The following is a 57,671-nucleotide window of genomic DNA, read 5'->3' as shown; positions in this document are numbered from 1 at the left end:
ATGGATATTAAAGAGTGCCGTGCGGCTGGCATTGGTGTAGTCGGTGGCAAACACCTGGCTGCCGGTGAGGTTGTAGATGAGCCAGGTGTCGATGGTGCCAAACATGAGGTCGCCCGCCGCCGCGCTCTCGCGTGCGCCGTCGACGTTGTCGAGAATCCACTGCACCTTGGAGGCCGAGAAATACGGGTCGAGCGTAAGCCCCGTGCGGGAGCGCACCAGCTCTTCTGCGCCCTGCTCAACCAAATTATCGATCAGAGACGCGGTGCGACGGCACTGCCATACGATGGCGTTATAGATGGGCTGGCCGCTCACGCGGTCCCAGACCACCGTGGTCTCACGCTGATTGGAGATACCGATGGCGGCGATGCGATCGGAATGAATCCCGCTCTTAAACTGAACCTCCATCATGACCGCAATCTGGCTGGCAAGGACCGCCATGGGGTCTTGCTCCACCCAACCGGGACGCGGGAAGCTGGTTTTGACGCTGCGGCGCGCTTGGGCGACGATGCAGCCGTACTCGTCGACGATGGTCGCAAGTACCGAGGTGGTGCCGCAGTCGAGCGCCATGATGTAGGAACCGCCAAAGTCAAACGAGGCATCTTCCATGCCCAGACTGCCCAGATTCAACGACATCGCTTACACCTTTCTGTTGCATCGGGTCGGACAGGACCCGCTCAATCTCTGACGCGGGAAGTGCGCCTTGGCGCAGGATCTGGAGCCCGCCGTGCTGGAACGACACGATGGTCGAAGCGTCGCGGCACGGCGTCTCGCCCGCGTCGACGGCCACGTCGACCCCTTCTAGAATGCGGTCTTCAACGTCGGCAAAGCTTGCCGGCGCGGGCGCGCCGTGTGTATTGGCGCTCGTACAGGCAAGTGGGCTGCCACAGGTGCAGATGAGCGCCTGTACCACGGGCGATGCCGACGCGCGAAGAGCCACCGTGTCGTCGGCGGCACGCATAAAGGTCGGCACGCAGGGAGCCGCCTTGACCACAATAGTCAGGGCGCCCGGCCAGCATCGTCGGGCAAGTATGCGTGCCTCTTCTGGGATATCCACGCCGTAGCGGTCGAGGGCCTCGGCATCATCGACCAGCCAGGCGACCGTTTGGGTGAGCTCACGCTGCTTGAGGGTAAAGATGCGACGGTAGCCGGTACCGAGCGCGGGCACCGCGGCGCCGTTGACGGCAGCCTGCGGATCGCGCGGCCACGGCAGAGATTCGCTTGTATCTTGGGGCACGGCGTCCGAGAAGGCGTTGACTGCCACAGCGACGCCATAGACGGTCTCGGTCGGGATCAGGGCCAGGCCGCCACGGCCGAGCACCTCGGCCGTACGCTCGACGGCGAGCCGATGCGGCTCGCGCGCTCCCTCGAATACCCGATAGACCGTCTGCATGTGTATGCCAGCCCCTTACGCTCTGGTGAAAGTTTGTTTACTGAGGGGCATTCTCGCACGAAACGTTTAACCTATTTGTCCACAGCGCATGTTGGTTTGGTGAGCGGCTATAGCAGTCGGTGAAAGTGAGGGGTAATTGAGCCGTGACAAGCCTCTTTACATTTCCGGCGCAGCGCTCCCACCGCCGCGCCGCCAATACGCTTCGTACTTTACTGACGTTGTTTGGGCTCGGTGACGATAGCTCGAACGATGCGGGGACGATCGGTGAGGTCACGGACGATGCGTACGTCCGAAAGACCCGCCTGGCGGCAGAGCTCGGCCGCGGCGTCGAGGGCGCCCTCATAGAGCTCGCAGGCAAACAGGCCGCCGGCGCGCAGCATATAGGGCGCCGCATTGAGCAGGCGGCGGAAGATATCAAGGCCATCGGCTCCGCCCTCGAGCGCCAAATCGGGCTCAAAGTCCTTGACCTCGTGCGGCAGCGAGCGCATGACGTCAGTCGGGATATAAGGCGGGTTGGAAACGAGCACGTCGAAGGTGCCCCACTCCTCGCGGGGGATAGAGCTCACCAGGTTCGTGAGGCTGAAGGCGACCTCATCGGACGTAAGCCCGAGTGCATCGCGGTTTTTGGTGGCCAGGTCGATGGCGCGCGGCTCGATATCGGTAGCGGTGCAGGCGACATGGCCGCGACGCTCCCAAGCAAGGGAGAGCGAAATGCAGCCCGTGCCGCAGCCGACCTCGAGAACGCGGGCAATGCGGGGGTCGGCAGGCACAGACGCGGCGGCATCCTGCACTAGGGCCGTCTCTTGTTCGACGCCTTCGATGGCAATGCCGTATTCGTCGAGCTCGGGCTCAGCGACTTCCACGGTCTCGGCCTCAGCTGCCTGCGCGGCGGCTTCCTCGGCCTCACGATCGGCCAGCTCCTCGGCATAAGCTCGGCTGCCCAGCACGTCTCCGCCCAACGCCGCCTCATCGGCAGCCGTGAGGTTGGCGGCACGACGCTCGGCGGTCGCGCGTTCGTCAGCCAATGCGACTTCGGCTTTACGCGCCTGCTCGACCTCGTCGTTCCATGGCAACTCTACGCGCTGGCGGGTGGCAGCCTCGGGGCTCAGAACCTCGGCATCCAGATAATTGAGGACTTCCTCGACGAGCATCTCGGTCTCGGGACGTGGAATGAGCACGCCGGGGGCGCACGCGACGTCGATCATGCGGAACTGCGTGCTGCCGGTGATGTACTGCAGCGGCTCGCCCTTGGCGCGACGGACAACCGCCGCGTGCATGGTCTCGAGCTGCGCTGCATCGAGCGTGTCGTCCATACGCATATATAAGTCGATGCGCGCTAGGCCCGTGGCTGCGCACAACAGCCACTCGGCAGAAAGCCGGGGGTGCTCTTCGCCGCGCTCGGCTAGGTACTCCTTGGTCCACTCGAGACAACGCCTGATGGTCCAGATCTCGTTTGCCATGGGTCCTCCCCCCTTAAGCGCCGGGCGGCGCGCGAATGTCGGAGCAGATTGTACGCGAGGGCGGCACGCGGCGAGAGACGATTGGAAGCGATTATCGAGAATCAGCCCAGAATTTTGCACCGGGCTCGGTCAAAGTGTTCATTCGCCGACGTCTAGATTTGCATTCGTCAAGCTTTTGGCAAGGTTGCCCCAAAACTAACCAATATCTAACCAAGAACTTGCCAAATCACTTGACGAGCGACGCACCAAAAAGGGCCCCGCGACTTCTTGGACGATATTTCGAGCAATATTTTCAATTGCTGATGAAGGCTGTTAATTACTTTGAGTAGGTAGGCAGCTTAATTTCCAACAAAGTAGATTAAATAAACTCGAAAAGTAATTTACCCAACCTAGTCATTTAAGAACGTCCCCAATGACTGCCTCTAAGGCGCCGCAGGCTGAGCATAAGTCCCCAATGACTACCCGCCGCAGGTAGAGGACGGACAGCGCGCGCCGTCCAGGGCGAATAAGTTGGCATGGAAAAAGCAAGGCATAGACCTTCTGGTCATGCCTTGCCTTTTGAATGACAAATTGTCGCCCTGGGCGGCGCGCAGCGTCGGCCGGTCCGCCGTTCGGTAGAACGGCGGAACCTACTACACGGCCTGTGCCAGCTTCTCGGCACGCTCGGCGGCGGCAAGCGCCTCGATGACGGCACCGAGTTGGTCGCCCAGAAGGACGCCGTTGTAGGTGGAGTTGAAACCGATACGGTGGTCGGTCACGCGGTCCTGGGGCTGGTTGTAAGTACGGATCTTCTCGGAACGGTTTCCGTGGCCAATCTGGCTCTGGCGCTCGGCGCCGAGCTCGGCCTGCTGCTTCTCGAGTTCCATCTCGTACAGACGGGCACGCAGCATCTGCATGCAGACCTCGCGGTTTTGAATCTGGGAACGCTGCTCCTGCGACTGCACCACGGTATTGGTGGGCAGGTGGGTAATGCGCACGGCGGAGTAGGTGGTGTTAACGCACTGACCGCCAGGACCGGAGGCACAGTAGGTATCGATGCGCAGGTCGGACTGGTTGATCTGAACGTCGATCTCCTCGGCCTCGGGAAGCACGGCGACAGTTGCCGTGGAGGTCTGGATGCGGCCCTGGGACTCGGTCTTGGGAACGCGCTGGACACGGTGCACGCCGGACTCGAACTTCATGACGGAGTAGACACGGTCGCCCTCGACCTTGAACTCGATGGACTTAAAACCGCCGGCCTCGCTGGGGCTGGAGTCGAGCACGGTGGTCTTCCAGCCGCGCGACTCGCAGAAGCGTTGGTACATCTTGTACAGGTCACCGGCGAAAATGGCCGCCTCGTCGCCACCTGCGGCGGAGCGGATCTCGACGATGGTGTTCTTGTCGTCATTGGGGTCACTCGGGATGAGCATGTACTTGATGTCTTCCTCGAGCTGGGGAAGCTTGTCCTCGTTCTCGGAGATGTCCATCTGGAGCATCTCCTTCTCGTCGGCATCGGTAGTGTCACGGAGCATTTCTTTGGCAGCCTCGATGTCGTCGAGCGCGCCGATGTACTCGCGCGCAGCGGCAATGAGGTCGGACTGGTGCGCGTACTCCTTGTTGAGACGCGTGAACTCCTTGATGTCGGAGGCGACGGCCGGGTCGGAAAGCTTCTTCTCGAGCTCCTCGTAGGCCTTGATGATCTTTTCGAGCTTGTCGCGCATGGCGGAACTCCTTTATATGCGTGAAGGTGAAAATCGGCGGAATTGATGGGGCGCATGACGCCGTTGCGGGGTAAGCCCAGCTAGAACATGTCGATTTTCAGATACATGCGCATCCCTTCGCGTATAGGGTACATAGTTGCGGTCTAACCCATATATGATAGCGTGCGCAGGCAAACCTGCATATAACCCGCACGGAATGAGTGGACGTAGTCGTTGGGGACGTTCCTTAACGACGAGTCGTTTAAGAACGTCCCCAACGACTACAACGGCTAACAAAGGGACTGTCGCTTTGTCACATTCTAGAGCGTTTGAAGCAGAGCGATGAAAAAGTGGACACCCTGGAGGTAGGCACGGCGGGTAATGCGCTCGTTGGTGCCGTGGACACCGCGATCGCACTCGTCATCGTCGACCACAAACGCCGAAAAGCGAATGCATTCAGAGCAAATACGCTGATAGTTAGCCGCATCGGTGGCACCGATCACAGTTGAGGGCACAATGCCGACAGCAGCCCCGCCCGCCGCATTCGGTACGTTTTCCTCCGCCCCCTTTTGATCACGAAAGTAGCGGGCGGCAATAGTGCGAACGGCCTCGAGCCCCGGTCCGCCAACACGTGGGGACGGCGAAGGTTCTGAGCTGCCGGGGCCAAGTTCGACCTCCACGCGCCCGGTAAGGCCCGCAGCGGCAACGGCCTCGCGGCAACGGTCAACAACATCAGCCACGCCCGTGCCCTCGAGCATGCGGAAGTTAATATTGGCCCACATATCCTGCGGCATCACGTTGGCGCCAGTGCTGCCGCCCTCAATCTGCGTGGGCGCACAGGTAGTGGTCACGAGCGGATAGAGCTTGTTGCTGGCGAGGCAGTCGCGAACAATGACGCCTCCGTTGGCGGCAATCTCATCCGCCGTGTAGAGCCCCAACTCGACAAGCTGCGCGGCAAGCAGATCGGTCACGCGCGTCGGCCACTCGATATCGCAGATTGCGGCGATAGCGCGGCTCAATACCTCGAGCGATGTGCCGCCGTAGGGGTTGGACGAATGCCCGCCTTCGCTCTTCGTCCTGAGCACGATATCGGCATAGCCCTTCTCGGCAAGGTCGGCATGCATAAGCCAGCCCTCGCCCGCGCCGTACTCGGCAGCCGAAACAATACGGTAGTCACCCTCGTCGATCAGGTATTCAAGTTCAACGCCGCGCTCCTCGAGCACGCGGCCGATGGCCCCCGCTCCATACTGCGTGGTTTCCTCGTCCTGGCCAAAGGCGAGCAGCAGCGTCCGCTCGTGCTCCCAGCCGTGCACCAACGCATACTCAACCGCCTCGAGAATACCTGCGACCTGGTCTTTCATGTCGATAGCGCCGCGACCCCAAATGTAGGTGTCGTCCACGTGACCGCTAAAGGGGGCATGCGTCCAGTCGGCCTCGGTGCCGGGCACCACGGGAACCACGTCCATGTGGCCCATGAGCATAACGGGCTTGAGGGCAGGGTCGGAACCGCCAAGTGTCACCAGCAGCGAGTGGTCGATGAGTTCGACCTCGCCCGCCGCGAACACATGTGGCCACGCCTGCTGCATATAGGCGCGCAGGTCATCGAACGGCTGCCAGTTCACCGCCTCGGCATCCATACTCGAAACGGTCGGAAACGACAGCACGCGCCCCAGACGCTCGCACGCGCCAACTTCGTCCAAATCGGCAAAATCATCCTCATGCGCAAAGAAGCGCCAAACCTCGGCCATGACATCCTTTCGATTGTGATGACGAGGGCCGCCCCACCGGAACGGCCCTGCCATGCAAACATTTGCGGTTGGTTATTTGTCCTCAAGATAGCGCGAGAGGAACTCGCGGGTACGCTGGTGCTTGGGGTTGCCAAAGAGCTCCGCCGGCGCGGCGTCCTCGAGGACCACGCCCTTGTCCATAAAGACCACGCGATCGGACACGGTGCGGGCAAAGGCCATCTCGTGCGTGACGACGACCATGGTCATGCCGTCGGCAGCGAGCTTGCGCATGACCTCGAGCACCTCTCCCACGATCTCGGGGTCGAGTGCGGAGGTCGGCTCGTCGAACAGCATGATCTGCGGATTCATGCATAGGGCACGAGCGATGGCCACGCGCTGCTTTTGACCACCGGACAGGCGACCCACGGCGGCGTGCGCGAACTTTTCGAGTCCCACGCTCGTCAGATGCTCCAGCGCGACCTTTTCGGCCTCGGCCTTGCTCATCTTTTTGAGCGTGACGGGCGCAAGCGTGCAGTTATCGAGCACGTCCATGTTGTTAAACAGGTTGAAGCCCTGGAACACCATGCCGATGTCCTCACGCAGCTTGTTAATGTTGCAGCGCTCGGCCGTGAGGTCCTGGCCATGGAACCAGATATGGCCCGCGTCCGGGGTCTCGAGCAGGTTGAGGCAGCGCAGAAAGGTCGATTTGCCCGAACCCGAAGCGCCGATAATGGTAACGACCTCACCGGGGTTAACGGACAGGTCGATGCCCTTGAGCACCTCGAGCGAGCCGAAGCTCTTGTGCAGGCCCTCGACGCGGATGAGCGGCTCATTGATCTGTGCGGCGGCCGCAGCGCCGGTAGTGGCGGTATCTGCCATGATGATTCTCCTCGTCTTGAGCCTAGTTGGAGCTGGGCAGCGTGGCCGGGGCCTCGGCGCCGAGCTTTTTGCCAAAGGCCTCGAGCAGGCGGCTCGCCACGAGCGTCAGGATTAGGTAGACCACGAGTGCCACGCAGTAGACCTCCATCTGGCGGTAGTACACGCCGGCGACGGTAGTAGTGGCGTACATGAGGTCGAACACGCCGATGACCGAGAGCACCGACGAGTCCTTGATGTTGATGATGAGCTCGTTGGTGAGCGCCGGAATCGCGTTTTTAATGCCCTGGGGAAACACGACTTTGCGCATAGCCTGCCACTGCGACAGACCCAGCGAGCGCGCTGCCTCGGCCTGACCGGGGTCGATGGACTCGATGCCGCCGCGCAGGACCTCCATCATGTAGGCGGTGGAGTTGAGCGAGATGGTGACGAGGCCGGCGGTAAAGGTACTCCAAATCTGGTTGGCCTGGGCGGTCTCGAAGCCCATGCCGCGCAAAACGGTGAAGCCCGCGTAATAGATGAGCAGGCCCTGGACCATCATGGGCGTGCCGCGCACGATGGTGGAGTAGACGGTCGTAAAGCCGCGGCCGATGCTCTTAAAGAAGCGCACCAGGTCGTTATCCACGCGATCGAAGGTCTGAATGCGCAAAAACACAAAGAGCAGTGCCAGGAAAAAGGCGATAACGGTACCGAAGGTCGCAAGTGCGATGGTGATCTCGATACCGCGAATGAAGAAGTCGCCGCTCTTGTAGGTCATGTAGACCAGGCTCGACAAAAAGTCGCTGGGGTTGGAATCCGAGACAATGCTCACCTGCACCAGGTCGATAAACGACATGACGCAGCGGTCGATAAAGAAAACTGCCGCGATGGCGACCACGACGTAGCTGCCTAAGCGTGCTCCACGACGGAAACGCTCGGATGCGAACGGCGACTTTTCGCGATAGTCGCTCCAGTGCATAAGCTTGGTGACCAGCGCCGCCGCCGACACGACGAGCCACGCCCACAGGATCGCCCAAAGGCAATCTTGGAACACGCCCGTGGGGGCCAGGAAGCTCAGCGGCGTGGGGTTGCGCTGGCTAAACGCCAGTCCGAGCGCCGCGATGACGCTCGTGCCCAGGTACACATAACGATGGTCGGCTTTGATAAAGGAGACCAGACGATTAATGGCTTTCATGCTGCCTCCCTATGCCGGCTGACGGTCGAGGCACGCGTCCCACATCTGGTCGCGCTCCTCCTGGCTGACGCCCTTGAGCGTCTTGTCGATGAGCTTAAGCAGCTTGTCCGAGCCCTTGCGGCAGCCGACGTTTGCCGCGACCTCCTGCTTAAAGCCCTCGCCCTCGGCAAAATGAATGGGGACGATACCGGGATTTTGGGCCATGTAGCCCTTTTCGTTTTCGGTGTTGTACGTCACGGCGTCGCAGGTGCCCTGCAGCAGGTTCGAGAACACCGTGGGGACGGAGTCGACCGGGTTTTTGTGAACGACGCCCGGGATCTCGTCGATGACGGTATCGAGCATGGTGTCCTTTTGGCCGAGCACCGTGGCGCCGCTGAAGTCACTGAGCTTGGTGGCGTTTTGGTAGGGGGAACCCTCTTTTACGAACAGGCCAAAGTAGCCAATAAAGTACGGGTCGGAGAAGCCGACCGACTCCTCACGCTCGGGCGTGGCGCTCATACCGGCGATGATGAGGTCGATCTGGCCGTTGTTGAGCGAATCGATAAGGCCCGAGAAGCTCTGCTTGACGGCAACGGGCTCGCCACCGAGGGCCTTGCAGACGATCTTGGCGATCTGCACGTCGTAGCCATCGGCATAGGCGCCCTGTACGTTGTCGATGGGGATGGTGTACTCACTGGCTTCGGAAACCTGCCAGTTGTACGGGGCGTAGGCCGCCTCCATGCCGATGCGGATCTTATCCTTGCCGATCACGGAATCGGACAGGTCGTCGCGACCGCCGCCCGTCGTGGGCTGAACCACCTTGAGCGTGGACGGGCGCTGACAGCCGGCGAGCGCGCCGGCGACGACGGAAGCGCTCGCGGCAAGAGCGCTACCCAAGAAGATGCGACGGCTGCACACCGGCTGTAGATGCACGTCGCGCTGATGGGGAGAATGCATAATCTGCCTTCCCTGTTGAATCGTATGCTAACGACGTAACAGGATACCGCTCAGCGTTACCTCCAGCAGATGCATATATACAAATTAACAAACAGAAAACGATTGGTAGTCGTTGGGGACGTCGATGATTCGGCAATGCCAGCGAGCGCCACCCAGAGCGAACAAGTTGGCATGAAAAAGGCAAGGCATAGACCTTCTGGTCATGCCTTGCCTTTTGAATGACAAATTGTCGCTCTGGGTGGCGCGCAGCGTCGACCGGTCCGCCGTTCGTTAGAACGGCGGAACCTCTAGAGCAGCGTAACCTCGAAGGCGCGCTTGTCGGTGGCGCCGGGAGCCAAGGTGATGGTGTTGACCTTGTGCTCGAAGACGTCGTCCTCGGTGTCCATGGTGGTATGTCCGGTCCAAGGCTCGAGCGCCACGAACGGGGCGTCGTTGGCGGCAGACCACACGCCAATGTACTTAAAGCCCTCAAAGTCAATCTTGACGCCGTGGCCCGATTTGCGACTGCGCAGCGTGAGCGTGGAGCCCGGGGTATCGGTGAACATGATGGCGTCGTTGTCGAAGCTACGGTGTGTGATGGGCAGCACGTCCGAGTTATCGGGAGCCTTGTAGCTTCCCTCGAACGTCATAAGGCCATCGGGCGTGATGATGGGCGCCTCGTTAGTCCAAGCCTCGGTAAACGCCAGCTCGTAATCCTCGAACGCCTCGTCCTCGGCACCGGGAACGGGCACGTTAAATGCGGGGTGGCCGCCCACCGAAAACGGCAGGTCCACGTCGCCGGTGTTGGTGACGGCAAAGGTCTGCGTAAGAGTGGCGTCGCCAGTCAGGGCATAGGTCATGTTGAGCTTAAAGTGGAACGGGAAGGCCTTGAGCGACTCGGGCGTATCGGTAATCTCGTAGGTGACGGACGAACCGTCCTCCGACACCTCGACCAGCTTGTGCTCCACGATACGCGCGATGCCGTGGCGCGCCATCTCGCAGCTGCCGGCCGCAGACGTCGCCGTGTTGTTGCGCAGCGAGCCCACAATGGGGAACAGGATGGGCGCATGCTTGCCCCAAAAAGCGGGATCGCCCTGCCACAGATACTCGTTGCCGTTGAGGGCAAGGCTCGTGAGCTGGGCGCCCATGGAATCGATGGCCGCGGTGAGGCCGCCGCGCCTGATGGTAGTGACGGTAGACATGCTACTTCCTCCAAAAGTAAACAATAGTGTCGAGGACTATTGTCCCACTCTTGGCGGCGGGACGGGACGGCAGGCGATTATTGAGTAGCCATAGCGGAAATGGGCGGCGAGCGCCTACTGGGTATCCACGTAAAGGTCAAACCCGCCCTGCGAGGTGGTGTCGACCGTATCGGGCGCCCGCGAGTTAAAGCTCGCGGGAACCATTCTTTTCGAGGCACGAAAACGCGTGCCGTCGGTGGCGACAGGTGGCTCATCGACCGTAAGTTCGTAGTCGCCGGGCTTGAGCTCGATACCGTCACCTTCGGAATTGACGTATTGGTGCTCGTCGATCGCTTGTCCCTTGAGCGTACGGCCCACGATATGGATGAGCATCTGGCTGTCGCCGCGCGCGGTATCCCACGTCGCGCCGTCCTTGACCTCGACCGACACATGCACCGAGCGCGTACGGCTGAGCGATTGTTCGACGGAGATCTCGACCTTGGCGGCGTCTTGGCGCTGCTGCTCAACATGGCTCCAAACGCTGCCGATTGCCGAGCAGGCGATAACGCCGGCCATGAAGGCGATGAGGATGGGGCCGAGCGGAGAGCGCCGGCCCGCGCCTTCCTCGCGAGCCAGATCGGGGCGATGCGTGGGCGCAGGCGCCTGAGCGCCCTGCGCGGGCACGTCGAGAATGCTAAAGGATGCCGTGCTGTCGGGGTCGATAGTGTGACGCGGCTGCGGGGTCTTTGCCGGCGAGATGGACATGTCGGCCGGCTCACCCAGTGTGGCCGTGGCGTCGGCCTTTGCCTCGTCGGCCTCAGCCTGGGCCCAGGCCTGTTCAAAGGTTAGGGGTTCGGCCGAGTCGGAAGCGGCATCCGTCTCGACGGCATCGTCGCCGCTCTCGTCCTCGTCGCTCGACACGTCATGCGGCGCGGGCTCGTCCCACTCCTCGTCCGGAACCTCGCCCTCGCTATACCACCATTCAAAGTTATCGATATCCATACGGGGCGCCCCTTAGGCCTCGCAAATAAACACTTGCTAGCCTTATACCCCCAGACGGCACGAGGGCTCGCACGGAATGCGAAAAGGACTGCTCCTTTGTCGCATCGAAACGGATCTGTTTACGTTTAGCCGCGGGTAATCTTATTTCTCAACAAGAAGTCGACTGCCCCCACGATTCTGATGCCATCGATGTCCGTTGGATGGTCGCCATCCCTGACAATCAGGATCTTCTCATACGAATCAGGAATTTTTCCTAGCGTGCTTAGCTTGAGCGGTCGCAGCTCGCGTTCCCTCGTCGCCTCGGCATCAATCCGTTCGGTAACCTGGATATATTTGCGGTCTGATCCCCCGCCGATTGCGACAAAGTCGATTTCCCCTGCGCGTAGATGGCCGCAAAACACTTCGTATCCTTCAAAGACAAGCTGGTTGTAGATAACGTTCTCGAGCATCCTTCCGCTATCGCTACCTCTATATCCGTCAAGATAGCTGCGAATTCCCGTATCAGCTATGTAATATTTACCGCCTGTCTTAAGAAGCTCCCGCCCCTTGATGTCATACCTTTTTACTTTGGTAAACAGGTACGTCTCTTCCAGAGCGTCAATATATGCCGACACCGTCGATGCGTTGGTCTTACCGCCCGCTGATTCGTTGAGCGTCCCTACGATTTTGTTGACCGAGGTTTGGTTGGAGATGTTGTCTGCCAGATACGCACAGAGCCGCTCGAGAACATCGCGCTTGGTGATAGCTCCGCGACCCCTACGCGTCACACGCGACAGGATATCGCGCGCGACGATCGTCTGGTAGAGGCTACGGATATAGTCGCGACACAGCTCACGTCTCGGCTCATCATGGGCCAGAAACGGCATGCCGCCATAGGTTATGTACTGCTCAAGCACGGTATTTGAATTAAGGCGATCGCCCGTCTTGGAAACAAGTTCGACCCTCTCACCAAGCCCTTCAGCGGCGACCGCATCAATCGAGCGAAAATCAAGATATTCGCCAAACGTGAGAGGCTGCATCTTGACCTCGACATATCGGCCCGAGATAAGCGTTGCGAGCTCGCTCGATAGCAAAAAGGCATTGGAGCCCGTGACATAGATATCGCACGGCAAATCCACTCGGAGCGAGTTGACCGCCTTTTCCCAACCTTCGACATTCTGGAGCTCGTCAAAGAACAGGTAGGGATGATCGATGCCGTCGATGCGCTCCCGAACCATACGATAAAACGTCAGATAATCCGTAATTCCCGCGTACTCTAGAGATTCCATCCTAAAGGTCAGCAAACGCTCGGCTGGCACCCCCTGTTGCGCCAGATAGTCCCTCATCATGTCCAATAACGTTGATTTGCCACAACGGCGTATGCCCGTCACGATTTTGATGAGGTCGGTATCCTGAAAAGCAATGAGTCGATCAAGATAACGGCTTCGGCGAACGATATCCATAGAGTCTCCCTAGCGCCCGACCAGACATGAAATCTTATAAACTTGCATTTTTTGCAAGTTTATAAGATGTTACCTTAGAAACTTGCAGAATTTGCAAGTTTCTAAGGTATGGAATGTGACAAACGGACTGTCCCTTTGTCACATCTGGAGGGCGACGGGGATTTGGATGCAGCAGAAGTCCTCTTGGTGAGACTCGTCGTAGCTCGTGGTGTCCAAGTAGCAAAAGTCAAAGGCATTGCCGATGGGCTGGAGCGCGTGTCTGTCCATGCAGGCCACGATGGCACGAATGCCCTCGGGCTCGTACGGCATGCCCCAGCGGCTCATGCGGACTCGGCGATAACCGAGACGACGGCGAGGATGAGGAAGGCGCGGGGGAACGGATGCGGGATCAGCAGCGACAGCACAAAGGTGAGCGCGAAGATCGAGATGATGAGCGACTTGGCGTCGCGCACGAACTTGAGCATGAACGCATAGGCGATGCGCTCGCCCAGGCCCGACTCCTTGACCGCGCTGGCAATGAGGTAGGAGCCGATGACGAGCCACATGGTGGCCTTGGTCCACGAGCTAAACGTGGAGGCGACCGTCGCCGAGATGCTCGCGGCGCCCGTGTCGTCCACGCACACCTTGAACAGAACGAGCAGCGCGCAGTAGAGTAGGCCCACAAAGCCCGGCTGTGCCACGCCACATGCCCAGAACACCACCGTGGCGAGCGTCAGCGCCAGACAGGTCTGACCGCCGACCGTGAGCTCGACCGTCGAGCTCAACTCCGCCAAAGGAAGAAACTTCACCAGCAAAAAGACAACGATACCCAGCACAAAGCCAATTTCGCGCTTGGTGATCTTAAACGCCTTCTTTTCCGCTCCCATCTCCCCACCTTTCTTGTTGGGGGCGCTCCGGATTCGCAGCCACGTTGCCGCTTAAAAAGGGGCGCCCGTTATCGGACACCCCTTACGTTGCGCTGTGTTGCGGCAATACAGTCAAGCGGATTTTTTTGGATGGGGAGCGATCTCCTGGACAAAAACCGTCACAACATTCGACGCTTTTCCTCGTTTTCGAGATTTTCGCCGATTGTTGTGACGGTTTGGATGTGGCAACGGGACTGTCCCCATGGGATCCCCTGTCGCCCGCGATGTACCTGAGACCATCTTCGCCTGTATTGCGACTATACAGGCAAGCGCAGCCTGCGACAAAGGGACTGCCTCTTTGTCACATTAGCTTGGCGCTGCTCATGTGCCTGTTCTCGGTGTCATGCTTCACGCACTTGCTTTTCTCGAAATTCCCTCTCGAAACTAGCTGACTACCCTATCTACACCGTGCAAAAAGAAATCCGCTTGGGCAGCATGGACCTCGACAGTCGATTGATGTTCTATTACGTTTTCGAATTGATATTTGAGCGCTACTTCAAACTGGCCAAGAAATAAAACTTGGCATGCGCCCGGCTTCGACTCTTTAGCAGCCTTCTATATGAAAGGTATCGCCCTATGCAACGCGTACTGTTTATCTGCCATGGGAACATCTGCAGATTCAGAAAATGCCTAGCTAGTTAGGATCCCGGCGAACCATATCGCGTACCTTACGACGTTTTTACGACTTTGAGCCCCGATGCGATATTGCCGTGATGGAGAAAAGCAACTCCTTTCGCCTTTCCCCAGTAGCTGAAGAACGGAGAATCGAGCATAAGCATTCCTTTCCGGTCGTCTCAAACCTCTGCAATTTGGAGGGTAAATCGCGAAAGCTAATATCTCAAACACCAGAAAAATCAAGTCGATGACCTCGCTCAACATTCACGATGTTAGTGTCGGAAAAATTTAGCCAAATATAGTCGGCCGAGATTGACCAATCCCGGCCGACCCATTTTGGCCAACACGCCCGCATCTATGACTTTCCTATCGCATTCCTACATCCCCTCGGGCTGGATCCCCCTCACCTTCACCGCCTGGGGGACGGCCTCCACCGAGTACGTGTCGAGCCCCCTGCCGCGGTAGCTCGGGCCCCGCATCACGAACACCGACGCCTTGTCGAGCAGCCTGTCGAGGGCGGCGTGTTGGCGCCACCAGCGTAGTGGCGGCGGGGAGGCACGGTGGCCATTATTCGGTGACCGGGATTGGTCAAAATCGGTTGACTATTAGCGGCTAAAATCGCCCGGCGCTAACAACGACGCCCACCATCGCATGCTAGTTACAAGAAGCGGATGCACTAGTATTCTTTCAATCGACTTGCAAACCCCTTCAAGCGTCCAACGCAATGGCGTGCTTTCAGACGCAACGCCTCCTTGCGTCCGCATTATTGCTTTGTTAGACTCTACGGAAGAATTCAGCGCAGGCCCATATGCCAAGCCAGCGCCCCGGAAAGGAAAAGGATTCGTGAAGCTGTAGACGATACATATCGACGCCAATTTGCAAATTGCCATCTATCCAAGAATAAATCTGGCTGCACATTTGTCGTATCGTCTTTTCACTGATCCTCGTATATCCTAAACACTACCTTTGCGAGCATTGCCGTCGACTCATTTTCTTTCAGCTTGACTCGAGTCGACGGGCGTTCACGTTGGTCGGAACGAGCCAATCAGAGCATATGCGGCAAAACGCGGCCTCCCATGCCGAGGAGGCACAATGTCAAGAACCAATTTGAACAGCTCCACCACCCTCGTTCTTTCCCATATTACTTATGCATATCCTGGCAGCGCAATGCCCGCACTCGACAACGTGTCGGCGACATTTGCCCCCGGCTGGCACGGCATCGTCGGAGACAACGGGTGCGGGAAATCAACTTTCGTCCGCATTGCGTGCGGACTTCTGATTCCAGATCGCGGCGTCGTTTCACCGCGTCTCGTCTCCGCATATTGCGCGCAAGAAGCCGGAGTCGAACCGCCCATGCTCTTCGATTTTGCGTGCGACTTCGCCCCGGCGACCACGCACCTCAGAAGGATGCTCCGCATCACCGATGATATGCTCTGGCGTTTTTCCGAGCTCTCCGGTGGCGAGCAGAAGAAAATTCAAATAGCCGTCGCGCTTTGGCAGAATCCCGATCTTCTGGCAATGGATGAACCGACTAACCATGTGGACGCAGAATGCAGAAGGCAGATTTGCAAAGCACTCGCCGAGTACAAGGGTATTGGCCTCCTCGTCTCGCACGACCGTGCGTTGCTCGACTCCTTGGCAAAGGACTGCCTGTGCTTTGAGTCGGGGCACGTCACCATGCGCCCCGGCAACTACTCCCAAGCTCGCTCGCAGGCGAATCTGGAGCGCGAAAGCGCGGCGCGGGCCAAATCGATTGCGCGATCCGAAGAAAAGCGCATGAAGGCTGAGTATATCAGGCGCGTTGAAAACGCCTCACGGTCCGCATCCAAGAGAAGCGCCCGTCATGTCGATCCGAAGGATCACGACGCGAAAGCACGAATCAAACTCGCCATTCTCACTGGCAGAGACGGCGTTGCGGGCAAGCTCGCTTCGCGCATGGACTCCCGAATCCAGCGCGCGCAAGCCGCCGTCGACGCCCACCATGTCGAAAAGCGCTACGAAAGCACCTTGTGGATGGAAGCGCAACCCAGCCCGCGCAAAACACTGATTCACGTCAGCTCAGATCGCATACCGTGCGGCCCGAGGCAATCTTTGCGGGTTCCCGAGATTTATCTGGGAAATACCGATCATCTGGGCATAAGCGGCCCCAACGGAGCGGGGAAAACAACACTGGTCAAGCATATCCTGGAGATATTGGAAGGCCGCAAGGCCACGGGATTGGACATTCGCACGCTGTATATCCCTCAGGAAGTCGACGATTCATCCTCAATTGAATTCCTCTCGGAAATCAAGGACCTGCCCCAAGCCGAACGTGGAGCCCTGCTTTCGATCGTTGCGCAACTCAATTCGGATCCCGAACGAATATTGTCCGGCGAGAACATCAGCCCGGGGGAGCTGCGGAAGCTCATGCTCGCCCGCGGTATACTAGATGCCCCCGAAATCATCGTCATGGACGAACCCACGAATCACCTGGACCTGCACTCGGTGGAGGCACTCGAGCGAGCGCTTTCCGCCTTTCCCGGCGCGCTTGTTTTGGTGAGCCATGACGAGCAGTTCCTCTCGGCCTCATGCCCCCTCCGCTTGGATTTGGCCCCAGAAGAGGAGCACACTATTGGTCAGCCCCTCCTCTAGCGCTCAGGCATGTCTTCTGCAAGCCGCCTTCTTCTGATATCCCCTCCCCCGTTTTGCAAGCAACTCAGCGCAAATGGCCCATCCCCCTCAGCCTGAAGGCTCAGCGACACCAACGATACCGACGATTCAATATCTGGATGTCCATATTTGCCCCATCTGGGTGATTATTAAATTGTGTTTGTTCCGTGATTGAATACTTTGTCATCATTACGCCCCACTTCTTCTCATCAGAGGACGTCGAGAACGACAGGTCCTTGCGAAATAATCCCAGCTCAGAAGCTTATGGCATGATGTGCTCACCGAGTGCTCGATGACGGTTGACGAATCGTCGGTAATATCCAATTTTTGGAAAGAGGTGTGTATGACCCGACCGAAGATCATGCGCGGACCGTTTGAATGCGGCTCCATCTCAACAACCAGTACGGCAATGTCGTCTATAAAGGAGTCTTCGGCGAGCATGCCGACTTGTTCTGAACGAGCTGTTCGACATGCCCTGAAGGCCGAAGAGATGTTCTCTCGCGTCATGTATCGCCAGATTCTTTGTGCCCACACGAAGCTCCATGGGGCAATGTTTGGGGACGATGATCTTCATGCCGCAACAAGAAATGTCGAGGAGATCTTGCGCAACGTCCTGCGCCTCTATCTCGATGTCCACGGCGAGCCGCAACGCGGAGTCAGCAAATAATTGGATTGAGAGGAGTTCGAGTATGAGGAAATTGAATCAGTTTATGAAGTTCGATTGGGAAGCTTTTGCGAAAGGCAAGCGTTTCCTTTGTGTCGGAGGTGGTAAATGGGTTGATTAAAACACCAAAGAGCATCGCGGCACCAAGATCGACGTGGTGATCACAACCGATAACACGCAGTATCACCAAAACGAAGGCGAGGTGGTCAGCAATCGTTTCGAGAAGCTTTCCATCAAGGTTTCGAACGATATCGAGATTCCCGTCAATCAGCACGTCATTCCCACCGGCGTGGTCGCAAAGGTTTACGGTGATTATCGCAACCAGTTGTCCATCACGGCGGACGGCATTACCGTCATCCCCGCGAAGGGCTAGGTGATTGTGGTGCGTTACTCCAGTGGCGCACCGGCGATCGTGTATTCGACCCCCAGCGCAAAGCTTTGTGTGCTGGGGGTCGCTTTATTTGCGGTCGCCGCGTGCGTTTATTGCATCGGGCTATTCGTGAACACCATTCTTGCGCCCATCGCCATAGAGCCCAGTACGGTGATGGCGTTTGGCGGCAACCTTACCTCCGCAGCGGCCACTCTTAGCCTCGCTGGGACCATGTTGTTTGCGGGAGGGATCACACATTACGTCATGCTATCTGAATCAACACGGTTGCATGCACGCATTAGGAAGGGGCTCTTTGATCCACGTTACGGGAATCCTCTACACCTGCGAGAAGGCGAGCTTCTTCCCGACATCTCTTGCAAAGAGACGGCTCCTGGACAGTTCGAGCTCGCCATCTCAACCTCATCCTCAACGGCAGAAGAAATATCGAAGATGGGACCTAGCATTAGCTCCCGACTTCGCGGAAGGTTCTCCCGCTACGCCGTCGTACTTGCCGAAGCAGACGTCGCATGCAATCAAGTGACCTTCTTCCTTGAAGATGTGACGTTGCATCGAGAGATCAAGGCATCGCGTGTCGAGGATTTGTGCCCGGCGAACGCCTACGAATTCCGCGTTCAAAACGGCACGAGCATCGACCTCCGCACCTCCGGTTCCATGCTCATCGCTGGAAAGACCACGGGCGTGATCGCCCTCTTGCTCCAAGCCCTGTTGGCTGGTCCTGACGGACACGGATCGCAAGTCCTCATCATAGACCCCAAGCAGGCCGAGCCCTCCCGACTTCCTCGCGTGGTTTCACTGAATGCTGACGGGGACGCTCGCGCAATCCTGTCTGCGTTATCACGGTTCGCCGACAGCATCAAAGAGCGACAGAGCTTCCTCAACGACAGGTCGACAGAGACGGGAGACGCCGTGCACTGGTGGGATGCGGGGCTTCACGTTTCGCTTCTCTTCATGGATGAGTACGTGGCACTCCGCACGCTGTTTCCCAAGCGCGCGAGCAAGGAGGACCCCGATTACTGCCTCGCAACGTTTGATGGGCTGGTGAAGCGCATCGTAACGATGGGGGCGAGCGCGGGCTGCTACGCCATCATCTCGATCGCCGAGGCGTCTGTTGAGGAGGGGGGCTTGCCGTCGATGCTGCGCTCGGCGTGCAGCACCCGCGTCCTCTTCAAGCCGACGCTTCCCGAGGCGCGGCTCATATGGGGCGCGGAACGCCTGCTCGACCTCGGTGCACCTCGCACCTTCTCCCCGGGCGACGCTTGGTTCAGCAGTACGGACGGGGCGCACGACCGCATCGGCTTTGTGCATTTTCCGATCATGGACTTCCCCGTGTACCGCGAGCTTGGGCGGCTCCTTGACCTGTACTTCAGAGAATAACCACCGCGGGGTCCGCTTCGCGCAGCAAAAGCGGACCCCGTCGATTGTTCCATTACTTGAAATTCTGCTCATTTATGCGCCTTGGGGAGCTTGTTATCCCAAGGCGCACCCTCGGGCGCGTTCCAAAATCGTCCCGAAATAGCTCATTTACGAGAAAGGACTCGGAACCATGACCAATTCTCTGCCCATGAAGACCCGCGCGATGATGTACGAGCAGCAGCTCGATCACCTGCCCCGTCTTGTGGACGAAATGTACCGAAGAATCGAAACACTCGCCCCGAAGCGCTATGCGGGCATCGTGCACGACAGCGACACGACGGACGCGGGACGTCCGGCAGCCGCGCATCTTCACGTGATGATGGAGTTCCAGAATCCGCGCTCGCTCAATAGCATCGCGAAGCTCCTTGGAGATAAACCTGAGCGCATCGAGGCTTGGAAGGCAGGTGTGGAAAACGGTTTTTCCTACCTGTGCCACAGAACGGATGGCGCACGATCCAAGCATCAGTACGACCCCAAAATCGTGCGCTCCAATTTCGATTACCCAGCGCTACTTGCTTCTATTGAGTCGCGCGTTGCTCGAACGAGGTCCCATAGCAGCATCAAAGTCCTTCTCGATGACCTTCTCGAAGGTCGTATCGACAAGGAGTCCTTGATCTCTCAGCTCTCCGGATCCGAATATGCCCGGACATAGCGTCAGATCGAAGACGTTTATGCACGCCGCCTTCAGGTTCAGGCCCGGGAATGGCGGGGGTTGATGCTCAAGGGCGAAAGAAGGGTGGAATCAGTTTGGATCTTCGGGCCTGCTGGAACGGGGAAGTCCACCCTCGCAAAGCTCTATGCGAAGCGGAAGGGCGAACCGTTCTTCGTCTCTGGATCTACGAGAGACATCTTTCAGGGGTATGAGGGCAAGCACACGGTGATTCTTGACGAACTTCGTCCCTCATCCATCCCCTACGCCGACCTGCTTCGCATCACGGATCCCTATGCGATGGAGCATGAGGTGATGGCACCGTCCCGATATTCCGACAAAGCGATAGCCGCCGATCTCGTAATCGTCACGACGCCCTACAGCCCCTTGGAATTCTATGGAGAACAGATGCGCCGATCCGCGACTTATCGTCCGCAAAACGATGTCGACGGATTTGGTCAACTTGAGAGGCGCCTCTCCGTCGTTGCGGAGATGCAGACGAGGGAGATCTGTCTCTCTGAGTTTAGGCACGATCTCGACGGATACTGGCCGGTCGAAGGTTCCTCTCGTACAAACCCATATTCGAGTTATGCGCGAGGACTCGCCCCCTCGTCCTGCGCCAACGCTCTTTATAAAGAGCTTCTCGACACCGTTTCGCACTTGACAGCTTAACCAATCGGGCCCCGTGCGATAATCTTGAAATATCGCATCGGGGCTCTTTTCTGAACAGGAAGGAGCCTGCTAGTGACTGTGAGAAAAGACAGCAAAGGGCGAATCCTCAGACGCGGGGAAAGCCAGAGAAAAAACGGCCGTTACTGCTTCATGTATGTGGATGCAAGAGGTAAAACGCGGAGCGTCTACTCGTGGACCTTGACAACTCATGATCTAACTCCGAAGGGGAAGAAAGCCAGTCCGTGCTTGCGCGCGTTGGAGCATGAGATCCAGCGCGATCTGCTTGATAAGGTCGCGCCGAACAATATGACAGTCTACGAACTCGCATCTCGTTACACTGAAACAAAGACTGCCGTGAAACAATCCACTCGAGCCGCCTACAAGACAATCCTCAATTTTCTTGCTACAGATGAATTCGGCTCGCGACGAATATGCGGTGTCACCTCCCTTGATGCCAAGGAATGGCTCATCAACCTGCAAAAAATCCACGGCAAGCGCTATAGCACAATCCATAGCATCCGTGGTGTTCTGAGACCGGCGTTTCAACTGGCAGAGGAGAACAGCCTGATTCGCCGAAATCCCTTCTATTTCGAGCTCGCAACGATACTGACAAACGACATGGTTACACGCAAGGCCTTGGCCACTAACCAAGAACGCAGATTTCTTGCTTTCGTGGAGGGCGATGAACACTTTCACCGCTATCGTGACGCCATCTACATCCTTCTAAATACGGGCCTGCGCATTTCTGAATTCTGCGGTCTTACCGTCGAAGACCTTGATTTCAAAAACGGAAGCATTCGGGTAAACAAGCAACTTCAGCGGACCAGCAACATGCGATACTACATCGAACGTCCCAAGACGGAGAGCGGGATCCGCTATGTTCCCATGACTCAAGCCGTGACAGAGTGTTTCAGGAGTATCCTTGCGCAACGTCTAAAGCCTTCGAGTGAGCCGGTCGTTGACGGTGTTAGCGGTTTTCTGTTTCTTGATAAAAACGAGATGCCGCGTGTTGCCCTGCACTGGGAGAAGTACTTCCACCACGCGATAGAGAAACATAATCGCATCTACAAGGATGAGCTTCCCAAAATCACACCACATGTCTGCCGACATACCTTCTGCTCGAAGATGGCACGCAGGGGAATGAACCCTGCGAAGCTAAAATGCATCATGGGCCACTCCGACATCAACGTGACTTTTAACACATACACCCATCTTGATTTCGACGACGTCAGAGAGGATATGCTGAAAATTGGATGCAAAGGACGGTCAACATTGTGACAACAAGTCGTAAACCCTCGTTCTTTACGACAATTCTTACGACGCTGGAAAGAAGAATAATCCGCTCATTTATGAATCAATTTGATATTCTGTCCTTGACGAGGGATCAAAAAGCAGTGCGATTATCTGCGAAAACTCTGATATTCGAGAGGTTTTAGCCAATGCGCAAAATCCTATTTGTCTGTCATGGGAACATCTGTCGCTCGACGATGGCTGAGTCGGTGTTTGCCGAGCTGGTGCGCCGTGCTGGGCGCGAGGCGGAGTTCGTCATTGATTCTGCCGCGACCTCGACCGAGGAGATTGGCAACCCTCCGCATCATGGCACCGTCGCCAAGCTGCGCGAGGTCGGGATTCCCGTCGTTGCGCACCGCGCGCGCCAGGTTCGTCGCGCGGAGTATGGTGACTGGGACCACATCGTCTATATGGATGCCGAGAACGCGCGCGGCCTGCGTCGCATCTTCGGCGACGATGCCGACGGCAAGATTTCGCGGCTGCTGGATTGGACCGATCGCCCCGGCGACGTCGCCGATCCCTGGTACACCGGCAACTTCGATGCCACCTACCGCGATGTGCTCGCCGGCTGCACGGCCATGCTCGAGCAACTGTAGGCGCCCGGGCGGCGCGGATGCGTGAGCCACGCCATCGGCATAAAATGAGCGTGGATAATCTCCCACATACAAATTGAGCGTGGATAATCTCCCACTTTGAACGCAAAACGGCGCTCTAAACGGGAGATTATCCACGCTCATTATCTTGGTGGGAGAAAATCCACGCTCAACTACTCGTCGACGATCTCGGCAAGCCAGACGTTCAGCGTATCGACCTCGGGGCAGCAGAACTTTGCCGTGCCGGGCTCGTTGCCGGGCACAGTTCCGCCATAGCGCAGAATGTCGATATAGGGAAAGCCAACGTGACAGGCCATGGCGCACATCTTGCCGCGATCGCGGTCGAAGTCGAAGACGTCGCCCGGCTTGTGACCATGGTGGCAGCGGCACGTCCCCAACTGGTCCACGCAGCTCACGCGGATACGCGGACGCTTGCCACGCGGCGCGCCGAGTGGCTTGTTCTCGCCCGCAGGCCTGATGCCGCCCTCGCCAGCATTACTCATGGTCAATCACATCCAAGCAGGCCTCGATGGGAAGACCGGCCGACTTGTCCTCTTGGCCGGCATTGCGCTCGATAAGCTCGGCCACCACACGCATGGCATCGGACGTCGCGCGCTGCAGACTCCAACCTGCCATAACGCGGCCGACGAGCACTGCCGAGAACGTATCGCCCGTGCCCGGGAAATAGACCGGAATGAGCTCAAAGGGAATCGTAAAGTACTCCCCCGCTACATGGTCGTAACCGGTAACCGCGTTCGTGCCATTGACCACGGTGCTCGTAATGACCACCGACTTGGCACCCAGCTCGCGCACGGCGTCCACAAGGGCGCGGGCCTCATCGGGCGTAATTTGCTCGACGATAGGCGTGTCGGTGAGCAAACAGGCCTCGGTGTAGTTGGGAACCGCGTAGTCTGCGCACTCCAGCAGGTGCCGCATAAGGCCAATCGTGGACTCGGGCACGCCCGCATAGAGCTTGCCGTTGTCGCCCATGATGGGGTCGACGAACACCTTGGTGCCCTTTTGCGCACGGCGGTGGCAAAAGTCCGAGATGATGCGCGTCTCTTCCTCGGTCACGATAAAGCCGGTCGAGATGGCGTCGAACTCAAAGCCGAGTTCTTCCCAGATGGCAAGACTCTGACGCACGTACTCCGTGGTGTCGTGGATGTAAAACTTGGGATAGTTGAGCGTATCGGACACAAGTGCCGTCGGCAGATTGTGGATACGGTAACCCATGTGCGACAGCACCGGCAGCATGGCGGAAAGCGCGACCTTGCCGTAGCCGCACATATCGTTGATCAGCAACAGCTGAGTGTTCTTCATGAGTGTCCCCCTTGGATCGGGCGCGGCGCAACGGCGCCACAGTGCAACTAAGTGTAGCGCAGGGGACGTTGCGAGCGGAGTCGAGCAGTGCGAAGGGCAAATTGTTGCGGAAAGGTTTCGGAAACGAGGGGCTAGCTTGCTTCATTGCGGCTCATTTGCCGCCACTTATTCAGTGCCATTTCAAAACTATGCCGGATTACGGGGCTGAACCTGAATGAGCCAACCACACCCCTTATTTTCAAATCATAGCGAACCTTCTACCTGCGGTTTTCTTTTTACCAATTTCGGCATGGTCGGCAATCCGTCATTCAGCCCCGTAATCCGGCATAGTTTTTAAGTTAGTCGTTGGGGACGTTCTTAAACGACTAGTCAAACAAGAACGTCCCCAACGACTATCCCAACAAGGGCAACGCCGATGTTTTGGCGAAGTCAGCGAAAACCCGCCAGAGTGAGCAAGGTGCCTTGAAACGAGGCGGCATTGACCTTCTGGTCATGCCGCCGAAGTTGAAAGGCAGATTGCCGCTCTGGCGGGTTTGCAGCGTCGAGCCGTTACGCGGTTTGGTAAAACCGCGTAACCACTAGTTTGGTACCTTGACTTTGATTTCTCACGCTCCTAAATTGGTTAGGCACAAAACAATTCCACTACCTAACTAAAGAAAGGAGCAGCACTAATTTATGTGCGATGAACCTCTTAGCCTTTGTTCGCACGAGCCCGGCGGCGACCCGTCACAGCCGGCGGATGTATCCGAAGCGGCTAGCTCGGAAGACAAGCTTGCCAAGCGCATCCTCAATAACCTGGGCTTTTGCGGCCATTACATGCATTTTCATGGCGGAGGCGTGTCCGGCAAGGCGCCCATCATCTGCCTACTGGCCAAGCAGCCCGGCGGCGAGATGTCGCAGCAGGAACTCGGCATGCACTTCGGCCTCAAGCCGGGGTCGCTTTCCGAGATCCTGTCCAAGCTCGAGCTCAACGGCCTCATTGAGCGCAGCCGTAACCCCAAGGATCGACGGCAACTCACCATTCGCCTGACCGAAACCGGCCGGGAAAACGCCCGCATCGACCAGGCGGCCCGCATCCGCTTTAGAGAACGGGCCTTTAGCGCGCTCACCCACGACGAGCGCGAGCAGCTCGCCGAAATGCTCGATAAAATCCGCAAAACCTGGGAGGAACTGGATGATTAAAACCCTTATGGGCAGCATCCGCGATTACATGAAGGTCACGATCGCCACGCCGCTGCTGGTGCTTGGCGAGGTAATCTGCCAGATGATGATCCCGTTTATCACCGCCGACATGATCGACGCCATCAAGGACGGCACCGCCGTTACCGAGATGCTGCCCACCGCCGGCCTTCTCGTACTCATCGCGCTGACGTCACTCGCCTTTGGCGCCGCCGCGGGCATCACCTGCAGCCATGCCAGCTGCGGCTTTGCCAAGAACCTGCGTCGCGACCTGTTCTACAAGATCCAGACGTTCAGCTTCGCCAACATCGATGAGTTCTCGACCTCCTCGCTCGTCACGCGCCTCACCACCGACATCAACAACGTGCAGCAGGCCTTTATGATGCTCATCCGCATCGCCGTGCGCTCGCCGCTGGTGCTGGTCTTTGCCTTTACCATGGCATACGCCATGGGCGGCAGCGTCGCCATGGTCTACCTGGTCATCATTCCGCTGCTGGGCTTTGGCCTGTTCTTTATCATCTATAAGGTGCGCCCGATCTTTACCCGCGTGTTCCGCAAGTACGACGCGCTCAACGAATCGGTCGAGGAAAACGTCACCGGCATGCGCGTGGTCAAGAGCTACGTGCGCGAAGACTTTGAGAAGGAGAAGTTCGCCACCGCCGCGCGCGACGTCCAGATGGACTTCACCCGCGCCGAGAAGTTGCTCGCCTTCAACAACCCCATGATGAACATCTGCGTCAACGGCGCGTTCGTCGTCATCATCTACCTGGGCTCCAAGCTCATCATCACGAGCCAGGGCACCCTGTTCGATGTGGGCCAGCTCTCCTCCATCTTTACCTACGGCTTCCAGATTCTGATGAGCCTAATGCAGCTGTCGATGATCTTTGTCATGGTGACCATGGCAGATGAGTCGGCGCACCGCATTACCGAGGTGCTGGCCGCCGAGCCCACGATCGCTAACCCGACCAAGCCCGTGCACGAGGTTGCCGACGGCTCCATCGACTTCGATCACGTGAGCTTTAAGTATTCCGAGCATGCCCGCCGCCAGGCGCTCGACGATATCGACCTGCATATTAAGAGCGGCGAGACCATCGGCATTATCGGTGGCACCGGCTCGGCCAAGTCGACGCTCGTGAACCTGATCGCCCGTCTGTACGATGTCACGGAGGGCACCGTGCGCGTCGGCGGCGTGGACGTGCGCGACTACGACCTGGACGCGCTGCGCCACCAGGTAGCCATGGTCCTGCAGAAAAACGTGCTGTTTAGCGGCACCATCGCCGAGAACCTGCGCTGGGGCGACCCGAACGCCACCGACGAGGAAGTCCGCGAGGCCGCACATCTGGCCTGCGCCGACGAGTTTGTCGACGGCTTCCCCAAGGGCTACGACACCTGGATCGAGCAGGGCGGCTCCAACGTTTCCGGCGGCCAGAAGCAGCGCCTGTGCATCGCGCGTGCCCTGCTGCGTCGCCCCAAGATCTTGATCCTGGACGACTCCACGAGCGCCGTCGACACCAAGACCGATGCCAAGATCCGCGCAGGGCTGGCAAGCTATCTGCCCAACACGACCAAGCTCATCATCGCCCAGCGCATCAGCTCCGTGCAGGACGCAGACCGCATCATCGTCATGGAGGGCGGCCGTATCGCTCAGATCGGCAACCATGACGAGCTGCTCAAGACGAGCGAGATCTACCGCGAGACCTTTACCTCGCAAAACAAGATGTCTGCCGAGGGCGAAGGGGCCGTCGAGGCCGACACCGAGGCATCCGCACCGCAAGCTCAGACCCAGGAAGGAGGCGAGGCACATGAGTAAGGCCGCTACCGCCGAGCGCGCGCGCAACCGCAAGGGCGGCACCATGACGCGCCTGATCAAGATGCTCTTTGGCTTCTACCCGGTGCTTTTGCCCCTCGTCGTCGCCGGCGTTGTGCTCTGCGCCGTCATCAACTCCATCGGCGCGACGTTTCTCCAGAGCGCGCTGCAGGTCATTAGCGAATCGTGGCAGTCGGGCGACTGGACGGCCGCGCAGCCCAAGATTCTGAAGCTCGTGACCACCCTCGGCTGCATCTACGCCGTGGGCGTCGCCTCCTCGCTCTTCTGGAACCGCGCCATGGCCGTCATCACGCAGGGCTCGCTCGAGAAGCTGCGCGAAAAGATGTTCAACCGCATGCAGGACCTGCCGATTCGCTACTTCGACACGCACCAGCGCGGCGACATCATGAGCCACTACACCAACGACATCGACACGCTGCGTCAGATGATCAGCCAATCGCTGCCCAACCTGCTCATGACGATCATCGTCATCGTCACCGTGTTCTTCATCATGCTGTATTACAGCGTGTGGATGTGCCTGGTCATCATTGCCGGCGTCGCCTTTATGACCTTTATGACCAAGCTGCTCGGCTCCAACTCCGCGCGCTTCTTTATCGCGCAGCAGACCGAGCTCGGCGTGGTCGAGGGCCATATCGAGGAAGTCATGAACGGCCAGAAAGTCGTCAAGGCGTTCTGTCACGAGTCCGCTGCCGAGGCCGATTTTGACGAGCGCAACGAGAAGCTCTTCGAGGTCTCGCAGAAGGCCAACATGTACGCCAACATCCTCATGCCGATCCTCGGGAACCTGGGCGACTTGCTCTACGTGCTGGTCGCGCTGACCGGCGGCATCTTCCTGGAGCTGGGCGTGCCCAACCTGAGCCTCTCGGGCATGGCGCTCTCCATCGCCGTCGTGGTGCCGTTCCTCAACATGACCAAGCAGTTCTGCGGCCAGATCGGCCAGATCTCGCAGCAGATCAACGCCGTGGTCATGGGCCTTGCCGGCGCCGAGCGCATCTTTGAGCTGCTCGACGAGGAGCCCGAAGCCGACGAGGGCTACGTGACGCTCGTCAACGCACAGGTGAACCCCGAGACCTGGCAGCTCGAGGAAGCCGACCACCGCACCGGCATGTGGGCATGGAAGCACCCGCACCGCGCGACCGGCGAGATCGAGTACGTACCGCTGCGCGGCGACCTGGTCATGGATAACGTGGACTTTGGCTATACGCCCGACCACGAGGTGCTGCACGGCGTGTCCGTATATGCCAAGCCGGGCCAGAAGGTCGCGTTTGTCGGTGCCACCGGTGCCGGTAAGACGACCATCACCAACCTCATCAACCGCTTCTACGACATCGCCGACGGCAAGATCCGCTACGACGGCATCAACGTCAACAAGATCCGCAAGGCTGATCTGCGCCGCTCGCTGGGCGTTGTGCTGCAGGACGTGAACCTGTTCACCGGCACTGTGATGGACAACATCCGCTACGGCAACCTGGACGCCACCGACGAGGAGTGCATCGCGGCGGCAAAGCTCGCCGGTGCGGACGACTTTATCACCCGCCTGCCCGACGGCTACGACACCATGCTCACCGGCAACGGCGCCCAGCTGTCGCAGGGCCAGCGCCAGCTGATTTCGATCGCACGCGCTGCCGTCGCCGATCCGCCGGCAATGATTCTGGACGAGGCCACGTCGAGCATCGACACCCGCACCGAGGCCATCGTGCAAGCGGGCATGGATAAGCTCATGGAGGGCCGCACGACGTTTGTCATCGCGCACCGCCTGTCCACCGTGCGCAACGCCGACGCAATCATCTGCCTGGATCACGGCCGCATCATCGAGCGTGGCAACCACGACGAGCTGATCGCCAAGCGCGGATATTACTACCAGCTCTATACCGGGGCGTTTGAGCTGGAGTAGCTCAAAACATCCCCTACGCTCCCAACGGACCTCCCCGAGGGAGACGGGGTGTTTACTCCGTGCTCAAACATTCTCGCTTCGCTGCGAAACTGCGCGCGGAGCAAGCACCCCCATCTCCCTCGGGGAGCGCCTGCGCACACGGTCTTTACTCGCAGCCTGAAAAGAAGTGGTGAGGCCCTTGCCGTTTGGCCAGGGCCTCGTTTTGTAAGGATGATTTGGGAGGTGGTGGAGGAACAGTCTTTTTGGGACGGGGCTAAATTAGCTGGTTCTCCATCCCAATATCGATGAATCAACAAATCGCAACTGAGCCCTAATCAAAAAAACAGCTAATTTAGCCCCGTCCCAAAAAGACTGGTCAAGCTAACGGAACACCGTAGCTAAAAAAGCCCCGTCCCAAAAAGACTGCTTTGGCAGAACGTCGGGTGGTATCCTTGGTAGCCCTGTGCTGCAAACGCACCTTAAACGCAAGGAGTCCCATGGATCTTATCGCCCAGCTCGCCCGCGAGCTCAACCTTAAGGCCGCCAACATCGAGGCAGCCGTCAAGCTCATCGACGAGGGCAACACCATCCCCTTTATTTCGCGCTACCGCAAGGAAGCAACGGGCGGCATGGACGACGTCGCCCTGCGCGCACTCGACGAGCGCCTGTCCTACCTGCGCAATCTTGAGCAGCGTAAAGAGGACGTCATCCTGCTCATCGACGCCCAGGGCAAACTCACGCCCGAACTCGAGCAGCAGATTCGCGAGGCCACGCAGCTCCAGCGTGTCGAGGACCTCTACAAGCCCTACCGCAAAAAGCGCATGACTCGCGCGCAGAAGGCCCGCGAGGCAGGCCTTGAGCCGCTCGCCAACATGATCATCATGCAGGCCTCGGCCAAGGGCAGCGCACTCGACGCCGCCGCGGCATACGTCAACGAGGAGGCCGGCTTCGACACGCCCGAAAAGGCGCTTGCCGGCGCGGCGGACATCGTGGCCGAGACGGTGGCCGAGGACCCCGAGAACGTCGCCGACCTGCGCGCCTTTACGCAGAACACCGCCGACATCGTCGTCGAGGCCACCGACCCCACCGAAAAGACTCCCTACGAGCCGTACTACAGCTATGACGAGCCGCTGCGCCGTATACCCAACCACCGCGTGCTGGCTATCGACCGCGGTGAGCGCGAGGGCAAACTCCGCGTGCGCGTGAACGTCGACGGCACTGCCGCCACGGCACGCCTCGGCAGCCGTTGGCCCCGACGCCAGGGCGTGTTTGCGCCCGTCTTTGATGCCGCCATCGCCGACGGTTACAAGCGCCTCATGGCCCCCTCGCTGGAGCGCGAGGCCCGCGCCAAGCTCACCGTCCGCGCGCAGACCGAGGCCATCAACGTCTTTGCCAAGAATCTCGAGGGCCTGCTCTCGGCACGCCCCGTGCGCGGTGCCCGTGTGCTCGCACTCGATCCGGGCTACCGTACCGGCTGCAAGGTCGCCGTCATGGACGAGACCGGCAAGCTACTCGACCACGGCGTGGTCTACCCCACCAAGCCGCGCCACGACGTCGCCGGCACCAAGCGTGAGCTCGCCCGCCTCGTCAAGAAGGACGGCGTCAACACCATCGTCATCGGCAACGGCACCGCCAGCCGCGAGACCGAGGAAGTCGTCTCGGAGTTTATCGCCGAACAGGCGCCTGGACTGCGATACACCATCGTCAACGAGGCCGGCGCATCGGTGTACTCCGCCTCCGAGCTCGCAAGCCAGGAATATCCCGACCTGGACGTCACCGTGCGCGGCGCCATGAGCCTGGGCCGTCGCCTGCAAGACCCGCTGGCAGAGCTCGTCAAGATTCCACCCCAGTCCATCGGCGTTGGCCAGTACCAGCACGACCTTGACCAGGCCGAGCTTTCGCGCACCCTGGGCCACGTGGTGGAGGACGTCGTCAACCGCGTGGGCGTCGACGTAAACACCGCAAGTGCGAGCCTGCTGGGATACGTATCGGGCATCACGCCGAGCGTAGCCAAAAACATCGTGGCCTACCGCGAGGAGAACGGCGCCTTTACCGATCGCCGCCAGCTTAAGAAGGTCCCCAAGCTGGGGCCCAAGGCATATCTCAACGCCGCGGGCTTCCTGCGCATCAGCGGCGGTAAGAACCCGCTCGATGCGACGAGCGTCCACCCCGAAAGCTACGAGGTGGCCACGGCCGTCCTGGAGCGTGCGGGTGTGGCGGCAAGCGAGCTCAGCCGCGGCGGCGTGCCCGACATCGAGCGACGCATCGGCAGCATCTCGGCACTGGCAAGCGACCTGGACTGCGGCATCCTCACGCTCATCGACATCGTCAACGAGCTCAAGAAGCCTGGCCGAGACCCGCGCGACGACGCGCCCGAGGTGGTCTTTAGCCGCTCAGCACTTTCCATCGACGACCTGGAACCCGGCATGGAGCTCAAGGGCACGGTGCGCAACGTCGTGGACTTTGGCGCCTTCGTCGACGTGGGTGTGCACCAGGACGGCCTCGTGCATATCTCCAAGCTGGCCAACCGCTTTGTCAAGCACCCCAGCGACGTGGTGCGCGTCGGCGACACGGTCAAGGTGTGGGTCGAAAAGGTCGATCGCGACCGCAAGAAAATCTCCCTCACCATGGTGCAGGGCAAATAGCCGCCAAAGCGGACGTCCCCCTCTTCGCGGCGTGCAAAATTGCGAGTATTCAGCATCTCCCGATAGCCCCGCAGCGCTTCAGAGGGCCATAAAAGCAAAAACGGCCCCCGTTTTGGCGTTTTAGGGCCAAAACGGGGGCCGTTCCGCGCTTCAACCAGATGGTAAAAGTCTTTACCATGCTGAAAACTCGCGATTTTGCACGTCGCTGCAGGGGGTACCCTTGCTTAGGGCAGAATATGGAAACCCAAAGCGGCGATATCCTTGGCAAAACCGCGTACGGTATCGAGCGAGACCTCGTACGGGTCACGGCCGATGTTCTTGCGCTTGGCCAGGATGCTATTTGGCACCGTGATGATCTGGCAACCGCAGGCCTCGGCCTGGTAAATGTTGATGAGCTCGCGCGTGGACGCCCACAGGACCTCGCAGTTGGGCTTTGCGGCGGCCTTCTTGACTGACTCCCTCATAAACGGAATGGGATCGACGCCGGTGTCGGCGATGCGACCGGCAAAGAGCGAAATGATAGACGGCGTCTCGGCGTCAACGGCCTCGACCATCTCATCGACCTGCTTAGGCGTAAAGATGGTGGTAACGTTGACCTTGATGCCGTCGGCCGAAAGCTTGCGGACCAGCTCGGCGGTGGACTCGCCCTTGGTGGTCACGCACGGAATCTTGACGTAGACGTTCTCGGCCCAGGTAGCAATCTCGCGCGCCTCGACCTCCATGGTCTCGACGTCGTCGGCAAAGACCTCAAACGAGACGGACACATCGGTGATGTGGGCCAGAACCTCCTTGGCAAACGCGCGGTAATCCGTCACGCCACCCTTCTTCATAAGGGACGGGTTGGTCGTGAAACCCTGAACGTTGCCGTTCTCGTACATGTCGAGCATGCCCTCGAGGTTTGCACCGTCAGCGAACACCTTGATTGCCATCTGCCTGATTCCTTTCGTTTGCATACGGCCGATAAACTGCTAAACACTTTACCTACGTTTATCAAGGCGTAAGCTGCGGTTTTTTATCTTCTCGGCGAACGGTTTTGCAGATTTACCATTTTTATATCGACATTCCAGCGGCAAAACGTTTTTGCCAATCATCGCGGTTGATTCCATTGGCGACTCAGAGACAGCGCTTCACCGGCGCGTTTTCACAACCGCTCCAAAACAAAAAGCGGCGACGCCTCATTTGAGACGTCACCGCTTCCGTGTAGGAGCCGGTTATCGGAGCTCCGCCCGATTAGGGCTTAACGTATGCCTGGATTACTCTTCCTCAACGTGGTTGATCACAGCACCCTTGGTGTGGATGAAGTTGGGGACGAAGGCGATGATCAGAAGGACGGCGAGAATCGCGTAGACACCGGTGGTACCGAAGGCCTCGGCAGCGCGGCCGAGCGTAATACCAATGACGGAGAAGTCGAAGTCGCCGAACGTAGTGTTCTTGAAGCCAAAGACGTCAAGAACGGGCAGGAGCAGGGCCGGGGCAAAGGTGATGAGCAGGCCGTTGACGAAAGCGCCAAGAGCTGCGCCCTTGCGACCGCCCGTGGCATTGCCGTAGATACCGGCGGTAGCACCGCAGAAGAAGTGGGGAACCATGCCCGGGATGATGAAGATGCCCAGGGTAGCGCCCACGATGAACATACCGACCACGCCACCGATAAAGGAAGCGACAAAGCCGAGGATGACGGCGGTGGGAGCATAAGGGAAGAAGACGGCGCAGTCGACGGCGGGGATGGCACCGGGGATCAGCTTGTTGGAGATGCCCTGGAAAGCCGGGACCAGGTCGGCGAGAATCATACGGACGCCGTTGTAGACGATAGTGACACCGACGGCGAAGGACAGGGCACAAGTCAGGGCATAGACGATCACATTGTCGCCGCCAGCGGTCTTGGTAACGACCGCAGGGTCTGCGATGTAAGCGGCAAAAGCGGTAACCAGATAGAAGAAGGCCATGGTAAGAGCCGTGGAGATGGTGGTGTCGCGCAGGAAGGCAAACTTCTCGGGAACCTCGATCTTCTCGGTGCTGTTCTCCTCGGCGTCCTTAGCAAAAAGCGTACCGACTGCAGCGGAGATGTAATAGGCGAGTGAACCGAAGTGGCCCATGGCGATTTCATCGCCATCGGTAACCTTCTCGGTGAAACGCTGACCAACGGCGGGAAGCATAGCACTCACGAGGCCCAGGAACATGCCGCCCACGATGACAAGCTGGACATCCTGGAAGCCAGATGCCTGCAGAACGGCAGACAGCAGGCAAGCCATAAACATGCTGTGATGGCCCGTCAGGAAGATGTACTTAAACTTGGTAAAGCGGGCAATGATAATGTTTACGACGTAGCCGAGAATCAGGATCATCATGGTCTGAACGCCAAGGACGCTCTGAGCCATCGAAACGACGACCTCGTTGTTAGGCACGACGCCGGTGATGTGGAAACCGGTCTCGATGAAGGTACCCAGCGGAGCAAGGTTCTCCTGAACAACAGCGGCGCCAGCAGACAGCATGATGTAACCAAGAATGGGCTTCAGGGTTCCCGTCATCACCTTGTGGGCAGGGCGCTTGAGCGCAACAAGGCCCACAAAGGCAAACAGACCCATGATCCACGCTGGCTTGGTCAGAATCGATTGGATAAACTCAAGTATGGGAAGGATGGCTTGCATCTGCGCTTCCTTTCTCTCTAACGTGGGCGCGTTTCCCTCTTCCACAGGGAACCGCCCTTTTTTATGCCGCTTTAGGCGTTAGCAGCGGCCGCCTTGATTGCCTCAAGGGCGTCTTCGCGGATCTTCTTCTTGTTCACATAGCTGCGAACGATCACAACGTTGCCGTGGAGCTCGGGGGCGAGCTCCTTAACGGTGATGAACAGATCCGGATTTGCGGAAGAAGCACCGTTCAGGTCCATAGACTCAACGTCGGCCTTGATGCCCTCCTCCTCGCAAAGCTCCTCTACTTTGCCAGCGAGCATCAGGCTAGACCCGATGCCGTTTCCGCATACGGTGATGATATGCATGGCAACCTTCCTCTCCTACACGTGACGGTTTTCCGTCTATCCAAAAGCGGCGACGCATCGCCGTGCCATTAAGGCCTAAAAGAATGAACGCATGGTCTCCAAAACCTGCTCGGGCGTATCGCATGCGCTGAGCTTGGCAACGCAGTCCTCGTCCTCGAACATCTGCGAAAGCTCCGCCAAGCAGCCAAGATGAGCCTTGGGGTCGGGTGCGCAAATACCCACGAGCACGTGAACCGGATCGAAATCCTCATGTCCAAATGCAACGGCAGGGTCAAGCGTGACAATGCAGATGCCGGCCTCGCTCACATTGCCATCGGCCTGAGCGTGAGGCATGGCAATGCCCTCTTCCAAGACCATATAGGGACCGAATTTGTGAACCGACGAAATCATGGCGTCAACATAGCTCTGGTCGCATTTGCCGGCGTCAACGAGCAGCTTACCGCATGCCTTGATCGCTTCCTCCCAATCGGAGGCCTCGACGTGGCAGGCAACAAGCTCGGGCTTAAGAAGATCGGTCAGCATGCTCGCCCCCTACTCCTCGGGCAGGATATGGAAACCAAGTGCCTGAATGTCGCGGGCGAAGCCCTTGACCGTATCAAGCGAGTACTCGAGTAAATCTTTTCCGAAATTCTTGCGCTTGGCAAGAAGGGCATTGGGAACCGTAATGATCTGGCAGCCAACGGACTCCGCCTGGAAGATATTGAGGACCTCGCGCGTAGACGCCCAAAGAACCTCGGCAGCAGGCTTGACGGCAGCCTTCTTTACGGACTCCGCCATGAGGGGCAGCGGATCGACGCCGGTATCGGCAATGCGACCGGCAAAGATGGACAGAATAGAGGGGGTCTCGGCAGAGACGGCATCGACAAACTCGTCGACCTGCTCGGGCGTGAAGATGGTGGTGACATTCACCTTGATACCGTCGGCAGAAAGGCGCTTGACCAGCGCGGCGGTGGACTCGCCCTTGGTGTTGAGTGCCGGGATCTTAACGTAGACGTTGTCTGCCCAGGTTGCAATCTCGCGGGCCTCGGCTTCCATACCCGCCTCGTCGTCGGCAAATACCTCAAAAGAGACCGACACATCGGTGATGTGCTCAAGAACCGTCTTGGCAAAAGCGCGGTAGTCAGTCACGCCACCGGCCTTCATAAGGGAAGGATTGGTCGTGAAACCCTGAACGTTACCATTGTCATGCATGTCAAGCATGCCTTCGAGGTTAGCGCCGTCGGCAAACACCTTGATCGCCATGTTCGGTCCTTTCTCATCTAGCACTATTGCTATCGAAAGCCTTCTTCTTTGTTTCAAAAGCTTTTCGGTTTTCTTTTATAAACCATTTCAAAAGCTATCGAAAGCTCAATTGTCATCTTTCCGTGAGCGGTCGAATATCGGGTGTGAACGTACTTCTTTTGGGCGGCACCTTCAGAACAAGACCCTCTACACGCTATTTAAGTGCAAACTATCTGCTACGCATGCATTTGGGACATGCCATTCCGTTCATTTGATTCATTCGATTTTGCCTTGTCCTTTTCATATCGATACGTTATATTTCGATTACGAAAGGCGTATCTTTTGCCTTTCGTTCAAAAGGAGCGGCATATGGCATCTACTTCAGACCTTTCACCGGCCGAGCGTCAGCGATTTATTATGAACTGGCTGGCCGAAAAGCCAAATATCTCGGTATCCGACATCGTTCGCCGTTTTTCGGTTTCGGAAGTCACCGCACGACACGACCTCGTCTCGCTGGAATCCGAAGGCAAGCTGCGTCGCGTACGCGGCGGAGCGGTATCGCTTTCTCGCTCCAACGCAATCTCGTATCCCGAGGAGCGTATCAATGTCCAAGTCGAGGCCAAAGAGGCCATCGCCGCAACCGCGGCAACTCTTGTTGATGATGGCGATGTTCTGGTAATTGATATCGGCACCACAGGCTTTTACTTCGCTAAGGCCCTCATGGACAAGCGTGAGATCACCATTATCACCGGCGATCTTGCAATCGCGAACTATGCCAGCTTTAATCTCCCCAATGCTTCGGTAGTGCTGCTGGGCGGCTCCGTGCGCAAGGGCCACCTCTACCTCGCGGGCGCACTAACGCTCGACTGCATGAGCAAACTCCATGCCGACAAGGCGTTTGTCAGTGCCGACGGATTCCACCCCGACCACGGCTTTACCGTCGAGCACGACTTCTCAGCCATGATCAAGCATATGTACCTGACCAACTCAAACAAGAGTTACATGATGGTTGACCAGGGAAAGTTCAACAAGACCAGTTTTTATCAGTCCGCGCAGATCGATGACCTCGATGGCATCATCGTTGATGGAGACGACGAGGGCATCATGACGGCGGCGATCGAGAACAGTCGCAGCCATCCCAAGCTCTATATTGCAATATAGCTCAAATGGCCGGGTCGCCCCCCTGCGGGCGACCCGGCCATTTATTCAATCAACCCAAAATGCTGCATCGCTGTGACGGTGCCGTCGTGTGCGACATCGTCGGTCACGTAGTCGGCGACCGCCTTGACCTCGGGCATGGCGTTGCCCATGGCGACAGCCGTCTCGACCGAAGCGAGCATGCCCAGGTCGTTGCCCGAATCGCCAAAGCCAAAGGTGCGCGCATTTCCTTCGCGGCCCAGATACGCCAGCGCTCGCGCCACGCCCACGCCTTTGTCAATACCCTTGGGGCTCAGCTCGCGATTCTGGCCACCGGTGTTGCACAGCTCAAACTCGCAATCGATAAAGCCGTCATCATTGGCTACGCGAGCCAAACTGTGCACACTGAGGCATACCTTGCCCACGCGCAGACTGCCGTCGACGCGCATTTCCTCGGTGCTGTGCACCACAGAAGTGCCGATCAGAGACGACTGCTCAACGCCCACAGGCTCCAGGGCAAAAGTAGCCACGTTGGTCTCGAAAAAGGCCTCAATCCCTGCCGCGGCCATACGGCGCGCAAGCTCCTCGATAACGTCCTCGTCAAAGCAGTCCTCGTGTACCACGCGTCCCTCGACCTCGAGCGTGGCGCCTGCCATGGCCACGACGCCCGCGGGGTCGAGCGCACGCAGGCTATCGGCGATAAGCCACAGGGGGCGACCCGTGCAGATAAATGCCTTGTGCCCTGCATCGCGCAGTGCACGGAACGCCTCAACCACCGTCTGCGAGGGGCGAACCGCCGAAAAGTCCTTATCGGTCATATCGTCGGGATCGAACGACGTCAGCGTGCCGTCCACGTCAAAAAAGAGCACGGCGGAATCGGGGCACGCATCAATCATATGGGTTCCTTTCGGGGATGAGGGCAAACGAAGCATCCATCATATAATGGAGCGACGCAACCAGAGAGGTCACCCATGGAATTTTACGCAAGCTGCCCCGAGGGCTTTGAGTCCGCACTCGCCGATGAGCTTAAACGCCTCGGGCTTTCGCATGTCCGCCGGCTGAAGGGCCGCGCTACGTTTGAGGGCGAGCTCGAAGAAGGCTACCGCGCCTGTCTGTGGTCGCGCCTGGCGAGCCGCGTGTTCGTGGTTCTTGGGCGCTTTGAGGCGCAGGATGCCGATGAACTGTACGATAGCGTTTACGACATCGCCTGGGAGAACATCATCCGCCCCGGCGCAACCATCGCCATCACCGCCCGCGGCGTGACCGAGCAGCTGCGCAACACACGCTTCTCTGCCCTGCGCGCCAAGGACGCATTGTGCGACCGCCTGGCCGAAACCACGGGCCGTCGCGCCGATGTCGATGCCGCCGATCCCGATGTTCACCTGCTGCTTTCGCTGCGTCAGCGCCGCGCGAGCATAAGCCTGGACCTTTCGGGCGACCCGCTGTTCAAGCGCCTGCCGCCCGCAGCGACCCGCGCCGGCGAGGGCGCGCACGTGCTGCGCCCCGACTACGCCGCCCTGGTGCTGGCGCAGGTCGGCTGGACCGCACTATGCGAGCGCGAGTTGACGGCCGACGATTACGAGAACGAAGCCCTGCCCACGCTGATCGACGCCTCGTGCGCCGGCGGCGGTCTGCTGCTGGAAGCCGTGAACATTCTGACCGACCGCGCCCCGGGCGCTGCACGCGAGCGCTGGGGCTTTGAGGGCTGGCAGCCGCACGACGCCGCCCTGTGGGAGCAGCTGCTTGCCGAGGCACGCGAGCGCGAGGCGGCGGCGCGCGAGCGCCAGGCGCGCATCGTCGCCGTGGACATTGACCCCGCTGCCCGCAAGACTGCCGAGCGCATGGTCAAGTGCGCCGGCTACAAGCGTTTTGTCGACTTTTGCGCTGCCAAGCCAGCCACCGTGCTGGACCATGCAGGCGCTGTCGCCGGTGCCGCCGTGGTCGCAGACACCACCGAGACCCCGCTTTCGCTCATGCACGACGCCATGACGCTGGTCGGCGAGCTGCGCCGCGCGCCCGAGCTTGCCGCGGCGCCGGTCGCCGCGCTCACCCGCGATGGATTGCTGGCCCGCTCGCTCCACGCCGAGCCCGAGCGCTCGATCGCCGTCATGCCCAACAACGAGGAGGCGACCGTCGAAGTCTGGCCGTCGCTCGACCACGCCGCCGCAGCGTTTGAGGCTGCGACCAGCGCAGATGCCGAGGCCGAGGTTGCGGATACCAACGAAGTCAACGACAAAGCCGCCAGCACCCCCATGCCCGAACCTGCCGCCACACTCGACCTGGGCGACGGCAAGCCGCTGCCCGTGCTCATCCCCGAGTCCGAGCAGTTCGCCAACCGCTTGCGCAAGAACGCCCGTCTGCGTCGCAAGTGGGCAAAGCGCGAGGGCGTGAGCTGCTACCGCGTCTACGATGCCGACCTGCCCGATTACTCCGCCGCCATCGACCTGTACGAGGGCTGCCCGCAGACGCCGGGCCGCTGGCTCGTCATCGCCGAATACGCCGCGCCCAAGACCATCGATCCCGCGCTTGCCCAGGCCCGCATGCTCGACATTCTGGCCATCGCGCCGCGCATCCTAGATGTTCCCGCCGAGCACGTGCACGCCAAGGCCCGCATGCGTTCGCGTGGCGGCTCGCAGTACGGCAAGCAGGGCGCCGGCAAGGGCGGCTCGGGCGAGCGCGCCAATATCGCACGCCGTCGTCTGCCGCTCATCGAGGAGGGCGGCCTTACCTTTGCCGTCAACTTTGACGACTACCTGGACGTCGGCATCTTCTTGGATCACCGCGTCACCCGCAACCTGGTGCGCGAGCACGCCAAGCAGGCGCGGCGCTTTCTCAACCTGTTCGCCTATACCGGCACCGCTACCTGCTATGCGGCAGACGGCGGCGTCGAGGAAACTGTGACGGTCGACCTCTCCAACACCTACCTGGACTGGGCCGAGCGCAATATGCGCCAGAACGGCTTTGTTGGTCCGCAGCATCATTTTGTGCGCGACGACGTGCTTGCCTGGATTCGCGTCCAGCGCCAGACGCGCAACCGCTGGGACCTGATTTTTGTCGATCCGCCCACGTTTTCGAACTCATCAAAGATGGGCCGCCGCACCTGGGACGTCCAGCGCGACCATGTTGAGCTTTTGGCCGGCGTATCGCGCCTGCTCGCACAGGGCGGCCACGCCATCTTTAGCTGCAACCTGCGCGGCTTCCGCCCCGAGACGCGCAAGCTCGCGCGCGCGGGCGTCGTGCTAGAGGACATTACGGCGCAGACCATCCCCGAGGACTTTGCGCGCAACCAGAAGGTGCACCATTGCTATATCGTGCGCCGCCTGCCCATCGAGGACGCCATGGCCGAAGTCGGCTTTAGCGCCGAGGAGATTGCAGAGCGAACCGAAGAGCTGCGCAACCCCGAGGCCCGCAAGCCCCGCGCAACGGCGCCCGCGCACGCGCAGGCCGGAGACCGAGGGTCGCGCGGCGACGGCAAGCCTGCCTGCGCCGGCAAGCCCAAAAAGAAGAAGTTCTACGCCAGCAAGCCCAAGGGCAGATAAACCAAGTTGCGGTGGAATACGGACTGTTTTGCCTGGAATTAGGCAAATTTAAACCGTATTTCACCGCAACTCATATTGGGATGGTGGTTGGCGATCTAGCCTTGGGTGACCAGGCGATAGCCGATACCCACGTGCGTCTGGATATAGCGCGGATGCGCCGGATCGGACTCGATCTTCTTACGCAACGTGCCCATAAAGACACGAAGGCTCGCCAGGTCGCTCTTAGTTGCCGTGCCCCAAATCTCGTGCAGGATAAACTGGTGCGTCAGCACCTTGTCGGCGTTGTGCGCCAGCAGGCACAAGAGCTTGTACTCGATCGGCGTCAGATGCAGCTCCTCGCCATCCATCGTGGCGATGCCGGCATCAAAATCGATATGCAGCTCACCGGTATCGAACGAGCCCTCGGAGGCAACGCCGCCCGTTTGCGCATACGAAAGGCGCCTGAGCGTCGTGCGAATGCGCGCGAGCAGCTCCTCGACCGAAAACGGCTTGGTCAGGTAGTCGTCGGCACCGGCATCGAGTGCGCGAATCTTGTCCGCATCCTCGCTGCGCGCCGAGACCACAATGATCGGCATGCCCGACCATGCGCGCACCGACTCCACCACCTTGACGCCGTCCATATCGGGCAGGCCCAGATCGAGCAGCACAATACTCGGTGCCTGCGATGAGGCGGCGGCGATGGCGGCATGGGCGGTCTCCACGGCCATATGGCGCAAGCCGTGCGCCTCGAGCGCGGCAACGATAAGGTTGCGGACGGCGGGGTCGTCCTCAACGACCAAGATAAGCGGTTTCATGGCAGAGTTCGACACAGCGTTACTCCTTATCAAACGAAACGTCGGCGGCGGGAAGCCCAATCGTAAAGACCGAGCCGTGCGGGTCCGCCGCGGCAACCTCTATGCTACCGCCATGCGCCAACATAATGGATCGACAGAGCGAAAGTCCCAAGCCCACGCTGCGATGGCTATCAGCCAAGCCATGGTTGACAGTGTAGAACGATTCAAAGATCCGGCCCTGCTCCTCGGGCGCAATACCGGGACCGTCATCGGCGACGGAACATGCCACCTGTCCATCGTTCGCCATAATCGAGATCACGATATGCGAGGCGGGCGGCGTATAGGCAATAGCGTTGTTCACCAGGTTCACCACCAGCTGCACCATCAGGCGCGCATCGACGTTGACGAGCGCCGGCTCGTCGCACGGCACCACCTTAAGATCGTGCTCGCGTACAGCCGGATTCACGTGGCGCAGCGCCTCCTCGACGATATCGTCCATGAGCTCGAGCGTGGTCGACAGATGCATGCCGCCGCCCTCGAGCTTTGTGATGGCGAGCAAATTCTCGACGGTGGCGTTGAGCCATTGCGCATCCGAACGAATGGAAAGGAGCATGCTGCGGCGCGTCTGGCTATCGAGCACGGCCGTGCCGGTCGAACCCTGGTCGAGTAGCACGTCGGCATTGCCCGAAATGCTGGTAAGCGGCGTGCGCAGATCGTGCGAGATGGAGCGCAGCAGATTGGCGCGCAGCTGTTCGTTTTTGGCGAGCACCGCCGCCTCCTCGCGGGCCTCCATGGCGCGGGCGCGATCGAGTGCCAGCTCGCCTTCGCTCACGATGGCGTCGGCAAGTGTCCGTTCCTCGTGCGTCAGCATGTCGGGCTCGGCAACGATAGCCAGCACGCCCACCACCGAGGCGGGGTCGCCCGAGCGCACGAAGCCGTCGCCCGTGCAAACCGTCAGGTAGATGCCATAAAACGCCGAGCCGCCATAGGTGGCATCGAGCGGCGTTCCCACATAGGCGGACGCAGAGAGCCGCGGCGGCATTTGGGGCGTCAGCTGGTGCACCGGCGCGGCGTCACCCACGGCCGTGTACGTCGCACGCGGCAGCAAGTCATCATCGTCGGCGTCGGCGCTGTACCACACGACCGGACAGCCCGAAAGACGCGCCAGCTGCGTTGCCATGGCATGCACAATCTGCTGCTGATCGGGACACCGCTGCAGCATGCGGTTGGTCTCGAGCACCATATGCGTGCGACGGTCGCTGGCGGCAGCCTGTGCCAAGGCGCGGCGCAGGGCCAACGCAATCGAGCTCGACACAAGCGAGACCACAAACATGATGAAGAACATGCCGGGATAGACGCGGTCGATAAACGATAGCGAGCAGCGCGGGTCGACAAACAAGAAGTTGTAGAGCGCTACGGCGGCAGCCGAGCTCAGCAGGCAATACAGGCGGCTCCAGGTAAAGAATGCGCACAGCTGCACGGCGAACACATAGACGATCATGATGCTCGGCGCGAGACCAGGATGGTCGAGCAGCGCACCCACAATCGTCGCCGCGATCAGCAGCCCCGCCGATACGCAGGCGTCATACAGAGGGCTGCGACGTGTCAGCGTTGTGCGCCGCCACCAAAAGCTATCGGCAATATCGCCGTCCGCACGGACGTCCATCGGCACCCCGCCCCTCTCTTAAAAACAAAAACCACCACAGAGGGGACAGCACCTTTGTGGTGGTTTCCCTTGTGGTGGTTCCAAGTGTATAGCCTTTGCAGTCTGCGGTCGTTAGACAAACAGCATGTGCGCGAGCAGGGCGCACACTCCTGTCCATCGAAGACCAACTCCATGCAACCGGTCGGCGACTACGGGCGCTCGTTGGGGGCCAGGCGCTGCATCTTGTTCACAGCCTTGAACTTGGTGAACAGCGGCACATACTCAAAGCTCACGTTGGAGTTCTCCAGGCCATACCAGCGCGCCGGCGTACCGGCAAAGCGGCGGATGATGTACTTGAGCGTGATGGCCGTGCGCTCGCTCGGCTCCACGTCACTCTCGGGCGCCAGGAGCTTGCGGATCATGACGAACTTAAACGTGCCGATGTTGCCCGGATCCTTGTAGACCGAGTAGTCATGCATCTGCGGCGGCAGCTCGCCAGTGGCGGCCAGATCCTGAACAACCTGGCGCAGGTAGGCGTTCACGCGCTGGTTAACCTTGTAGCCCAGGTACAGATGCACGCGGAAAACATAGTCGGTGCCAAACGTCTCGACCGAATAGGCAAAGGTATGCGGTTCGTCCATGGTCTCGACGTTCACGAACCACCAGGCGCGGGCGCGCTTGGGATGCTTGTCCAGAATCGAGTAGACGATATCGCGGTCGATGTAGTCGGTATTGGTGTCCTTGGTCAGGTACACGATGTTGTCGCTCATAAGCTCATAGCGATCGTCGTCGCGCAGGCGCTTGAGCTGCGGCAGATAGCTGCGCAGCGGCAGCAGCGTAAACTGACGCCGCTCGACCGCCGTGCCGTTGTACCAGCACAGCATAACGCCCATGATGAGCATGGCCATAAGAATAGTGAAATAGCCACCGTGGAAAAATTTGGTGAGCGAACTCACAAAGAAGAAGCCCTCGAGCAAAAGGAAGAACGCAACGAAGATATACGGGACGACCTTAAGGCCGCGATCAACATGCAGGTAGAAGAAGAGCAGCACCGTCGTGCACATCATGGTCAGGGTGATCGCCAAGCCGTAGGCGGCCTCCATGTGCGCCGAGCTCTGGAACAGCAGCACCACGATGACGCAGCCCACAAGCATGACGTTGTTGACCATGGGAATATAGAGCTGGCCCTTGGTCTCGGCAGGATAGAAGACCTGCATGTGCGGCATGAGGTCCAGGCGGCTGGCCTCGGACACCAACGAGAAAGCGCCGGTGATGAGCGCCTGCGAGGCAATGATGGCCGCGACGGTGGAAAGGCCGACGGCAAAGGGACGCAGGCCCGGGGTGAGCATCTGGTAGAAGGGGTTGAGGTCGGCGATACCCATGAGCTCCGGGTTGCTGGCGTTGTTGATAAGCCACGCGCCCTGGCCCATGTAGGACAGCAGCAAGCAGCACTTAACGAACGGCCAGGTTGCGTAGATGTTGCCACGGCCCACGTGGCCCATGTCGGAGTAGAGCGCCTCGGCACCGGTGGTGGCGAGGAAGCAGCTGCCCAGAATCATGATGCCCGCATGGTTGTTGGGGCTCAACAAAAAGGCGATGCCGCGCACCGGGTTGAGGCACAGCAGCACGGCGGGGTGCTGGAAGACAAAGAACAGACCCGTGCCGCCCAGGAACAGGAACCACAGCGTCATGATGGGGCCAAAGGCGTGGCCGATCTTGGCCGTGCCGATGCGCTGCACCAAGAAGAGCGCAATGATGATGGCAAGCGTGATGGCCACGACGCGGGCCTGATCGTCGCCCAGCACGGCATGGACTGCCGGAATGGTGCGCAGGCCTTCGATAGCCGTAGTCACGGTAACGGCAGGCGTGAGGATGCCATCGGCGAGCAGTGCCGCGCCGCCCAGCATGGCGGGGATGATGAGCCATTTGCCGCAGCGCTTAACCAAGCTGTACAGAGCAAAGATGCCACCCTCGCCATGGTTGTCGGCGCGCAGCGAGATGAGCACGTACTTGACGGTCGTCAGCAGCGTGACCGTCCACACGACAAGAGAGAGTGCGCCGAGCACGAACTCCTCCGTGACGCTTCCGATGCCGCCGTTGCCGGCAACGAGCGCCTTGGTTACATACATGGGGCTGGTGCCGATATCGCCATACACCACGCCCAGCGTGACGAGCATCGCCGAGATGCTCACAGGAATCGCAGCGTGCGAGGCTGCCTCCTTGGCCTTTTGTTCCATAAGCCGGTTTCCTCCCAACTTTAACGTTCGAGGGGATTATAGATAATCGTCCCATGTTTTAATGCACTGTTTTCCCAGCTAGATAAACATTTATACGGCCTTTAGGCCACCGCAGCGATATGGAATGTGACAAAGGGACTGTCCCTTTGTCACATTCGTCATTTTCCGAGCCAGTTTTTGAACCACCACTCCATGGATCGGCTCATCTCGGCCATAAAGGGGCTCGTGTGCTTGCGGGTGTAGATATCCACGACGCGCTCCCCCACCTCGCGGGCATGCGGACGGAACATCGCGTCCATCTCGGCCACCTGCGCATCCATGGTCGCGGCATCGGCGCGCCGATAGCGCTCCTCGTGCACCAGGTTCACCACGGGATGCGCAATCGCCGGGCGCTCCTTGCGGGGCGTGCCGATGATGAGCATCGACAGCGGCATGGTATAGGGCGGCAAGTCCAGCAGCGCAGCAACTTCCTCGGCGTTCTCGACGACATCGCCGATATAGCAGCTCCCCAGCCCCAGGGACTCGGCGGCGACCACGGCGTTTTGGGCAGCGATCACGGCATCCTGCACCGCGATGGCAAAGTCGCCTAAACCCGGCGCGCGGCGGGGCGCCTTGCCCGTGCGCTCGACAAACTCGGGCTCAAAGCAACCCACGTGCTCAAACAGATCGATCCACTTGGCATAGTCGACCACAAATATAAGTGCCCAGGGCGCCTTGGCGATCATGGGCTGGTGGTCGCACAGGTCGGCCAGGCGATCGAGCGTTGTCTGCTCGCGGATACTCACGATGGAATACATCATCATGGCGCCTGCCGACGGCGCGCGGCTCGCCGCATGCAGAATCGCCGCCCGCTGCTCGTCGGTCACCGCTACGGGACGGTCGTTGTCATCGCGCGCAAAAGCGCGCGTGGACGAACGGTGCTCCAACGTGTCCAGCACCGCGTTGCCCGTGGTCTCGACCGGATAGCCGCCCGCGCCCATGCCAGCGCCCACGTCGCCCGCACTCGTCATACAAACCTGCTCGTTCATCGCCTTAACCTCGCCATTTCTTTAAGAAGCCTTTACGTTTCCGTGTAATTCCCGTCCATTATCGCGCAGGTCGCCACTACATTGCGCCACACCGCCACACATGCGCGCTAATATGGCTGGTTGTTGTGCGCAGCCACCAATCGCAGCGCATATCTTGGTAACAATCGGGTAAACCCCCGCTTTCGTAGTTTTAAGTTTGTGAGGAGTCTCAGCATGTTCGCAGCCGCCATCTCGCTCGTCGGTCTTGCGGCGACCGTCTTCCTTGTCTTGCGCGAGGCCAAGGCCATTCGCGCGCAGTCGGGCACCGTTGCCAAGGGCGCTCTTGGATGGAGCGTCGCCTTCGGTCTGTTCCAGGTCTTTTTGACCATTTGGGGCGCCATGGGCCTCGTCGCCCAAAACGAGCCGCTCGCCTTTGTGATGCTCATCCTGACCAACGCCATCCTCACCGGCTGCGCCTGGGCCAGCATCGCACGCGACCGCATCGCCCCGCGCGTCTTTGCGTTCGCCGCGCCCGACGCCCCCGCCCCCACCGGCAAGCTCGCCCGTCTGCGCGGAGCCTTTGTGGGCAAACCGCTCGTCGCCGCCGTGCTGTGCCTGCTGCTCGCCGGCGTCTTTGCGCTGCTGGGCATGGAGGTCTCGTCCAACCACGACTTTACCTGGGTCTACCCCCTGTGCATACTGCTCGAGTGGGCCATCATCACCACGCTCATGGTCGGCCTGTTCTTCCTGTTCCAGCGCCGCGGCGCAGCTCCCGCCGCCCTGGCCTTCGCCCTCTTTATCCTGGGCATTGCCGAGTTCTTCGTCATCACGTTTAAATCCATGCCCATCCAGCCGGGCGACCTTTCGGCCATCTCCACCGCCGCCGCGGTCGCCGGCAACGGCTACACCTACTCGATCTCGCTGTTCTGCGTGCTGTCCATGGGCTTTACCGCCATCGCCATGCTGCTATGCGAGTACGCCGGCCTGGTAGCACCGCACCGTCAGAAGGGTGCCGCCAACGCCAAGCGCATGCTGCTCACCAACCTGCTCGTGGCGGTGCTGTGCCTGGGCGGCGTGACCGCGCATGTCACGCTTATCGACTACTACAACACCCTCGGCATCACCGTCTACACCTGGCGCCCGCTCGAGAGCTACTGGCGCGAGGGTTATCTTCCTGCCTTTATTAGTGCGGCACAGTCCATCAAGCCGCCCAAACCCGCCAACTACTCCGCCGACGACGCCAAGGCAACGCTCAAAAAGTATGCCAAGGCCTATGACAAGTCCGATGCCGCCACAAGCGACGCCCGTACCGCCGCCCAAGAGCAGTTCGATAGCGAGAAGCCCACGGTCATCGCCATTATGAACGAGACCTTCTCGGATCTTTCGATCTATCAGGAGATGCACGCCGGCTACGAGGGCCCGCAGTACTTTAAGAACCTGTCCGACTGCCTCAGCCGCGGCAAGCTCTACGTGAGCGCCTACGGCGGCGGCACCGCCAATACCGAGTTTGAGTTTATGACCGGCAACTCCATGGCCAACCTGGGCTCGGGCGTGTACCCCTACACCATCTACAACATGGAAACGACCGGAAACCTGGCAGAGCAGTTCAAGTCGCTCGGATATTCCACAACGGCCATGCACCCCAACCACGCAACCAACTGGAACCGTGAGAACGTCTACAAGGACTTTGGCTTTGACCAGTTCCTGTCTATCAACGACTTCCAGGGAGCCGACACCTTGCGCGGCATGGTGACCGACCAGGCAACCTACGACAAAATCCTTGAGCTGCTCAACCAGAACGCCGACCCGCAGTTCATCTTTGACGTGACCATGCAGAACCACTCGGGCTACGATACGGGCCTGCTGCCGGCAGATAAGCAGATGCACCTGAACATCGACACGACCGATCTGGACGCCAAGACCATCGAGGACGGCACACTCTCCGATGTCGACGAGTACGTCTCGTGCATCGAGCAGTCCGACCAGGCGCTGCGCTACTTCCTCAATGCCCTGCGCAATCTTGACCGCAAGGTGGTCGTGGTGTTCTGGGGCGACCATCAGCCGTTCTTCCCGTCCAAGTTCAACGATAAGTGGTTTACCGGCGAGGACGACGCTACGCATCAGGAGCGCCTGTGGCAGACCGACTACATCATCTGGGCCAACTACGACGTTGCCGGCTGCGACCAGACAAGCGAGGTCGACGACCTGTCCACCAACTACCTGTCCACCCAGCTGATGCAGCTGATCGGCGCACCACTGACCGACTACCAGAAAGCGCACATGACGCTGCGCAAGTCGCTGCCCGCCATCAACTCGGTGGGCTACGAGGACGCTAGCCTGCGCTGGGCGCTCTCCTCCAACGTCACCGGCGAAGACACCGTCGCCGCAGCGGCCACCAAGGCGCGCGAGGATTACGCCAAGATGCAGTACTACGAGATGTTCCGCGACGGCAAGAACGTGTACACCGAACACCTCCAGACCGAGGCCAACGAGACCGACCCCAACCTGGCGCCGGGTACGACCAAGATCAAGTAGCGGGGATCAAGTAACGGGGTCGGGGGCCCGAATCGGCGGCAGGCGGAGGTACGGGAAAGGTCTGCTGCTCAAACAGTCCTGCGCAAGACGGGGGCCACATTAAGTGGCCCCCTTTGCGTGCGGAACTCGCGACAGACCTTTCCCGTGCCTTCGCCTGCCGCCGCCCCTCACCCGTTGCGGGTTGAGTGGGCTGAAGAGAAACTGCGCTCGCCAAACGCTTGCCACGGTTGCACCCGCGAGTGTCAAGAAAAAAGCCTCGAGGATTTCGAGGCTTTCGCTTCTGTATTATTTCGCACGCGCGGCAGCGATAGACCTACTCGCCCAGCACGGCCTTCTTGGCGGCTGCCGCCATGTTGTCCAGATCTTCCTTGGTCGGATGGTCCTTCGCGGCAACCCAGTTGTCGAGCAGCAACTTAGCGCGGGCGTTGTCGGGATCTTGCTCGAGCATGGCCTCGTAGTGCTGCTTGACCGCAGGGCCCATCTTGCCCTGGCACATCGCCCAGCCAACAAGCTCGGCATCATTGGCCAAATTGGAGGTCACGCGATCGATAATCTGCTGATAATAGCTCTGGTCGGCGCCAAAACCGCAGGTGCCAAACAAAAAGACGCGCTTGCCGTGCAAGGTGGAGAGCAACGCCGCGACCGAAGGCGCGCACGCGCCCTTGTCACACCAAAAACCGACGAGCACCGTGTCGGCCGCGCAGGCGCCCTGCGCCTCGAGCGCAACCTGATCTGCATCCGCATCGTCGCTCAACGCCGCGGCATGGACAAACTCAACACCCGCAGCCTGCAGAGCACGCTTGATCGCGCCCGAAACCATCCTGGTATTACCGCTCTTGCTGTTAACCACCAAAGAGCACGTCATAGTCACGTTGCCTCGTTTCCCCCAAAACTAAAGCCACTAATGCAATTTATTAGATGAATATCTTAGTACCAACGTGACAGATGTAAACCACCTGCCGCTAATCGGTGCCCCTACTGGGCAAACTGGCTGCGGTAAAGATCGGCATAGAAGCCGTCTGCCGCCAGCAGCTCGTCGTGTGTGCCGCGCTCGATAATCTCGCCGTCGCGCATCACCAGAATGCAGTCGGCGTTGCGAATGGTGCTCAGGCGGTGCGCCACCACAAAGCTTGTGCGACCGGCCATGAGCTCGTCGAATGCCGCCTGTACCTGCAGCTCGGTGCGGGTATCGATGCTCGAGGTCGCCTCGTCCAGCAGCAAGATCGCCGGATCGGTGAGCATGACGCGCGCGATGCACAGCAGCTGTTTTTGACCCTGGCTAAACGTGCCGCCGTCCTCGCCAATCACCGTGTCGTAGCCCTGCGGCAGCTGCACGATAAACTTGTGCGCATGCGCGCGCTTGGCAGCTTCGATAACCTGCTCGCGCGTGGCATCGGGACAGCCGTAGGCGATGTTATCTGCCACCGTGCCCTCGAACAGCCATGTATCCTGCAACACCATGCCAAAGGCACGGCGCAGGCTTGCGCGCGTGTAGTCACGCGAGGAACGGCCATCGACCGCAATGCGGCCGGCATCGATATCATAAAAACGCAGCAGCAAATTGATGAGCGTTGTCTTGCCACAGCCCGTAGGGCCGACCAGGGCAAAGCGCATGCCGGGCTTGGCCTCGATGCAGATATCCTGCAGCAGCTTGCGGTCGGACACGTAGCTAAAGTCCACATGCTCAAAGGCGACCTCGCCCTGCGGTGCGGCAAGCTCTACAGCGTCCGACGCGTCGGGCTCCTGCTCGCGCGCATCGAGCAGCGCAAACATGCGGCGCGCCGAGGCATACGCCGTCTGGATCTGCGTAATGACGTTGGTGACCTCGTTGAACGGCTTGGTGTACTGGTTAGCATAGGACAGAAAGATCTGCACGCCGCCCACCGTAAGCGCCGCCGGCACGCCCGTGATCACGCCCACGCAGCCGATCACAGCGACCACGGCATAGATGATGTTATTGATAAAGCGCGTGCCGGGGTTGGAGAGCGAACCCATAAACTGCGCGCGCTCGCCCGCGGTGTAGAGCTCGGCATTGAGGGCATCGAAGCTCGCTTGCGCGTTGGAGCCATAGGCAAAGGCGTCGACAAGCTTCTGCTCGCCCACGTATTCCTCGATATGACCACCGAGCTGGCCTTGGATGCGCTGCTGTGCCGTAAAGCTTTTGTTGGAGAGCTTGGCAATAGCACCGGCTGCAAAAATGGAAAGCGGCGTGACGAGCACCACCACGAGCGTCATGGTCAGGTTGATGGAAAGCATAAACGCGAGCGTGCCCACGATGGTGATAACGCCGGTGAAAAGCTGGGTAAACCCCTGCAGCAGGCCATCGCCCACCTGATCGACGTCGTTAACCACGCGGCTCATGAGGTCGCCGTGGGCGTGGCTGTCGATAAAGCTGAGCGGCATGCGGCTGAGCTTGTCGCTCGCCTCCACGCGCATGTCGCGCACCGTCTCGTAGGACAGGCGGTTTACGCAGTAGCCCTGCAGCCACTGGAAAGCCGCAGCACCTACGACGACAATCGCGAGCTTGGTGACAAGCGGCAGCAGCGCGTCGAAATCCACCTGCCCGGCGGCGGCGATCAGGTCGATGCCCTCGCCGACGAGGATGGGCGTGTAGAGCTGCAAGATCACCGAAGCGGCGGCACTCACAAACGACGCTACAAACGAAATGCGGTGCGGACGAACATAGCCCAGCAGGCGGCGGGTCACCGCACCCACGGGATAGCGCTCGGGATCGCCGGGCTGGCGCGGACCGTCGCCCAGGTCGTTGAGGTTATCGTTGCCGGACACGTTGGCCGTCATCGTGGCGACCGAACCGGAGGAAGTGTAGGGATTCATTTAGCAGCCCTCCCTTGCGCAGACGGATGCGGGGGCGGTCGGGGCGCCTGGGACGGGCGCGGGGCTTGGAGCGGGCGTGGGCGCCGTACTCCCCTGCTGACCCTCGAGCTCCTCGCGGCGAAGTTGCGACTGGCAAATCTCTCGGTAGAGCTGGCAGCTTGCATACAGCTCATCGTGCGTGCCCAAGCCCGCGACCGAGCCGTGGTCGAGTACGCAAATCACGTCGGCGTCGCGCACGGTCGAGACGCGCTGGCTCACGATAATGGTCGTCAGCGGCAGCCCGCCCTCGGCGGTACCGCACACGCTTCGTTCGCGGATGGCGTGGCGAAGCGCTGCGTCGGTCTTAAAGTCAAGCGCCGAGGCGGAGTCATCCATGATCAGGATCTGCGGAGAGCCCACCAGGGCACGTGCGATGGTCAGGCGCTGACGCTGGCCACCGCTAAAGTTCTTGCCGCCCGCCTCGACCGGGGCATCGAGGCCCTGCGGCTTGTTGCGTACGAACTCGCTGGCCTGCGCCATATCGAGCGCCGCCCACAGCTCCTCGTCGGTTGCCGCCTCGTCGCGCCAGGTCAGGTTGCTGCGGATAGTGCCGCTCACCAGCGATGCACGTTGCGGAACGGTCGCAACCACACGGCGCAGCTGGTCGAGCGGCCAGGTGCGCACGTCGGCACCCATCACGCTCACGCTGCCGGCACTCGCATCGTACAGGCGCGGGATAAGCGAGACGAGCGTGGACTTGCCGCTGCCCGTGCCGCCGATAATGCCGAGCGTTTTGCCCGCCGGCAGCTCCAGGGTCACATCGTTGACGGCGTTGGCAGCGCCCGCGCCAAACGAAAAGCTCGCATGGCTCAAGCTCAGCGCGGGGACTGGAGCCGAGCCACCTGCCAGTTCGCTCGGCTTGGGCAGCGCGACCGGCTGGTTGCCCTCATCGGTGATGCTCGGCTCACAATTGAACACCTCGTTGATGCGCGACGCGCTGGCGCTCGCCTTGGTAAAGACCACGACCAGGTTGGCAACGTACACGATGGAGGTGAGCGTCTGCGTCATGTAGTTGACGAACGCCATAACCTGGCCCTGCGTAAGCTCGCCCACGTTGACCTGGATGCCGCCCACCCACAGGATGGCACACACGCCCAGGTTCATCATCAAAAACGTGACGGGGTTAAGAATCGACGAGAGCTTGCCTACCGCGATGGCAGTATGGGCCTGGTCGTCGGCGGCTTGGGCAAAGCGCTCACGCTCGTGATCTTCGCGCACAAAGGCGCGAACCACGCGGGCACCCGAAAGGCCCTCGCGGCAGATAAGCGCGATGCGGTCGAGCTTTGCCTGCAGCTGCTTGTAATACGGAATGCAGCGCGCCATGACAAACCAAAACACCAAGCCGATGGCGGGCGTGCAAATCAAAAAGATCACGCCGAGCTTAAGGTCGATGGCAAGGGCCGCGCACATAGAGCCCACCGCCAAAAAAGGCCAGCGAATGAGCATGCGCACGCCCAGCGCCACGGCAAGCTGCACCTGGTTGACATCGTTGGTGATGCGCGTGATGAGCGACGGCGTGCCAAAGCGATCGAGTTCGGCATAGCTCAGCTTATTGATGTGCTGGTAGAGTGCGCCGCGGATGTCGGTGCCCATGCCCTGCGAGGTGAGCGCCGCCATCTTTTGGCAGACGAGCGTAAACGAGATGCCGATCACAGCCATGGCGGCGAGCACCATACCGTAGTGGACGACGGCGTTGACATCGCGTGCGCCAATACCCTTATCGATCATCTGGGCAATCACGAGCGGCGTAAGTAGGTCAAAAATCACTTCGATCAACTTACACGCAGGGCCAATCACCATATACCGGCGAAACTTACCACCAAAACGCCTGAGCAGCTCAATCATAAAAAGGCGCTCCCTATCATCATCTCTCTTCAATCTGATTCATGATAGTACGGCGAGCCCTGGAGATGCGTAAGCAACTCGTTACAGATGTAAGGGCGACGGTCACTAGCGCCCAAGGCATGTAGCAGCCGATGTTTTGGCAACGCCAGCGAGCGCCGCAAGACACGGGATTCAATTCTTCAGATAAATGCGCCCTCTACGGGTGATTTTTGGACGAAGTGGTCCCGGTGCCGGCGGGCTGTTTGGTAGTCGAGCAATCCCGCAGGCAAAGCCGAGGACCAGCGAGACACCAAACAGCCCGCCGGCACCGGGACCACTTCGCGGCACCAAAAAGCGCCCGTGCGCTCGATGGATTCGGATGCCCGACAGAGGCTCCTTATGGCTGCTTCCTTCCGGACCTGACCAGATTCGGAACATGTCGTCATCCGAACCCATCGAACGCGCTTGGCGCTCGGTATATCTTACCCGCTCCCGCCCGCTACGGCAAGGTAGCTAATTTGGGACGGGGCCAAAAAGACTACTTTTGAGTTGCGGTGGAATAGTTCCTGTTTTACGGCCCAAGGCCAAAAACAGGAACTATTCCACCGCAACTTATTGAGACTTGCCTGGATAAACTTAAATACGGCCGAGGTCGTAGGCTCGAGCGGCTGCCTCGCCGGCACAGATGAGGTTGGTTGTGGCTTCCTGGGGGTCGAGCGCTTGGTCAAGGGGCATGGGCCTGCGGCAAACCGGCAGAACCAAGTCGATACCCTGTCCATACACCGCATCCAGGTTGTCGGCACGACCGCCCACGACGGCGACCACCGGCTTGCTATATCGCTTCGCACGACGGGCCACGCCCACCGGCGCCTTACCGGCGGCGGATTGCTCGTCCATATTGCCCTCGCCCGTTATGACCAGGTCGGCATCGCCCACGCACTCGTCAAACCCAATCAAATCGAGCACCGTCTCCACGCCCGAGCGCAGCTCCGCACCGAGCGCCAGCAGCGCGGCACCCAAGCCGCCGGCGGCACCGGCACCGGGCACACCAAGCACCGAGCCAAATGACCGTGCACCCTCGGGCGCGCGCAGAAGCTTCTGGGCTCGCATCTCGAAAATCGCCGCATCGAGCAGACGACCGTAGCCGACCATCCATCCGTCGTATTTGCCCAGGGCCTCGGCATCCCCCGTCGGCAGACCCTTCTGTCCACCGAACACCGCAAGCGCGCCGCGACGCCCCACGAGCGGATTCTCAACATCGGAAAGCACCACGATACGCACGCCATTCAGCGCCCAAAGCGCTGGCGCCAAATCGATACTCACCACGTGTTCGAGACCCGCAAGACCGGGGGCGACATCGCAGCCCTGATCATCGACCACGCGCGCGCCCAGCGCCTGCAGCATACCGGCGCCGCCATCGTTGGTAGCGCTGCCGCCCAAGCCAATATAGATAGTCTTTGCCCCAGCACGGACCGCGCGAAGCATGAGCTCGCCCACGCCATAGGTCGAAGCCGCGATCGCCGCCGATTCCGTGCAGGGCGAATACCCGATGCCCGCCGCCTCGGCCATCTCAACTACAGCCGACTCGTGCTCGCCGTCCACCAGCATCCGGGCAGACACGCGATCGCCCAAGGGCCCTGCAACCTCGCAGGTCAAAAGCTCGCCGCCGCGCGCGGCGACGGCGTCGAGCGTTCCCTCGCCACCATCTGCCAGCGGCAAAGCGCTCAGCTCGACATCGGGCCACACCTGGCACACGCCTTCGGCAACGGCCGCCTCCGCCTGCGCGCTCGAAACGCTGCCCTTAAAGGAATCGATCGCCAACAGCACACGGCGGGGCCGGCGGCACGCGACACCAAAATCGACCGCCTCAACGGCAATATCTTCGGCACACGTGAGTGCCTTGGCATGAGCGACATGCGCCTCAAGATCGGCCCCACAACCGCAGACAGCACCATCGGTGTCACGCAGCCCACTAAAATAGCTGCTCAGTACCCTGCGACACTCGTCTGCCAGCACGCCGGCGGTCACATTAAACCGATGGTTCAGGCGCGAATCGGCATTGAGGTCATACAGCGAGCCCACCGCGCCCGCCTTGGCATCGGCCGCGCCATACACGCAACGCCCCACGCGCGCGTTAACCATAAGCCCCGCGCACATGCAGCAGGGTTCGAGCGTCACGTAGACCGTACAATCGGAAAGGCGCCAACGCCCAAGCGTCTGAGCGGCGGCGCACAGGGCCAAAAACTCGGCATGTGCCGAAGGGTCCTGGTCGAGCTCACGGCGATTATGCGCCCTCGCGACAATCTCGCCCGCACGCACCACCACAGCACCAATCGGCACCTCGCCCACTGTCGCAGCGGCGCGCGCCTCCGCCAGCGCCTCGCGCATGAACTTCTCGTCGATTTCGGTGATCGTCATCGTTCGCCTTCCCTGTTGCAAATTCAAAACGATGCTATCATTACGACTCACGGAGAGATGGCAGAGCGGTTGAATGCGGCGGTCTTGAAAACCGTTGAGCGCGAGAGCGTTCCGGGGGTTCGAATCCCCCTCTCTCCGCCACCTTAGTGATTCACCGGCGTCATGGTGCGCTCAAACAGCGCATCGACCACGTCGGCCATCTCGGGTCGACGCTCAAGATCGTGGCCCGATTCCCACCAATTTGTGAACACTCGAATAATGCCACCGGCGATAAATTCCGATGTCGTCTCGAGCGAAACGGGCGCCAGGGCGTCTTCGGCAAGCGAGCTCATCACGCGCTCACGGATGGAATGCGCGATGCGGTCGCAAATCATGCCGGTCAGCATGCCCGACATGCTGCTCGCCAAAAGGTTATCCATGAGCTGCTCATGCGCCAGTACCATATTCATGGCATCGTCAAAGACCTCATGGCGAAGCGCCTGTACATCCACAAGCGGCTCCGCGTCCGCTGCGTCGGTCTGGTTTTGCGGCAAGCCCGTCATAAGCTCATCGATATAGAAGGCAAAATAATCGTTTTTATCGCGAAAATGCTTATAGAACGTCGTGCGGCGAATCAGGGCCCGGTCGCAAAGCATGGCAACCGTCAAATCCTCAAACCGATGCTCTTCCAAAAGCTCGGTAAAGGCGTCGAACAGGGCACGATAGGTTTTCTTGATGCGAAGGTCCATCCGTATCGCCATCCTCAAGGCGTAGACAGCATTCCGTAATTTGTCGCATATCTTACACCTGTACCAACCGTTCGATATTGGCGCCCCCTCCCTGGTTGAAACAAAACGCTTACCGGAAAGTTCGGCACCGCCAAAGGTTGCGGGTATACTAGATACGTTATACCAACAACGGCCGGCGCAAAACGCCGCTGCCATTCGAAACGGAGACATCATGCTTCCCCCCGTCATCATCGGTATCGTTGTTGTCGTTGTGATCGTCTGCGCCATCGCTGGCATCTACAACAACATGGTTACCAAGCGCAATCGCATCGATAACGCCTGGCAGAACATCGACACGCAGCTGCAGCGCCGCAACGACCTGATCCCCAACCTGGTCGAGACCGTCAAGGGCTACGCCAAGCACGAGCAGGACACGCTCGCCGCCGTGATCAACGCGCGCAACACCGCCGTAAGCGCCACCACCCCCGAGGCCAAAATGGAAGCCGACAACGTGCTGACCGGTGCACTGCGCCAGCTCTTTGCCGTGGCCGAGGCCTACCCCGACCTTAAGGCGAACACCAACTTTATGCAGCTCCAGGCTACGCTCGAGGACACCGAGAACAAGGTGAGCTACGCGCGCCAGAGCTACAACGACTGCGTGCTCAGCTACAACAACGCCATCCAGACGTTCCCGGCCGTTATCTTTGCCGGCATCTTCCAGTTTAAGGAGCGCCAGGGCTTCGAGGCCGCCGAAGCTGCCCGCCAGGCACCGACCGTCAAGTTCTAACAGATCCGCAGCGTATCCTTAATCGGGTATATGCATAAACCGTCCCGTCGAATGCATACTTCGGCGGGACGGTTGCTTTTTGCCCACAGGTACCCCAGAGGGCGGCGTGCAAATTTTGGAGTTTTCAGCATCCTGGAGCCCAAAGGAACAGGAATGGGCCCACAAAACCGCGTTGAAAACCCTGATTCTGAGCCCTCAGCACCTCAGGGATCACTCATTTTCTACAGGATGCGGCTCACGGCGCCTGACTTTCGCCCAAAATCCCGTATGCATGCGCACCCGGCTGCTGAAAACTCCCAAAAATGTACGCCCCGTCCCACCCCAGGCGAGCGGCAACCGGAAAACCGCGCACGCACCTCTTCCTGGCGCGCGGTTTTCCTACAGAACTGCGCGGGGTCACTAGGGCCAAGCTCCTTATGGAGCCCACACCCAGGCGCACTCCG

Annotated in this window: 46 protein-coding genes, 1 tRNA gene and 1 other RNA gene (1 of these 48 running past the window's edge); 17 read left to right on the top strand and 31 right to left on the bottom strand. The window is 59.7% G+C overall.

Annotated features, from left to right (window positions below; genetic code table 11):
* From glpK to ACQRAJ_RS04230, 13 genes are all read right to left on the bottom strand, one after another.
* A protein-coding gene (gene glpK / locus ACQRAJ_RS04290; protein ID WP_154518372.1) for a glycerol kinase GlpK crosses the window boundary here: on the bottom strand, positions 1–633 show its 5' end (the start). Its footprint begins 909 nt before the window's first position; only the first 633 of its 1,542 coding nucleotides appear in the window; it begins with the start codon at positions 631–633; its stop codon lies beyond the left edge, outside the window.
* Positions 587–1,390: an L-threonylcarbamoyladenylate synthase gene (locus ACQRAJ_RS04285; RefSeq protein WP_427747817.1), complete on the bottom strand. Its 804-nt coding sequence runs from the start codon at positions 1,388–1,390 to the stop codon at positions 587–589. Before ACQRAJ_RS04285 ends, glpK begins: the two co-directional genes overlap by 47 nt.
* Positions 1,391–1,599: 209 nt before the next feature.
* Entirely contained in the window at positions 1,600–2,850 is a 1,251-nt protein-coding gene (locus tag ACQRAJ_RS04280; RefSeq protein ID WP_427747816.1) for a N5-glutamine methyltransferase family protein, read from the bottom strand.
* Between the two features lie 632 nt (positions 2,851–3,482).
* Positions 3,483–4,550: a peptide chain release factor 1 gene (gene prfA / locus ACQRAJ_RS04275; RefSeq protein WP_154518366.1), complete on the bottom strand. Its 1,068-nt coding sequence runs from the start codon at positions 4,548–4,550 to the stop codon at positions 3,483–3,485.
* A 299-nt stretch (positions 4,551–4,849) separates the two neighbouring features.
* Positions 4,850–6,277, bottom strand: coding sequence for a M20/M25/M40 family metallo-hydrolase (locus tag ACQRAJ_RS04270; RefSeq protein ID WP_427747815.1), 1,428 nt, complete (start codon positions 6,275–6,277; stop codon positions 4,850–4,852).
* A 72-nt stretch (positions 6,278–6,349) separates the two neighbouring features.
* The gene (locus ACQRAJ_RS04265; RefSeq protein WP_427747814.1) at positions 6,350–7,135 is read right to left on the bottom strand and encodes an amino acid ABC transporter ATP-binding protein; all 786 of its coding nucleotides are present in this window, start codon (positions 7,133–7,135) and stop codon (positions 6,350–6,352) included.
* 22 nt (positions 7,136–7,157) lie between these two features.
* Positions 7,158–8,306, bottom strand: coding sequence for an amino acid ABC transporter permease (locus tag ACQRAJ_RS04260; protein WP_427747813.1), 1,149 nt, complete (start codon positions 8,304–8,306; stop codon positions 7,158–7,160).
* Positions 8,307–8,315: 9 nt separating this feature from the next.
* Positions 8,316–9,242: a transporter substrate-binding domain-containing protein gene (locus ACQRAJ_RS04255; RefSeq protein WP_427747812.1), complete on the bottom strand. Its 927-nt coding sequence runs from the start codon at positions 9,240–9,242 to the stop codon at positions 8,316–8,318.
* A 287-nt stretch (positions 9,243–9,529) separates the two neighbouring features.
* On the bottom strand, positions 9,530–10,423 hold the full coding sequence (locus ACQRAJ_RS04250) for an aldose 1-epimerase family protein (RefSeq protein WP_427719707.1): 894 nt from the start codon (positions 10,421–10,423) through the stop codon (positions 9,530–9,532).
* Positions 10,424–10,537: 114 nt separating this feature from the next.
* Complete coding sequence (locus ACQRAJ_RS04245) at positions 10,538–11,404, bottom strand: hypothetical protein (protein ID WP_427747811.1); 867 nt, start codon at positions 11,402–11,404, stop codon at positions 10,538–10,540.
* 125 nt (positions 11,405–11,529) lie between these two features.
* A complete protein-coding gene (locus ACQRAJ_RS04240; protein WP_427747810.1) occupies positions 11,530–12,846 on the bottom strand; it encodes an ATP-binding protein in 1,317 nt (438 codons plus the stop codon).
* Between the two features lie 138 nt (positions 12,847–12,984).
* The gene (locus tag ACQRAJ_RS04235) at positions 12,985–13,170 is read right to left on the bottom strand and encodes a hypothetical protein (protein ID WP_427747809.1); all 186 of its coding nucleotides are present in this window, start codon (positions 13,168–13,170) and stop codon (positions 12,985–12,987) included.
* Positions 13,167–13,712: an anion permease gene (locus tag ACQRAJ_RS04230; RefSeq protein WP_427747808.1), complete on the bottom strand. Its 546-nt coding sequence runs from the start codon at positions 13,710–13,712 to the stop codon at positions 13,167–13,169. The genes ACQRAJ_RS04235 and ACQRAJ_RS04230 overlap by 4 nt, the downstream gene beginning before the upstream one ends.
* Before the next feature lie 1,746 nt (positions 13,713–15,458).
* Between ACQRAJ_RS04230 and ACQRAJ_RS04225 the strand changes: the two genes are divergently transcribed.
* The 8 genes from ACQRAJ_RS04225 to ACQRAJ_RS04190 all read left to right on the top strand — a co-directional run bounded on the left by ACQRAJ_RS04225 (position 15,459) and on the right by ACQRAJ_RS04190 (position 22,690).
* Positions 15,459–16,997 carry an ATP-binding cassette domain-containing protein gene (locus ACQRAJ_RS04225; protein WP_117743464.1) on the top strand — a complete coding sequence of 513 codons (1,539 nt, stop codon included), beginning with the start codon at positions 15,459–15,461 and terminating at the stop codon, positions 16,995–16,997.
* A 361-nt stretch (positions 16,998–17,358) separates the two neighbouring features.
* Positions 17,359–17,682, top strand: a complete 324-nt coding sequence (locus ACQRAJ_RS04220) for a hypothetical protein (RefSeq protein ID WP_117734898.1) — start codon at positions 17,359–17,361, stop codon at positions 17,680–17,682.
* 154 nt (positions 17,683–17,836) lie between these two features.
* Positions 17,837–18,052 carry a hypothetical protein gene (locus tag ACQRAJ_RS04215; RefSeq protein WP_117743463.1) on the top strand — a complete coding sequence of 72 codons (216 nt, stop codon included), beginning with the start codon at positions 17,837–17,839 and terminating at the stop codon, positions 18,050–18,052.
* Positions 18,053–19,444 (top strand): hypothetical protein, encoded by a 1,392-nt coding sequence (locus tag ACQRAJ_RS04210; RefSeq protein WP_117743462.1) that lies wholly within the window; start codon positions 18,053–18,055, stop codon positions 19,442–19,444.
* A gap of 169 nt (positions 19,445–19,613) precedes the next feature.
* Positions 19,614–20,135 carry a Rep family protein gene (locus ACQRAJ_RS04205; RefSeq protein ID WP_117743461.1) on the top strand — a complete coding sequence of 174 codons (522 nt, stop codon included), beginning with the start codon at positions 19,614–19,616 and terminating at the stop codon, positions 20,133–20,135.
* A 63-nt stretch (positions 20,136–20,198) separates the two neighbouring features.
* On the top strand, positions 20,199–20,804 hold the full coding sequence (locus ACQRAJ_RS04200) for a hypothetical protein (protein ID WP_117734894.1): 606 nt from the start codon (positions 20,199–20,201) through the stop codon (positions 20,802–20,804).
* Between the two features lie 78 nt (positions 20,805–20,882).
* Entirely contained in the window at positions 20,883–22,082 is a 1,200-nt protein-coding gene (locus ACQRAJ_RS04195; RefSeq protein ID WP_427747807.1) for a tyrosine-type recombinase/integrase, read from the top strand.
* Positions 22,083–22,243: 161 nt separating this feature from the next.
* Positions 22,244–22,690, top strand: coding sequence for a low molecular weight protein-tyrosine-phosphatase (locus ACQRAJ_RS04190; protein ID WP_117743459.1), 447 nt, complete (start codon positions 22,244–22,246; stop codon positions 22,688–22,690).
* A gap of 170 nt (positions 22,691–22,860) precedes the next feature.
* Here the strand turns inward: ACQRAJ_RS04190 and ACQRAJ_RS04185 are convergent, their stop codons facing one another.
* Complete coding sequence (locus ACQRAJ_RS04185; RefSeq protein ID WP_427747806.1) at positions 22,861–23,190, bottom strand: TIGR04076 family protein; 330 nt, start codon at positions 23,188–23,190, stop codon at positions 22,861–22,863.
* Positions 23,183–24,007 carry a PfkB family carbohydrate kinase gene (locus ACQRAJ_RS04180; protein WP_427747805.1) on the bottom strand — a complete coding sequence of 275 codons (825 nt, stop codon included), beginning with the start codon at positions 24,005–24,007 and terminating at the stop codon, positions 23,183–23,185. The genes ACQRAJ_RS04185 and ACQRAJ_RS04180 overlap by 8 nt, the downstream gene beginning before the upstream one ends.
* Before the next feature lie 675 nt (positions 24,008–24,682).
* Between ACQRAJ_RS04180 and ACQRAJ_RS04175 the strand changes: the two genes are divergently transcribed.
* From ACQRAJ_RS04175 to ACQRAJ_RS04160, 4 genes are all read left to right on the top strand, one after another.
* Entirely contained in the window at positions 24,683–25,189 is a 507-nt protein-coding gene (locus tag ACQRAJ_RS04175; protein WP_427727674.1) for a MarR family winged helix-turn-helix transcriptional regulator, read from the top strand.
* Positions 25,182–26,996, top strand: coding sequence for an ABC transporter ATP-binding protein (locus tag ACQRAJ_RS04170; protein WP_427747804.1), 1,815 nt, complete (start codon positions 25,182–25,184; stop codon positions 26,994–26,996). Before ACQRAJ_RS04175 ends, ACQRAJ_RS04170 begins: the two co-directional genes overlap by 8 nt.
* The gene (locus tag ACQRAJ_RS04165; protein WP_427747803.1) at positions 26,989–28,908 is read left to right on the top strand and encodes an ABC transporter ATP-binding protein; all 1,920 of its coding nucleotides are present in this window, start codon (positions 26,989–26,991) and stop codon (positions 28,906–28,908) included. Before ACQRAJ_RS04170 ends, ACQRAJ_RS04165 begins: the two co-directional genes overlap by 8 nt.
* Positions 28,909–29,384: 476 nt before the next feature.
* Positions 29,385–31,532 (top strand): Tex family protein, encoded by a 2,148-nt coding sequence (locus tag ACQRAJ_RS04160; RefSeq protein ID WP_427747802.1) that lies wholly within the window; start codon positions 29,385–29,387, stop codon positions 31,530–31,532.
* Positions 31,533–31,756: 224 nt separating this feature from the next.
* Here the strand turns inward: ACQRAJ_RS04160 and ACQRAJ_RS04155 are convergent, their stop codons facing one another.
* The 5 genes from ACQRAJ_RS04155 to ACQRAJ_RS04135 form a co-directional block, all read right to left on the bottom strand.
* Positions 31,757–32,461: a transaldolase gene (locus ACQRAJ_RS04155; RefSeq protein ID WP_427747801.1), complete on the bottom strand. Its 705-nt coding sequence runs from the start codon at positions 32,459–32,461 to the stop codon at positions 31,757–31,759.
* A 324-nt stretch (positions 32,462–32,785) separates the two neighbouring features.
* Positions 32,786–34,177 carry a PTS ascorbate transporter subunit IIC gene (locus tag ACQRAJ_RS04150; RefSeq protein ID WP_427747800.1) on the bottom strand — a complete coding sequence of 464 codons (1,392 nt, stop codon included), beginning with the start codon at positions 34,175–34,177 and terminating at the stop codon, positions 32,786–32,788.
* Positions 34,178–34,248: 71 nt separating this feature from the next.
* Positions 34,249–34,524: a PTS sugar transporter subunit IIB gene (locus tag ACQRAJ_RS04145; RefSeq protein ID WP_022094539.1), complete on the bottom strand. Its 276-nt coding sequence runs from the start codon at positions 34,522–34,524 to the stop codon at positions 34,249–34,251.
* 75 nt (positions 34,525–34,599) lie between these two features.
* The gene (locus ACQRAJ_RS04140; RefSeq protein WP_154517874.1) at positions 34,600–35,046 is read right to left on the bottom strand and encodes a PTS sugar transporter subunit IIA; all 447 of its coding nucleotides are present in this window, start codon (positions 35,044–35,046) and stop codon (positions 34,600–34,602) included.
* 9 nt (positions 35,047–35,055) lie between these two features.
* A complete protein-coding gene (locus ACQRAJ_RS04135; protein ID WP_117564350.1) occupies positions 35,056–35,766 on the bottom strand; it encodes a transaldolase in 711 nt (236 codons plus the stop codon).
* A gap of 348 nt (positions 35,767–36,114) precedes the next feature.
* Between ACQRAJ_RS04135 and ACQRAJ_RS04130 the strand changes: the two genes are divergently transcribed.
* Complete coding sequence (locus ACQRAJ_RS04130; RefSeq protein WP_427747799.1) at positions 36,115–36,906, top strand: DeoR/GlpR family DNA-binding transcription regulator; 792 nt, start codon at positions 36,115–36,117, stop codon at positions 36,904–36,906.
* Between the two features lie 41 nt (positions 36,907–36,947).
* On the opposite strand, the gene ACQRAJ_RS04125 is transcribed toward ACQRAJ_RS04130, so the two are convergent.
* Complete coding sequence (locus ACQRAJ_RS04125; protein ID WP_427747798.1) at positions 36,948–37,778, bottom strand: HAD-IIB family hydrolase; 831 nt, start codon at positions 37,776–37,778, stop codon at positions 36,948–36,950.
* Between the two features lie 75 nt (positions 37,779–37,853).
* Here ACQRAJ_RS04125 and rlmKL point away from each other — a divergent pair, with 75 nt between their 5' ends.
* The gene (gene rlmKL / locus ACQRAJ_RS04120; protein ID WP_427747797.1) at positions 37,854–40,421 is read left to right on the top strand and encodes a bifunctional 23S rRNA (guanine(2069)-N(7))-methyltransferase RlmK/23S rRNA (guanine(2445)-N(2))-methyltransferase RlmL; all 2,568 of its coding nucleotides are present in this window, start codon (positions 37,854–37,856) and stop codon (positions 40,419–40,421) included.
* A 95-nt stretch (positions 40,422–40,516) separates the two neighbouring features.
* On the opposite strand, the gene ACQRAJ_RS04115 is transcribed toward rlmKL, so the two are convergent.
* The 4 genes from ACQRAJ_RS04115 to ACQRAJ_RS04100 form a co-directional block, all read right to left on the bottom strand.
* Entirely contained in the window at positions 40,517–41,230 is a 714-nt protein-coding gene (locus ACQRAJ_RS04115; protein WP_370450656.1) for a response regulator, read from the bottom strand.
* Between the two features lie 4 nt (positions 41,231–41,234).
* The gene (locus ACQRAJ_RS04110) at positions 41,235–42,860 is read right to left on the bottom strand and encodes a sensor histidine kinase (RefSeq protein ID WP_427747796.1); all 1,626 of its coding nucleotides are present in this window, start codon (positions 42,858–42,860) and stop codon (positions 41,235–41,237) included.
* A gap of 188 nt (positions 42,861–43,048) precedes the next feature.
* Entirely contained in the window at positions 43,049–45,076 is a 2,028-nt protein-coding gene (locus tag ACQRAJ_RS04105; protein ID WP_427727659.1) for a KUP/HAK/KT family potassium transporter, read from the bottom strand.
* A 158-nt stretch (positions 45,077–45,234) separates the two neighbouring features.
* Positions 45,235–46,104, bottom strand: a complete 870-nt coding sequence (locus ACQRAJ_RS04100) for a nitroreductase family protein (protein ID WP_427747795.1) — start codon at positions 46,102–46,104, stop codon at positions 45,235–45,237.
* A gap of 213 nt (positions 46,105–46,317) precedes the next feature.
* Here ACQRAJ_RS04100 and ACQRAJ_RS04095 point away from each other — a divergent pair, with 213 nt between their 5' ends.
* Positions 46,318–48,618 carry an LTA synthase family protein gene (locus ACQRAJ_RS04095; RefSeq protein ID WP_427747794.1) on the top strand — a complete coding sequence of 767 codons (2,301 nt, stop codon included), beginning with the start codon at positions 46,318–46,320 and terminating at the stop codon, positions 48,616–48,618.
* A 313-nt stretch (positions 48,619–48,931) separates the two neighbouring features.
* Here the strand turns inward: ACQRAJ_RS04095 and bilS are convergent, their stop codons facing one another.
* The 5 genes from bilS to tadA form a co-directional block, all read right to left on the bottom strand.
* Positions 48,932–49,483 carry a flavodoxin family protein BilS gene (gene bilS, locus ACQRAJ_RS04090; RefSeq protein ID WP_427747793.1) on the bottom strand — a complete coding sequence of 184 codons (552 nt, stop codon included), beginning with the start codon at positions 49,481–49,483 and terminating at the stop codon, positions 48,932–48,934.
* 110 nt (positions 49,484–49,593) lie between these two features.
* Entirely contained in the window at positions 49,594–51,453 is a 1,860-nt protein-coding gene (locus tag ACQRAJ_RS04085; protein ID WP_427747792.1) for an ABC transporter ATP-binding protein, read from the bottom strand.
* On the bottom strand, positions 51,454–53,337 hold the full coding sequence (locus tag ACQRAJ_RS04080) for an ABC transporter ATP-binding protein (protein ID WP_427747791.1): 1,884 nt from the start codon (positions 53,335–53,337) through the stop codon (positions 51,454–51,456).
* A 342-nt stretch (positions 53,338–53,679) separates the two neighbouring features.
* Positions 53,680–53,775, bottom strand: an RNA gene (gene ffs / locus ACQRAJ_RS04075) — signal recognition particle sRNA small type.
* Between the two features lie 177 nt (positions 53,776–53,952).
* On the bottom strand, positions 53,953–55,734 hold the full coding sequence (gene tadA, locus ACQRAJ_RS04070; RefSeq protein ID WP_427747790.1) for a tRNA adenosine(34) deaminase TadA: 1,782 nt from the start codon (positions 55,732–55,734) through the stop codon (positions 53,953–53,955).
* Between the two features lie 51 nt (positions 55,735–55,785).
* Between tadA and ACQRAJ_RS04065 the strand changes: the two genes are divergently transcribed.
* Positions 55,786–55,875 (top strand) — tRNA-Ser (locus tag ACQRAJ_RS04065).
* A 2-nt stretch (positions 55,876–55,877) separates the two neighbouring features.
* Here ACQRAJ_RS04065 and ACQRAJ_RS04060 read toward each other — a convergent pair.
* Entirely contained in the window at positions 55,878–56,462 is a 585-nt protein-coding gene (locus ACQRAJ_RS04060; protein WP_427747789.1) for a TetR/AcrR family transcriptional regulator, read from the bottom strand.
* A 211-nt stretch (positions 56,463–56,673) separates the two neighbouring features.
* Here ACQRAJ_RS04060 and ACQRAJ_RS04055 point away from each other — a divergent pair, with 211 nt between their 5' ends.
* Positions 56,674–57,228: a LemA family protein gene (locus ACQRAJ_RS04055; protein WP_154517837.1), complete on the top strand. Its 555-nt coding sequence runs from the start codon at positions 56,674–56,676 to the stop codon at positions 57,226–57,228.
* The last annotated feature ends 443 nt before the right edge of the window (positions 57,229–57,671 follow it).

Origin of the sequence: Collinsella sp. SGI.184, assembly GCF_050313415.1 — a bacterium.
Taxonomy (GTDB): domain Bacteria; phylum Actinomycetota; class Coriobacteriia; order Coriobacteriales; family Coriobacteriaceae; genus Collinsella.
Note: the sequence above shows the minus strand (reverse complement) of the source record. Positions and strands in the feature narration are given on the sequence as shown.

Bases quoted from the DNA above. Each gene is read 5' to 3' on its own strand.
- ACQRAJ_RS04285 (WP_427747817.1), bottom strand. From the start codon at position 1,390: ATGCAGACGGTCTATCGGGTATTCGAGGGAGCGCGCGAGCCGCATCGG.
- ACQRAJ_RS04280 (WP_427747816.1), bottom strand. From the start codon at position 2,850: ATGGCAAACGAGATCTGGACCATCAGGCGTTGTCTCGAGTGGACCAAG.
- prfA (WP_154518366.1), bottom strand. From the start codon at position 4,550: ATGCGCGACAAGCTCGAAAAGATCATCAAGGCCTACGAGGAGCTCGAG.
- ACQRAJ_RS04270 (WP_427747815.1), bottom strand. From the start codon at position 6,277: ATGGCCGAGGTTTGGCGCTTCTTTGCGCATGAGGATGATTTTGCCGAT.
- ACQRAJ_RS04265 (WP_427747814.1), bottom strand. From the start codon at position 7,135: ATGGCAGATACCGCCACTACCGGCGCTGCGGCCGCCGCACAGATCAAT.
- ACQRAJ_RS04260 (WP_427747813.1), bottom strand. From the start codon at position 8,306: ATGAAAGCCATTAATCGTCTGGTCTCCTTTATCAAAGCCGACCATCGT.
- ACQRAJ_RS04255 (WP_427747812.1), bottom strand. From the start codon at position 9,242: ATGCATTCTCCCCATCAGCGCGACGTGCATCTACAGCCGGTGTGCAGC.
- ACQRAJ_RS04250 (WP_427719707.1), bottom strand. From the start codon at position 10,423: ATGTCTACCGTCACTACCATCAGGCGCGGCGGCCTCACCGCGGCCATC.
- ACQRAJ_RS04245 (WP_427747811.1), bottom strand. From the start codon at position 11,404: ATGGATATCGATAACTTTGAATGGTGGTATAGCGAGGGCGAGGTTCCG.
- ACQRAJ_RS04240 (WP_427747810.1), bottom strand. From the start codon at position 12,846: ATGGATATCGTTCGCCGAAGCCGTTATCTTGATCGACTCATTGCTTTT.
- ACQRAJ_RS04235 (WP_427747809.1), bottom strand. From the start codon at position 13,170: ATGAGCCGCTGGGGCATGCCGTACGAGCCCGAGGGCATTCGTGCCATC.
- ACQRAJ_RS04230 (WP_427747808.1), bottom strand. From the start codon at position 13,712: ATGGGAGCGGAAAAGAAGGCGTTTAAGATCACCAAGCGCGAAATTGGC.
- ACQRAJ_RS04225 (WP_117743464.1), top strand. From the start codon at position 15,459: ATGTCAAGAACCAATTTGAACAGCTCCACCACCCTCGTTCTTTCCCAT.
- ACQRAJ_RS04220 (WP_117734898.1), top strand. From the start codon at position 17,359: ATGACCCGACCGAAGATCATGCGCGGACCGTTTGAATGCGGCTCCATC.
- ACQRAJ_RS04205 (WP_117743461.1), top strand. From the start codon at position 19,614: ATGACCAATTCTCTGCCCATGAAGACCCGCGCGATGATGTACGAGCAG.
- ACQRAJ_RS04200 (WP_117734894.1), top strand. From the start codon at position 20,199: ATGCTCAAGGGCGAAAGAAGGGTGGAATCAGTTTGGATCTTCGGGCCT.
- ACQRAJ_RS04190 (WP_117743459.1), top strand. From the start codon at position 22,244: ATGCGCAAAATCCTATTTGTCTGTCATGGGAACATCTGTCGCTCGACG.
- ACQRAJ_RS04185 (WP_427747806.1), bottom strand. From the start codon at position 23,190: ATGAGTAATGCTGGCGAGGGCGGCATCAGGCCTGCGGGCGAGAACAAG.
- ACQRAJ_RS04180 (WP_427747805.1), bottom strand. From the start codon at position 24,007: ATGAAGAACACTCAGCTGTTGCTGATCAACGATATGTGCGGCTACGGC.
- ACQRAJ_RS04175 (WP_427727674.1), top strand. From the start codon at position 24,683: ATGTGCGATGAACCTCTTAGCCTTTGTTCGCACGAGCCCGGCGGCGAC.
- ACQRAJ_RS04170 (WP_427747804.1), top strand. From the start codon at position 25,182: ATGATTAAAACCCTTATGGGCAGCATCCGCGATTACATGAAGGTCACG.
- ACQRAJ_RS04165 (WP_427747803.1), top strand. From the start codon at position 26,989: ATGAGTAAGGCCGCTACCGCCGAGCGCGCGCGCAACCGCAAGGGCGGC.
- ACQRAJ_RS04160 (WP_427747802.1), top strand. From the start codon at position 29,385: ATGGATCTTATCGCCCAGCTCGCCCGCGAGCTCAACCTTAAGGCCGCC.
- ACQRAJ_RS04155 (WP_427747801.1), bottom strand. From the start codon at position 32,461: ATGGCAATCAAGGTGTTCGCTGACGGTGCAAACCTCGAGGGCATGCTC.
- ACQRAJ_RS04150 (WP_427747800.1), bottom strand. From the start codon at position 34,177: ATGCAAGCCATCCTTCCCATACTTGAGTTTATCCAATCGATTCTGACC.
- ACQRAJ_RS04145 (WP_022094539.1), bottom strand. From the start codon at position 34,524: ATGCATATCATCACCGTATGCGGAAACGGCATCGGGTCTAGCCTGATG.
- ACQRAJ_RS04140 (WP_154517874.1), bottom strand. From the start codon at position 35,046: ATGCTGACCGATCTTCTTAAGCCCGAGCTTGTTGCCTGCCACGTCGAG.
- ACQRAJ_RS04135 (WP_117564350.1), bottom strand. From the start codon at position 35,766: ATGGCGATCAAGGTGTTTGCCGACGGCGCTAACCTCGAAGGCATGCTT.
- ACQRAJ_RS04130 (WP_427747799.1), top strand. From the start codon at position 36,115: ATGGCATCTACTTCAGACCTTTCACCGGCCGAGCGTCAGCGATTTATT.
- ACQRAJ_RS04125 (WP_427747798.1), bottom strand. From the start codon at position 37,778: ATGATTGATGCGTGCCCCGATTCCGCCGTGCTCTTTTTTGACGTGGAC.
- rlmKL (WP_427747797.1), top strand. From the start codon at position 37,854: ATGGAATTTTACGCAAGCTGCCCCGAGGGCTTTGAGTCCGCACTCGCC.
- ACQRAJ_RS04110 (WP_427747796.1), bottom strand. From the start codon at position 42,860: ATGGACGTCCGTGCGGACGGCGATATTGCCGATAGCTTTTGGTGGCGG.
- ACQRAJ_RS04105 (WP_427727659.1), bottom strand. From the start codon at position 45,076: ATGGAACAAAAGGCCAAGGAGGCAGCCTCGCACGCTGCGATTCCTGTG.
- ACQRAJ_RS04100 (WP_427747795.1), bottom strand. From the start codon at position 46,104: ATGAACGAGCAGGTTTGTATGACGAGTGCGGGCGACGTGGGCGCTGGC.
- ACQRAJ_RS04095 (WP_427747794.1), top strand. From the start codon at position 46,318: ATGTTCGCAGCCGCCATCTCGCTCGTCGGTCTTGCGGCGACCGTCTTC.
- bilS (WP_427747793.1), bottom strand. From the start codon at position 49,483: ATGACGTGCTCTTTGGTGGTTAACAGCAAGAGCGGTAATACCAGGATG.
- ACQRAJ_RS04085 (WP_427747792.1), bottom strand. From the start codon at position 51,453: ATGAATCCCTACACTTCCTCCGGTTCGGTCGCCACGATGACGGCCAAC.
- ACQRAJ_RS04080 (WP_427747791.1), bottom strand. From the start codon at position 53,337: ATGATTGAGCTGCTCAGGCGTTTTGGTGGTAAGTTTCGCCGGTATATG.
- tadA (WP_427747790.1), bottom strand. From the start codon at position 55,734: ATGACGATCACCGAAATCGACGAGAAGTTCATGCGCGAGGCGCTGGCG.
- ACQRAJ_RS04060 (WP_427747789.1), bottom strand. From the start codon at position 56,462: ATGGACCTTCGCATCAAGAAAACCTATCGTGCCCTGTTCGACGCCTTT.
- ACQRAJ_RS04055 (WP_154517837.1), top strand. From the start codon at position 56,674: ATGCTTCCCCCCGTCATCATCGGTATCGTTGTTGTCGTTGTGATCGTC.